This is a genomic window from Arthrobacter sp. NEB 688, from assembly GCF_013201035.1.
In the GTDB taxonomy this organism is placed as follows: domain Bacteria; phylum Actinomycetota; class Actinomycetes; order Actinomycetales; family Dermatophilaceae; genus Phycicoccus.
This window is the reverse complement of sequence record NZ_CP053707.1, coordinates 2,149,104-2,206,774: the sequence shown is the minus strand read 5'-3', so window position 1 is coordinate 2,206,774 and position 57,671 is coordinate 2,149,104. Positions and strand designations below refer to the sequence as shown.

General features: G+C 73.8%; 48 protein-coding genes (2 of these 48 cut by a window edge). 15 read left to right on the top strand and 33 right to left on the bottom strand.

Features of this window, described 5'->3' with window-relative positions; genetic code table 11:
* From infB to rimP, 4 genes are all read right to left on the bottom strand, one after another.
* Nucleotides 1-1,763, bottom strand: the 5' portion of a protein-coding gene (gene infB, locus HL663_RS10430; protein WP_173028321.1) for a translation initiation factor IF-2. It extends 1,096 nt beyond the left edge of the window; 1,763 of the gene's 2,859 nt are visible here — the first part of the coding sequence; its start codon is at nt 1,761-1,763; its stop codon lies off the left edge, out of view.
* 130 nt (nt 1,764-1,893) lie between these two features.
* Nucleotides 1,894-2,100 (bottom strand): YlxR family protein, encoded by a 207-nt coding sequence (locus HL663_RS10425; RefSeq protein ID WP_286175545.1) that lies wholly within the window; start codon nt 2,098-2,100, stop codon nt 1,894-1,896.
* A 104-nt stretch (nt 2,101-2,204) separates the two neighbouring features.
* The gene (nusA, locus tag HL663_RS10420) at nt 2,205-3,269 is read right to left on the bottom strand and encodes a transcription termination factor NusA (RefSeq protein WP_173028319.1); all 1,065 of its coding nucleotides are present in this window, start codon (nt 3,267-3,269) and stop codon (nt 2,205-2,207) included.
* 3 nt (nt 3,270-3,272) lie between these two features.
* Entirely contained in the window at nt 3,273-3,794 is a 522-nt protein-coding gene (gene rimP, locus HL663_RS10415; RefSeq protein WP_173028318.1) for a ribosome maturation factor RimP, read from the bottom strand.
* A 102-nt stretch (nt 3,795-3,896) separates the two neighbouring features.
* Between rimP and HL663_RS10410 the strand changes: the two genes are divergently transcribed.
* Together HL663_RS10410 and HL663_RS10405 are read left to right on the top strand one after the other, a co-directional pair.
* Nucleotides 3,897-4,832, top strand: a complete 936-nt coding sequence (locus tag HL663_RS10410; RefSeq protein WP_173028317.1) for a DUF4439 domain-containing protein — start codon at nt 3,897-3,899, stop codon at nt 4,830-4,832.
* Nucleotides 4,829-5,725 (top strand): aminoglycoside phosphotransferase family protein, encoded by an 897-nt coding sequence (locus HL663_RS10405; protein ID WP_173028316.1) that lies wholly within the window; start codon nt 4,829-4,831, stop codon nt 5,723-5,725. The genes HL663_RS10410 and HL663_RS10405 overlap by 4 nt, the downstream gene beginning before the upstream one ends.
* A gap of 48 nt (nt 5,726-5,773) precedes the next feature.
* On the opposite strand, the gene HL663_RS10400 is transcribed toward HL663_RS10405, so the two are convergent.
* From HL663_RS10400 to HL663_RS10380, 5 genes are all read right to left on the bottom strand, one after another.
* Entirely contained in the window at nt 5,774-6,250 is a 477-nt protein-coding gene (locus HL663_RS10400; RefSeq protein ID WP_173028315.1) for a (2Fe-2S)-binding protein, read from the bottom strand.
* A gap of 10 nt (nt 6,251-6,260) precedes the next feature.
* Entirely contained in the window at nt 6,261-8,606 is a 2,346-nt protein-coding gene (locus HL663_RS10395; protein WP_173028314.1) for a molybdopterin cofactor-binding domain-containing protein, read from the bottom strand.
* 127 nt (nt 8,607-8,733) lie between these two features.
* Nucleotides 8,734-9,789, bottom strand: coding sequence for an ABC transporter ATP-binding protein (locus HL663_RS10390; protein WP_173028313.1), 1,056 nt, complete (start codon nt 9,787-9,789; stop codon nt 8,734-8,736).
* The gene (locus HL663_RS10385) at nt 9,786-11,381 is read right to left on the bottom strand and encodes an ABC transporter permease (RefSeq protein WP_173028312.1); all 1,596 of its coding nucleotides are present in this window, start codon (nt 11,379-11,381) and stop codon (nt 9,786-9,788) included. The genes HL663_RS10390 and HL663_RS10385 overlap by 4 nt, the downstream gene beginning before the upstream one ends.
* Nucleotides 11,382-12,413: an extracellular solute-binding protein gene (locus HL663_RS10380; protein WP_173028311.1), complete on the bottom strand. Its 1,032-nt coding sequence runs from the start codon at nt 12,411-12,413 to the stop codon at nt 11,382-11,384.
* 150 nt (nt 12,414-12,563) lie between these two features.
* Here HL663_RS10380 and HL663_RS10375 point away from each other — a divergent pair, with 150 nt between their 5' ends.
* Nucleotides 12,564-15,230, top strand: a complete 2,667-nt coding sequence (locus tag HL663_RS10375) for an AMP-binding protein (protein ID WP_216842543.1) — start codon at nt 12,564-12,566, stop codon at nt 15,228-15,230.
* Here the strand turns inward: HL663_RS10375 and HL663_RS10370 are convergent.
* The gene (locus HL663_RS10370; RefSeq protein ID WP_216842542.1) at nt 15,143-15,562 is read right to left on the bottom strand and encodes a pyridoxamine 5'-phosphate oxidase family protein; all 420 of its coding nucleotides are present in this window, start codon (nt 15,560-15,562) and stop codon (nt 15,143-15,145) included. The genes HL663_RS10375 and HL663_RS10370 overlap by 88 nt on opposite strands.
* A gap of 59 nt (nt 15,563-15,621) precedes the next feature.
* Nucleotides 15,622-15,984, bottom strand: a complete 363-nt coding sequence (locus HL663_RS10365) for a hypothetical protein (RefSeq protein WP_173028310.1) — start codon at nt 15,982-15,984, stop codon at nt 15,622-15,624.
* Between the two features lie 102 nt (nt 15,985-16,086).
* Here HL663_RS10365 and HL663_RS10360 point away from each other — a divergent pair, with 102 nt between their 5' ends.
* Nucleotides 16,087-18,078: a thioredoxin domain-containing protein gene (locus HL663_RS10360; protein WP_173028309.1), complete on the top strand. Its 1,992-nt coding sequence runs from the start codon at nt 16,087-16,089 to the stop codon at nt 18,076-18,078.
* Between the two features lie 437 nt (nt 18,079-18,515).
* Here the strand turns inward: HL663_RS10360 and HL663_RS10355 are convergent, their stop codons facing one another.
* Genes HL663_RS10355 through HL663_RS10345 form a run of 3 tightly spaced genes read right to left on the bottom strand, consistent with a single transcriptional unit; the run spans nt 18,516 to nt 21,336 of the window.
* A complete protein-coding gene (locus HL663_RS10355) occupies nt 18,516-19,295 on the bottom strand; it encodes an FAD:protein FMN transferase (protein ID WP_286175542.1) in 780 nt (259 codons plus the stop codon).
* On the bottom strand, nt 19,292-19,870 hold the full coding sequence (locus HL663_RS10350) for an FMN-binding protein (protein WP_173028308.1): 579 nt from the start codon (nt 19,868-19,870) through the stop codon (nt 19,292-19,294). The genes HL663_RS10355 and HL663_RS10350 overlap by 4 nt, the downstream gene beginning before the upstream one ends.
* A gap of 35 nt (nt 19,871-19,905) precedes the next feature.
* Nucleotides 19,906-21,336, bottom strand: coding sequence for a ferredoxin reductase family protein (locus HL663_RS10345; protein ID WP_173028307.1), 1,431 nt, complete (start codon nt 21,334-21,336; stop codon nt 19,906-19,908).
* A gap of 125 nt (nt 21,337-21,461) precedes the next feature.
* Here HL663_RS10345 and HL663_RS10340 point away from each other — a divergent pair, with 125 nt between their 5' ends.
* Nucleotides 21,462-23,375, top strand: a complete 1,914-nt coding sequence (locus HL663_RS10340; RefSeq protein ID WP_353654098.1) for an alpha-amylase family protein — start codon at nt 21,462-21,464, stop codon at nt 23,373-23,375.
* A 51-nt stretch (nt 23,376-23,426) separates the two neighbouring features.
* Here HL663_RS10340 and HL663_RS10335 read toward each other — a convergent pair whose 3' ends face one another.
* The 4 genes from HL663_RS10335 to HL663_RS10320 form a co-directional block, all read right to left on the bottom strand.
* Nucleotides 23,427-24,335: a putative endonuclease domain-containing protein gene (locus HL663_RS10335; protein WP_173028305.1), complete on the bottom strand. Its 909-nt coding sequence runs from the start codon at nt 24,333-24,335 to the stop codon at nt 23,427-23,429.
* A gap of 132 nt (nt 24,336-24,467) precedes the next feature.
* Nucleotides 24,468-25,247 (bottom strand): TSUP family transporter, encoded by a 780-nt coding sequence (locus HL663_RS10330; RefSeq protein WP_173028304.1) that lies wholly within the window; start codon nt 25,245-25,247, stop codon nt 24,468-24,470.
* 3 nt (nt 25,248-25,250) lie between these two features.
* Nucleotides 25,251-26,006 carry an HAD family hydrolase gene (locus tag HL663_RS10325; RefSeq protein ID WP_173028303.1) on the bottom strand — a complete coding sequence of 252 codons (756 nt, stop codon included), beginning with the start codon at nt 26,004-26,006 and terminating at the stop codon, nt 25,251-25,253.
* Nucleotides 26,003-27,772, bottom strand: coding sequence for a proline--tRNA ligase (locus HL663_RS10320; protein WP_173028302.1), 1,770 nt, complete (start codon nt 27,770-27,772; stop codon nt 26,003-26,005). Before HL663_RS10320 ends, HL663_RS10325 begins: the two co-directional genes overlap by 4 nt.
* 211 nt (nt 27,773-27,983) lie before the next feature.
* On the opposite strand from HL663_RS10320, the gene HL663_RS10315 reads away from it, so the two are divergent.
* The 4 genes from HL663_RS10315 to HL663_RS10300 all read left to right on the top strand — a co-directional run bounded on the left by HL663_RS10315 (nt 27,984) and on the right by HL663_RS10300 (nt 33,523).
* The gene (locus tag HL663_RS10315; protein WP_173028301.1) at nt 27,984-29,255 is read left to right on the top strand and encodes an ROK family protein; all 1,272 of its coding nucleotides are present in this window, start codon (nt 27,984-27,986) and stop codon (nt 29,253-29,255) included.
* Nucleotides 29,256-29,404: 149 nt separating this feature from the next.
* Nucleotides 29,405-31,003, top strand: a complete 1,599-nt coding sequence (gene mmsA / locus HL663_RS10310) for a multiple monosaccharide ABC transporter ATP-binding protein (RefSeq protein ID WP_173028300.1) — start codon at nt 29,405-29,407, stop codon at nt 31,001-31,003.
* A gap of 19 nt (nt 31,004-31,022) precedes the next feature.
* The gene (gene mmsB, locus HL663_RS10305) at nt 31,023-32,324 is read left to right on the top strand and encodes a multiple monosaccharide ABC transporter permease (RefSeq protein ID WP_173028299.1); all 1,302 of its coding nucleotides are present in this window, start codon (nt 31,023-31,025) and stop codon (nt 32,322-32,324) included.
* 89 nt (nt 32,325-32,413) lie between these two features.
* Nucleotides 32,414-33,523, top strand: coding sequence for a substrate-binding domain-containing protein (locus HL663_RS10300; RefSeq protein ID WP_173030114.1), 1,110 nt, complete (start codon nt 32,414-32,416; stop codon nt 33,521-33,523).
* Between the two features lie 104 nt (nt 33,524-33,627).
* Here HL663_RS10300 and HL663_RS10295 read toward each other — a convergent pair whose 3' ends face one another.
* From HL663_RS10295 to ispG, 3 genes are all read right to left on the bottom strand, one after another.
* Nucleotides 33,628-34,491, bottom strand: coding sequence for a GNAT family N-acetyltransferase (locus HL663_RS10295; protein WP_173028298.1), 864 nt, complete (start codon nt 34,489-34,491; stop codon nt 33,628-33,630).
* A gap of 16 nt (nt 34,492-34,507) precedes the next feature.
* Nucleotides 34,508-35,353, bottom strand: coding sequence for a GNAT family N-acetyltransferase (locus tag HL663_RS10290; protein ID WP_173028297.1), 846 nt, complete (start codon nt 35,351-35,353; stop codon nt 34,508-34,510).
* Between the two features lie 89 nt (nt 35,354-35,442).
* Entirely contained in the window at nt 35,443-36,603 is a 1,161-nt protein-coding gene (gene ispG / locus HL663_RS10285) for a flavodoxin-dependent (E)-4-hydroxy-3-methylbut-2-enyl-diphosphate synthase (protein WP_173028296.1), read from the bottom strand.
* A gap of 34 nt (nt 36,604-36,637) precedes the next feature.
* Here ispG and HL663_RS10280 point away from each other — a divergent pair, with 34 nt between their 5' ends.
* Complete coding sequence (locus tag HL663_RS10280) at nt 36,638-37,591, top strand: hypothetical protein (RefSeq protein ID WP_173028295.1); 954 nt, start codon at nt 36,638-36,640, stop codon at nt 37,589-37,591.
* Nucleotides 37,592-38,011: 420 nt separating this feature from the next.
* On the opposite strand, the gene HL663_RS10275 is transcribed toward HL663_RS10280, so the two are convergent.
* The 10 genes from HL663_RS10275 to HL663_RS10230 all read right to left on the bottom strand — a co-directional run bounded on the left by HL663_RS10275 (nt 38,012) and on the right by HL663_RS10230 (nt 50,157).
* Nucleotides 38,012-39,373, bottom strand: coding sequence for a M50 family metallopeptidase (locus tag HL663_RS10275; RefSeq protein WP_173028294.1), 1,362 nt, complete (start codon nt 39,371-39,373; stop codon nt 38,012-38,014).
* A complete protein-coding gene (dxr, locus tag HL663_RS10270; RefSeq protein WP_173028293.1) occupies nt 39,370-40,587 on the bottom strand; it encodes a 1-deoxy-D-xylulose-5-phosphate reductoisomerase in 1,218 nt (405 codons plus the stop codon). Before dxr ends, HL663_RS10275 begins: the two co-directional genes overlap by 4 nt.
* A 23-nt stretch (nt 40,588-40,610) precedes the next feature.
* A complete protein-coding gene (locus tag HL663_RS10265) occupies nt 40,611-41,657 on the bottom strand; it encodes a DnaB-like helicase C-terminal domain-containing protein (RefSeq protein WP_173028292.1) in 1,047 nt (348 codons plus the stop codon).
* Between the two features lie 91 nt (nt 41,658-41,748).
* Nucleotides 41,749-43,209: an NAD-dependent succinate-semialdehyde dehydrogenase gene (locus tag HL663_RS10260; protein WP_173028291.1), complete on the bottom strand. Its 1,461-nt coding sequence runs from the start codon at nt 43,207-43,209 to the stop codon at nt 41,749-41,751.
* A gap of 85 nt (nt 43,210-43,294) precedes the next feature.
* Nucleotides 43,295-44,560 (bottom strand): saccharopine dehydrogenase family protein, encoded by a 1,266-nt coding sequence (locus HL663_RS10255; RefSeq protein ID WP_173028290.1) that lies wholly within the window; start codon nt 44,558-44,560, stop codon nt 43,295-43,297.
* Nucleotides 44,561-44,601: 41 nt separating this feature from the next.
* Complete coding sequence (locus tag HL663_RS10250) at nt 44,602-45,411, bottom strand: ABC transporter permease (RefSeq protein ID WP_173028289.1); 810 nt, start codon at nt 45,409-45,411, stop codon at nt 44,602-44,604.
* Nucleotides 45,408-46,322, bottom strand: a complete 915-nt coding sequence (locus HL663_RS10245; protein WP_173028288.1) for an ABC transporter permease — start codon at nt 46,320-46,322, stop codon at nt 45,408-45,410. The genes HL663_RS10250 and HL663_RS10245 overlap by 4 nt, the downstream gene beginning before the upstream one ends.
* Nucleotides 46,319-47,458: an ABC transporter ATP-binding protein gene (locus tag HL663_RS10240; RefSeq protein ID WP_173028287.1), complete on the bottom strand. Its 1,140-nt coding sequence runs from the start codon at nt 47,456-47,458 to the stop codon at nt 46,319-46,321. Before HL663_RS10240 ends, HL663_RS10245 begins: the two co-directional genes overlap by 4 nt.
* Nucleotides 47,458-48,699: an ABC transporter substrate-binding protein gene (locus HL663_RS10235; protein WP_173028286.1), complete on the bottom strand. Its 1,242-nt coding sequence runs from the start codon at nt 48,697-48,699 to the stop codon at nt 47,458-47,460. The genes HL663_RS10240 and HL663_RS10235 overlap by 1 nt, the downstream gene beginning before the upstream one ends.
* Before the next feature lie 12 nt (nt 48,700-48,711).
* On the bottom strand, nt 48,712-50,157 hold the full coding sequence (locus HL663_RS10230) for a gamma-aminobutyraldehyde dehydrogenase (RefSeq protein WP_173028285.1): 1,446 nt from the start codon (nt 50,155-50,157) through the stop codon (nt 48,712-48,714).
* A gap of 200 nt (nt 50,158-50,357) precedes the next feature.
* On the opposite strand from HL663_RS10230, the gene HL663_RS10225 reads away from it, so the two are divergent.
* The 4 genes from HL663_RS10225 to HL663_RS10210 are packed head-to-tail and all read left to right on the top strand — an operon-like array spanning nt 50,358 to nt 54,804.
* Nucleotides 50,358-50,849 (top strand): Lrp/AsnC family transcriptional regulator, encoded by a 492-nt coding sequence (locus HL663_RS10225; RefSeq protein WP_173028284.1) that lies wholly within the window; start codon nt 50,358-50,360, stop codon nt 50,847-50,849.
* Nucleotides 50,846-52,285, top strand: coding sequence for an aspartate aminotransferase family protein (locus HL663_RS10220; protein ID WP_173028283.1), 1,440 nt, complete (start codon nt 50,846-50,848; stop codon nt 52,283-52,285). The genes HL663_RS10225 and HL663_RS10220 overlap by 4 nt, the downstream gene beginning before the upstream one ends.
* Nucleotides 52,286-52,287: 2 nt before the next feature.
* Nucleotides 52,288-53,664: an NAD(P)/FAD-dependent oxidoreductase gene (locus HL663_RS10215; RefSeq protein ID WP_173028282.1), complete on the top strand. Its 1,377-nt coding sequence runs from the start codon at nt 52,288-52,290 to the stop codon at nt 53,662-53,664.
* A 30-nt stretch (nt 53,665-53,694) separates the two neighbouring features.
* Nucleotides 53,695-54,804, top strand: coding sequence for an LOG family protein (locus tag HL663_RS10210; RefSeq protein ID WP_286175541.1), 1,110 nt, complete (start codon nt 53,695-53,697; stop codon nt 54,802-54,804).
* Here the strand turns inward: HL663_RS10210 and HL663_RS10205 are convergent.
* Nucleotides 54,791-55,969: a monooxygenase gene (locus tag HL663_RS10205; RefSeq protein WP_286175540.1), complete on the bottom strand. Its 1,179-nt coding sequence runs from the start codon at nt 55,967-55,969 to the stop codon at nt 54,791-54,793. The genes HL663_RS10210 and HL663_RS10205 overlap by 14 nt on opposite strands.
* 32 nt (nt 55,970-56,001) lie before the next feature.
* Nucleotides 56,002-57,204: a 23S rRNA (adenine(2503)-C(2))-methyltransferase RlmN gene (rlmN, locus tag HL663_RS10200; protein ID WP_173028281.1), complete on the bottom strand. Its 1,203-nt coding sequence runs from the start codon at nt 57,202-57,204 to the stop codon at nt 56,002-56,004.
* A gap of 174 nt (nt 57,205-57,378) precedes the next feature.
* Here rlmN and HL663_RS10195 point away from each other — a divergent pair, with 174 nt between their 5' ends.
* Nucleotides 57,379-57,671: the 5' end (the start) of a hypothetical protein gene (locus tag HL663_RS10195; RefSeq protein WP_173028280.1), read on the top strand. 544 nt of this gene lie beyond the right edge of the window; the window shows 293 of its 837 coding nt (coding positions 1-293); its start codon is at nt 57,379-57,381; its stop codon lies off the right edge, out of view.

The following is a 57,671-nucleotide window of genomic DNA, read 5'->3' as shown; positions in this document are numbered from 1 at the left end:
GTCTCGCCGCCGTACTCCTCGGCGACGAGGTTGTACTCGGTCAGCTGCTGGCGGATCTTGCTCGGGTTCGCACCGTCGACGTCGATCTTGTTGACCGCGACGACGATCGGCACGTCGGCCGCCTGCATGTGGTTGAGCGCCTCGATGGTCTGCGGCATGACGCCGTCGTCCGCCGCCACCACGAGGATCGCGATGTCGGTGACCTTCGCACCACGGGCACGCATGGCGGTGAACGCCTCGTGACCCGGGGTGTCGATGAAGGTGATCGGACGGTCGACGCCCTCGTGCTCGCGGTGGATCTGGTAGGCACCGATGTGCTGGGTGATGCCACCGGCCTCGCCACCCGCGACGTCCTCGTTGCGGATCGCGTCGAGCAGGCGGGTCTTGCCGTGGTCGACGTGGCCGACGACGGTGACGACCGGCGGGCGGGCCTCGAGGTCGTCCTCCTCCTCGGAGTCGATCCCGAACTCCAGGTCGATGCTGAAGGAGTCGTAGAGCTCGCGCTCCTCCTCCTCCGGCGAGACCATCCGGATGTCGTAGCCGAGCTCGGTGCCGAGGACCTTGAAGGTGTCCTCGTCGAGGCTCTGCGTCGCCGTGGCCATCTCACCGAGGTGGAACAGCACGGTGACGAGCGCACCGGGGTTGGCGTTGATCTTGTCGGCGAAGTCGCTGATGCTCGCGCCCTGGCGGATCTGGATGACGGTCGTGCCGTCACCGCGGGGGACGCTGACGCCGCCGATCGACGGCGCCTGCATCTGCTCGAACTCGGCGCGCTTGGCGCGCTTGCTCTTGCGGGCCCGGCCCGGACGACCGCCACCGCGGCCGAACGCACCCTGGGTGCTGCCACGGCCACCGCGGCCACCGGGACCACCCGGACGGCCGGCGAAGCCGCCACCGCCACCGGGACGACCGGCGCCGCCGGGACCACCCGGACGGGCGCCGCCGCGGGCGGGACGCTCACCGGGACGGGCGACCGCGCTGCGGTCGGGCATCATGCCCGGGCTCGGGCGCGCACCACCGGCGGGGCGGGGACCGCCCGTGCCGGCCGGTGCCCCCGGGCGCGGGCCGCCGGGGCGGCTCTGCGGGCGGGGCATGCCCTGGCTCGGGGCGAACGGGTTGTTGCCCGGGCGCGGGGAGGGCTCGCGGCTGCGACCCATCCCCTGGCTCGGGGCGTAGGGGTTGTTGCCCGGGCGGGGACCCGACGGGCGGGGACCGGCCGGTCGCGGACCGGGGCTGCCACCCTCCCGCGCGGCCGGGGCCGCGGGGGTGGACGCCGCCGGAGCGGCCGGGGCCGGGGCCTTGGGCGCGGGGGCCTTCGGACCCGGGGTGGCCGGGGCGGCCGGCGCGGACGCCGCGGGGGCGGCCGGAGCCGGGGCGGCGGGAGCGGCCGGAGCCTTCGGACCCGGGGTCGCCGCGGCCGGGGCCGACGGCGCCTGCGGGGCGGAGGCGGCCGGCGCCGGGGACGCCGGAGCCGGGGCGGCGGGAGCCGCGGGGGCGGCCGGGGCCGGGGCAGCCGGGGCTGCGGGAGCGGCCGGAGCCGCCGGGGTCTTCGCGGCGGGGGCCTGGGGGGCCGGCGCCTTGGGGGCGGCCTTCGGGGCCGAGGCCTCGACGGGGAACCGCTCGTTGTAGCGCCGGACGACCGGTGCTTCGATCGTCGAGCTGGCGCTCTTGACGTACTCGCCCATCTCGTTGAGGCGCTCGAGGACGACCTTGCTGGTCTCCCCGCGCTCCTTCGCAAGTGCGCTCACACGGACTTTAGACACATCTCTCCTGTCCAGGTCCGTGCCGGGGCGGCGCGGACCGTCGTTACAGCTGGGGGGTGCTCATCGCTGAGGACTCATCGGGTGCTCATTGCGTTCAAACCCGCTTCCGGTTCTGTCGTGCTTCTGACGGTCACTCCTGCTCGAGGCCCTCGACCCAGGCCCGCACCTCGGTGGTGTCCGGGGCGGCACCGGCTCGCAGTGCCCGCCCGAACGCCCGCCGACGGACGGCGAGGTCGAGACACGAGACGCTCGGGTGCAGCCAGGCGCCGCGCCCCGGGCGACGGCGCCCGGGGTCGGGGAGGACCGCGAGGCCCTGCTCCGCCTGCCCGAGTACCACTCGCAGGAGTGCCGACCGGCTATCCGTCCCCCGGCACCCGATGCACGTCCGCACGGGTCCCGACGTCCGGAGTCCAGTCCGGTCGGTTCGCACCAGTCTACCGCCTACGCGGGCCCGGGCGTGTCGCCGGCACCCCGGGACCCCTCGCGGCCGGCGTCGGTGTCGGGCCGGATGTCGATGCGCCAGCCGGTCAGCTTCGCGGCGAGACGGGCGTTCTGGCCCTCGCGGCCGATGGCCAGCGAGAGCTGGTAGTCCGGCACGACGACGCGGGCGGCGCGCAGCGTCGGGTCGACGACCTCGACGGACTGGACGCGGGCCGGCGAGAGCGCGGAGGCGATGAACGCGCGGGAGTCCTTGCTCCAGTCGACGATGTCGATCTTCTCGCCCTGCAGCTCGGCCATGACGGCGCGCACGCGGGCGCCCATCGGGCCGATGCAGGCGCCCTTGGCGTTGAGGCCCGGGACGGTCGTGTGCACGGCGATCTTCGTCCGGTGGCCGGCCTCGCGGGCCAGGGCCGCGATCTCGACGCTGCCGTCGGCGATCTCGGGGACCTCGAGCGCGAAGAGCTTGCGGACGAGGTTGGGGTGGGTGCGCGAGAGGCCGATCTGCGGGCCGCGCGGGCCGCGCTTGACCGACACGACGAAGGTGCGCAGCCGCTGGCCGTGCTGGTAGGTCTCGCCGGGCACCTGCTCGGCGGCCGGGAGGATGCCCTCGACGGTGCCGAAGTCGACGAGGACGTGCTGCGGGTTGGCGCTCTGCTGGACGACGCCGGCGACGATGTCGCCCTCGCGGCCCTTGAAGTCGCCGAGGATCGCGTCGTCCTCGATGTCGCGCATCCGCTGGACGATGACCTGGCGGGCCGTCGAGGCCGCGACCCGGCCGAAGCCGGTCGGGGTGTCGTCGAACTCGGGGCCGAGCTCGCGGCGCGGGCGCGCGGGGTTGCCCTCCTCGTCGACCTCGCCCTCGGGCGCGGGGACCTCGAGGTCCTCGCGGGCCCAGATGACGACGTGGCCGGTCTTGCGGTCGAGCTCGGCGCGGGCGGTGCGGTAGTGGCCCTCGGTGCGCTGGTAGGCCAGCAGCAGGGCCTGCTCGATGGCGGGCACGATGATCTCGAGCGAGATCCCCCGCTCGCGCTCCAGGGCGCGCAGGGCGGCGAGGTCGATGTCCACGGGTCAGCTCTCCTTCGGGTCGTCGTCGCGGCGCGAGAACTCGACCTGCACGGCGGCGTGGTCGAGGTCGGGGTAGGCCTGCGTGACGGTGCGGGCGGGGGTCTTGGCGGTGGCGGGGACCTCGAGCGTGAGACCCGTGGCGTCGGCCGCGAGCAGCCGGCCGGTGGTCTCGCCGTCGGCGGTCCGGGTGGTGACGAGGCGGCCGACGTTGCGCAGGAAGTGGCGCGGGAGGGTGAGCGGGCGACCGACCCCGGGCGAGGAGACCTCGAGGGTGTAGGGCTGCTCGCCCATGGCGTCGCTGGCGTCGAGGGCGTCGCCGACGGCGCGGGTCGCGTCGGCGACCTCGTCGAGGGAGAGGGGCGGCGTGGGCTCGGTGACCCGGTCGACGCCACCGAGGTCGCGGTCGAGCAGGACGCGCACGACGCGGCGCTTGCCGGCCGGCGTGACGGTGACGTCCTCGAGGACGAGGCCGTGCCCGGCCAGGCCCTGCTCGAGGACGGGTCGGACGCTGTCCGCGGTGGCCATGACGCCGGTCTCCTCTCCCTGTGCAGTTCTCGTCCCGGCTCGCGCCGGGGTCACCACTCTAGGGCCCCGTGAGGCGTGCTCGCACCGTGGCATGATGGCGCGGTGCCGGACGACGACCCCCGGCGTCCGGGGCGGCGCCTGCTGCTCGCCGGCACCGGGACCGTCCTCCTGGGGGCGCTCACGGGATGCGGCATCCGCCTCGAGGACGACGCCCCGCGCCTCCCCCTCGTCCCGACCCGTCGGCCGCTGCCGGCCCAGGACCTCCTCGTGGCCCTGACCCGCGACACCGCGCTGCTGGCGGCCCGGGCGGACGCCCTCGGTGACGACCTGGGCACCGAGCTCGCGACCCTCCACCGGCGCCAGGTGACGGTGCTGCGCACGACGCTGCTGCGGGCCGGCGTCCCGGCCTCCGCGCTCGACCCCGCGGCCTCCCCGTCCCCCTCCCCCACGCCCTCGTCGGCCGCGGACCCGCGCCGTCTCCGGGACGACCTCGCGGCCGAGGAGTCGGCCGCCGCGCAGGCGGGCCCGTCGTTCGCGGCCGCCCCCGCGGCCCTGCTGCCGACGCTCGCGGCGCTGCACGCCCAGCGTGTCGCCGCCGCCGCGCTGCTCGGCGACCCCGCGACCGTCCCCGGCGTGCCGCCCGGCGGTGACGGGGCCGCCGCCGTCGCCGACGCGCTCGGGCGCGCCTGCTACCTCCTCGAGGTCGCGGCGGCCCGCGCCGAGGGCGCCCGGCGTGACCGGGCGGTCGTCACCCTGGGCGTCCTGCGCGGCCTGCGGGACGACGCCACCCGCCCCGACCAGCCGCCGCCCGCGCTCGGGTACCCGCTCCCCTTCGCCGTGCGCACCGGCGCCGACGTCGACCGCCTCGCCGCCCGGGCCACGGCCGACGCCCGCACCGCGCTCGGCGCGGCCCTGGCCGACGTCGTCGCGTCCGACCCGGCCACCGGCCTCGCGGCGGGTGCGCGCTGGCTGGGCGCCGTCGAGGTCGAGGTCCACCGGTGGGGTGGCGCGCTCGTGCCGTTCCCGGGGCTCGCGTGAGCGACGTCGACCTCCCGCCGGAGTGGGCGGCCCGCGTGGCGACCTACCCCGCCGACGGCGGCCCGACCGGCGCCGACTGGCTCGCGCAGGTCCCCCACCTCGTCGCGCGGGCGCTGGAGCGCTGGGACCTCGTCCTCGACGACGGGCCCGCCGGCACCGGGTGGACGGCCCTCTTGCTGCCGGTGCGCCGGGGCGGCGAGCGCCTCGCGCTCAAGGTCGGCTGGCCCCACCCCGAGGGGGCGCACGAGCACCTGGCCCTGCGGACCTGGGCCGGTGCGGGCGCGGTCCGCCTCGTCGCGGCGCTGCCGTCGGACGGCCTGCTGCTGCTGGAGCGGCTCGAGCGCACCGACCTCACGGACACGTGGGACGAGGAGGCGTGCGCGGTCGTCGGCGGCCTGCTGCGCCGGCTGCACGTCGCGGCCCCGCCGCAGGTGCCCCGCATCGGCCCCTACCTCGAGCCGCACCTCGAGCGGATGGCCGCGCGCCCGGCGGTCCCCCGTCGGCTCGCGACCCGCACGCTCGGGCTGGCCCGCGAGCTGCTGCCCGACGCCCCGGAGCTTCTGCTGCACACCGACCTGCACTACGAGAACGTCCTGCACCACCCGTCGGGCGGCTGGACCGCCATCGACCCGAAGCCGGTCGCGGGGCACCCCGGCTTCGACCTGTGGCCGGTGCTGCGCAACCGGTTCGAGGAGATGGGGACCGGCTCGGCCTTCCGCTGGTCGGTGCGCCGGCGGCTGGAGGTGACCGCCGAGGCGGCGGGCGTCGACCCCGACGAGGCCCGCGCGTGGACGCTGCTGCGCGCCGGCGTCGAGGTCAGCTGGGCCAGCGCGCTCGAGGGCGAGGAGGCCGTCACCGCGTGCATCGCCCTCCACAAGGCCCTCGACGAGTGACCGTGGGTCGCGCCGCCCCCTCGCGACGGCACGACCCACGGACGGGGGTCACATCCGCTCGGCGCCGTCCCGGATCGCCTCGCGGATGCGGTTGTAGGTGCCGCAGCGGCAGATGTTGCGGATGCCGTCGAGGTCGGCGTCGGTGATGGCGCGTCCCTCGGCCCGCACGCGGCGCACGAGCGCGACCGCGGCCATGATCTGGCCGGGCTGGCAGTAGCCGCACTGGGCGACGTCGTGCTCGACCCAGGCCTGCTGCATGGGGTGCAGGTCGGCGTCGACGGTGTCGGCGAGGCCCTCGATGGTCGTCACCTCGTCGTCCGGGCCGAGGTCGGCGACCCGGACGGAGCACGGGTTGAACGCCTTGCCGTTGACGTGCGAGGTGCACGCCTTGCAGACGTTGATGCCGCACCCGTACTTGGGCCCGGTGAGGCGCAGGACGTCCCGGAGGACCCAGAGGAGGCGGACGTCGTCGGCCACGTCGACCGTGACCCGCTCGCCGTTGACGAGGAAGGTGTGCTGGGGCATGGCTGGCTCCTCAGGAGGTGTACGACAGGCCGTCGGTGGGGGACGCGGGCACGGGCGGGACGAAGCTCTTCGGGGTGAAGGAGACCGTCCCGTGGTTGACCGGGAAGCGGGTCGGGACCTTGCCCGTCGCGCGGGCGTAGGCGCACGCGACGGCGGCGACCGAGGCTGCGACCCCGGCCTCGCCGGCGCCACCGGGCAGCTCCTCGTCGGAGGGCATGACGAGGCACCGGAACTCCGGCGGCACGTTCCACTGCCGCGTGTAGAAGTAGTTGTCCCAGCTCGCCTCGAGGAAGTGCCCGTCCTTGAGGTGGTTGCTGCTCGTGAGGGCGAGCGCGATGCCGTCGGCGACGCCGCCCATCATCTGGGCCTCCAGTCCGCGCGGGTTGACGACGAGGCCGGCGTCGACGGCGATGACCGCCTTGGTGACCCGCGGACCGGTGACGGCCTCGCGGATGGTCCGGTTCACGGTCTCGGGGCGGGTGTCGAGCTCGACGAGCACGGCGGTCGCGCCCTTGTACTCGGTGTGGACGGCGATGCCCTGGGTCACGCCCTTCGGCAGGGACCGGCCCCAGCCGCCCGCCTTCGCCACCGCCTCGAGGCACCGCTTGGCCTTGGCGTTCTTGAGGAAGGACATCCGGAACGCGTACGGGTCCTTGCCGAGCCGCTTGGCGATCTGGTCCACCGCGAGCTCGTTGGCGCACGCGACGTCCGGGCTGTAGATGTTGCGCATGCTGCCGGTGTTGAACCGGGTGTCGACCTCGTTGAGCAGCTGCGTGACGACGCCGAAGTTGTACGGCAGCTCCTGCGTCAGCGTGAAGATCGACTGCGACAGGCTGAGCCCGCCGAGGTTGGCGGGCAGCTCGGCGGCGAGGGCGGTCAGCCGCTCCCCCAGCCCGTGACCGAAGTCGGTGACGACGCTGGTGTGCCGCTGCTCGAAGGTCAGCACCTGGCCCGCGAGCATCGTCGCGCGCACGCGGGAGGTCGCCATCGGGTGCGTGCGCCCCTGGCGCGGCTCGTCGGCGCGGTGCCACATGAGCTTGACCGGCTTGCCCATCGCCTTCGAGATCTTGGCCGCCTCGATGGCCGCGTCGCCGAACAGCTTGTGCCCGAACGAGCCTCCACCCGTGACGACGTTGACGGTGACCTTCGAGATCGGCAGGCCGACCGCACGGGCCACGTTGCGCTGCGCGACGAGCGGTGCCTTGAGCCCGGCCCAGACCGTCGCGCCGTCGGAGCGCACGTCCGCGATGGCGCAGTTCGGCTCCAGCGCAGCGCTGCTGCGGAACATGAACTCGAACCGCAGGTCGAGCGTGCTCGCGAGGATCGGCACCTTGGGCACGACCATCGGCAGCTCGGCACGGCGCAGCTCGGCGAGGACCGACTCGTCGTCCTCACCGTCGACCGGCCCGCCGTTCCACTGCACGTCGAGCGCGCGGACGGCGTCGATGCACTGCCCGAAGGTCGCGGCGCGCACGGCGACGCCGGTGTCGACGGTGACGACGTCGGTGACGCCCGGCATCGCGCGCACGGTGGCCAGGTTGAGCACCGCGCGCGGCGAGCCGTTGAGGGTCGGCGGGCGGCAGACCATCGTCGGCAGCGCGCCCTCGACGAAGAGGTCCATCGTGAACTGCTTGCGGCCGGTGACGGCGGCGACCGCGTCGTCGCGGCCGTACGAGGTGCCGATGACCGAGAACTCCCGGCGCGGCGTCAGCGAGACCTCGACCGCGACGTCCTCGGTGCTCGCGGCGAGGGTGGCCAGCTGCCCGTACGTGAGGCTCGCCCCGGTCGGCGCGGTGACGACGCCGGCCTTCGCGGTGAGCGCCGAGAGCTGGGCGCCGAGCTCGGTGGCGGCGGCCCGCAGGAGGGCGCCGCGGGCCGTGGCGGCGGCGACGCGGATCGGCGTGAACATCGACTGCATCGTGTTCGAGCCGCCGGTCAGCTGGTTGAAGACCAGCTCCGGTCGGGCCGGTGCGAGCGTGACCCGGACGCGGTCGACGGGCAGGTCGAGCTCCTCGGCGATGATCATCGCCGCGGCCGTCGTGATGCCCTGGCCGACCTCCATCCGCGGGATCGCGAAGTGGGCGATGCCGTCCTCGTCGAGGTCGATCCGGATGAGCTGCGAGGTGGGCAGCGCCGAGTTCGTCTGCAGGTCACCGAGGTCGAAGAGCTCGGGCACCTGCGGCGGGCTGGGGACCGCGGCGGACGCGCTCGGGGCGCCGGTCGACAGGTCGGCCGCGACGGCCAGGGTGCCGCTCGCGAGGACCCAGCCGATGAGGCGGCGCCGGCTGACGCCGGGGCGGTCCGGTGGCCCCTCGGCGGCGGACGAGGAGGTGCGGGAGGTCGGGGCGGTCGTCATCGACGGTCCTTCCTGCACCCACCGACCGGACACGTCGTCGTGCCCGCAGGGGGATCGGGTGGCGCGGGTACCGAACGTTCGGAGCCGACCGCCCGACCGGATGGGTCGGTGTCCGGATCGTGTCCGGTCAGCCGGTGGCGCTACCGGCCGCGAGGAGGTGCGGCGGGCCGTCGACGGTCACCTCGACCCGTGCGCCCACGGGGGGCGGCGGCGTGTGCGAGGTCCGCGCGCGCACGAGCACGTCGGCGGTGTCCAGGTGCACCTCGACGAGCGCGTCGTGGCCGAAGTACGCGACGTGGCGCACCTCGCCGGTGGGGGCCGAGGTGGCGGTCCCGGGGTCGGCCAGGCGCAGCTGCTCGGGGCGGATCATCACCTCGACCGGGCCGGCCGCCGCCCGGCGGTCGGCCGGCAGGTCGCCGAGCGCGCAGCGCACGACCCCGGCCTCCAGCGTCCCGGGCAGGAAGCAGGCCTCACCGAGCGAGAGCGCGGAGCGGCGGTCGGCCGGCGAGCGGTACACGGTCGACGGCGCGCCGACCTGGCTGAGCCGGCCCTCGTGCATGACCGCGACCTCGTCGGCGAACGAGAGCGCCTCGGCCTGGTCGTGCGTGACGAGGACGACGGTCGCGCCCTCGTGGGCCAGCGCGGCGGCGACGGCCTCACGGGTGGCGGCGCGCAGCTCGGGGTCCAGGGCCGAGAAGGGCTCGTCGAGGAGCACGACGCGGGGGCGGCGGGCCAGCGCCCGGGCGAGCGCCACGCGCTGCTGCTGGCCGCCGGAGAGCTGGTCGGGGCGGCGGGAGGCGGTCCCGGCGGGCAGGCCCACGAGCTCGAGGAGCTCGGCGACCCGCTCGCGCGCCCGGCGCTCACGGCGCGGCAGCCCGTAGGAGAGGTTGGCCGCGACGTCGAGGTGCGGGAAGAGGTTGCCCTCCTGGGCGACGTACCCGAACCCGCGCTTCTCCGGGGGCACCCAGGTGCCGGGGCCGGCCACGAGCTCGTCGCCGATGCGCACCTCCCCCGCCTCGGGCCGCATGAACCCCGCGACGACCCGCAGCAGGGTCGTCTTGCCGCAGCCCGAGGGCCCGAGGACCGCCGTCGTCGTCCCGGACGCGACGGTGAGGTCGATGCCGTGCAGCACCGGGGTGCGCGGGTGCGACGCGGTGATGCCGGTGAGGCGCAGAGCGGTCACGGGGTGTGCTCCTCGGGGCCGCTGCGCAGCAGCAGCCAGGTCAGGGGTGCGGACAGGAGGACCAGCGCGGCAGCGTACGGCGCCGCGGCCGCGTAGTCGAGGGAGGCGCTCGCCTCCCAGAACGCGGTGGAGAGGGTCTGGGTGCCGGTCGGGGCGAGCAGGAGGGTCGCGGTGAGCTCGGTCGACACGGCGATGGCGACCAGGGCCGTCCCGGCCAGGGTGCCGCGCAGCATGAGCGGCAGCTGGACCCGGACGAAGGTGCGCAGCGGCCCGTCGCCGAGCGAGCGCGCGGCGTCGGCGAGCTCGGGCGGCACGGCGGCGACGGCGGCGCGCGTCGAGACCATCGCCCGCGGGATGAAGAGCACGACGTAGGCGAGGACGAGCACCGCGGAGGTCTGGTAGAGCGAGCGCGCCCAGGTGATCGAGAGGGTGATGAGCGCGAGCGCGACGACGACGCCCGGCACCGACGACGCGAGGTAGCTGACCCGCTCGACGAGGACGCCGAACCACGTCCGGCGCCGGGCCAGCAGCCACGCGGCGGGCAGCGTGGCGAGGGTCGTCACGATCGCCGCGACGAGGGCCAGCCGGACCGTCGACCAGAGGGCGGGCCAGAGCACCGTCGGCTCGAGCGCCTCCTCGGGGCGGGTGAGCCAGGAGCCCGTGACCCACGCGGGGACCCCGACCGCGAGGACGGCGAGCGCGATGACGGCGAGCAGCGCGAGCGGCGTCGCCCGGCCGAGCCGCGCGCGCGCCGGGCGGCGGGCCGCGCCCGAGCCGACCCGGACGTACCGGGTGCGACCGCGGGCGAGGAGCTCGACGGTGAGCAGCGCGACGGCGAGGCCGACGAGGACGAGGGCGAGGACGCTGCCCGAGCGGCTGTCGAAGGCGACGTCGAACTGGTCGAGGATCGCCGTCGTGAAGGTCGGGAAGCGGAGCATCTCGAGGGCGCCGAACTCCGAGAGGAGGTGCAGGGCGACGAGCAGCACGCCGCCGAGCAGCGCCGGGCGCACCTGTGCCAGACCGACCTTGGCCGCGGTGCGCCACGGGCCGAGGCCGAGGGCGCGCGCGGCCTCCTCGAGCCCGGGGTCGGCGGAGCGCAGCATCGCCGCCACCGGCAGGAAGACGAACGGGAAGTACGACAGCGTCGTCACGAGGACGGCGCCCCAGAGGCCCTCGAGACCCGGGAGGACGGTCGACCAGGCGAAGCTGTTGACGAACGCGGGGATGGCCAGCGGCGCGACGAACAGGACCCGCCAGAGGCCGGCGAGCGGCAGGCTCGTGCGCTCGACGAGCCACGCCGCACCGACGCCGAGGACCGTGGCCAGGGTGCCGGTCAGGGCGACGAGCGCGAGGGTGTTGCGCATCAGCTCGCCGACGCGCGGGCGGAAGAGGAGCGCGGCGACCTCGGAGGGCCCGGCCTCGAACGCCTTGAGGGCCACGACGGCCAGCGGCAGGAGGCAGACGAGGGCGACGAGCGCGGCGCCGAGCCGCAGGCCCGGGCTCCCCGCGCCCGGCCGGCGGCGACGCGGGGACGCCGTCGACGCCGACCCCGGCGTGGGGGTCGGCGTCGTGACGGGCGCGGTGGTCGACACCTAGAGCAGACCGGCCTTCGTCATGAGCGAGATGACCTCGGGGCCGTTGAGCGTGAACGGGTCGATGGCCGGCGCCTCGAGGGTGTCGAGGGGCGGCAGCGCGGCGTCGGAGGCGGCGTCCCGACCGACCGCGTACTCCTTGGAGGCGGTCGTGCCGAGGGCCTGCTGGCCCTGCTGGGAGGTGACGAACGCGAGGAACTTCTGGGCGTCGGCCTGCCGCTTGCTGCTCTTGAGCACGGCGCCGCCGGAGAGGCTGACGAAGGCGCCCGGGTCCTCGTTCTTGAAGTAGTGCAGCTTGGTGTTGCCGCTGCCCGACTTGTTGAGCGCCTGGTCGCGGTACCAGTAGTAGTGGTAGATCACGCCCATCGAGGACTGCCCGGCGTTGACGGCCTTCATCGTCGCGATGTTGTTCTGGTAGACCTTCGCGTTCTTCTTCAGCGCGTCGAGCCAGGCGGCGGTCTTGGACTCGCCCTCGGTCGCGAGGACCGCGGAGACGATGGCCTGGAAGTCGGCGCCCCCGGCCGCGGCGCCCCACTGGCCCGCGTACTTCGGGTCGGCGAGGTCCATGAGCGAGGTCGGGAGGTCCTTCTCGGCGATCTTCGAGGGGTTGTAGACGAGCACGGTCGAGCGGGCGGCGATGCCGACCCAGTCCTTCGACGAGGGCGCGTAGCCCGGCTCGACCTGCGCGAGGGTGGAGGCCTCGACCGGGGCGAGCAGCCCGGCCCGCTCGACGGTCGTCATCGCCGGGGAGTTCTCGGTGAGGAAGACGTCGGCCGGCGAGCTCGCGCCCTCCTGGACGATCTGCGAGCCCATCGAGGAGTCGTTGCCGTAGCGGACCTGCACCTCGATGCCGGTCTTCTCCTGGAACTCCTGGCCCCACTCCTCGGTGAGGTTCTTGTGCTGCGCGCTGTAGATCGTCAGCTTCGAGGAGTCGAGGTCGTCACCGGCCTCGAGCGTGCTCTCGCCGCAGGCGGCGAGGCCCAGCAGCGCGACGAGCGCGGCGGCGGTGGCGGACAGGGCCCGGCGTCTCACCGAAGGTTCCTCCGTGTGCGTAGGGAAGGCTTGCCTAACTCGGACCAGCGTAACGGAGCGATGGCCGTGCCCACGACCACCCCCGGCCGCGAGGCCCGTCACACGATCTCGTGTTGCGTTAGGTGTGCCTAACCTTATTGACTGTCCGCCGTGCCCACCCTGCTCGCCACCGCCCCGCTGCCCGGGACGTCGTCGCCGACGCTCTCGCCGGACGGCGTCGACCTCGGACGGATGGCCGCCCTCGGGGGGCGCACGGCGCTGCACACGGCCGAGGGCGCGCTCTCGTACGCCGACCTCGCGGCGCGCGCCGCCGAGGTCGTCGCCCTGCTGCCGCGCGGCCGCTCGCTCGTGCACGTCCGGGCCTCGAGCACCGTGGCGAGCGTCGCCCAGCTCGTCGCCGCGCGGGCCGCCGGGCACGTGGTCCTGCTGTCGGCCCCCGGGCGCCCCGCCCGCGCGCTGGCCGACGCCTACGACCCCGACGTCGTCCTCGGGGCCGGCGGGGTCGAGGTCGTCCGCGAGCGCAGCGCCCACGACCTGCACCCCGAGCTCGCGCTGCTCATGAGCACGAGCGGCTCGACCGGCTCGCCCAAGCTCGTCCGGCTCTCGCAGCGCAACCTCGTCGCCAACACCGCCCAGGTGCGTGCGGCGCTCGGGGTGCGCCCCGACGACGTCGCGGCCCTCACCCTGCCGCTCAGCTACTGCTACGGCCTCTCGGTGCTGCTCTCGCACCTCGACGCGGGCGCGTCCGTCCTCCTGACCGACCGCTCGGTCGTCGACGACTGCTTCTGGGAGCAGGCCCGCGCGGCCGGTGTCACGACCGTCCCGGGCGTCCCCCACACCTTCGAGCTGCTCGAGCGCAGCGGGTTCGCCGAGCGGTCGCTGCCGACGCTGCGGCAGCTGACCCAGGCCGGCGGCCGGATGGACCCCGAGCGTGTGCGACGCGTGGCCCGGCTCGGTCGCGAGCGCGGGTTCGACCTCGTGGTCATGTACGGCCAGTGCGAGGCGACGGCGCGGATGGCGTGTCTCGCAGCCGATCTCGTCGAGTCACACCCGGACTGCGTCGGCACGCCGGTGGCCGGTGGGTCGGTGCGCATCGACGACGGCGAGATCGTCTACGGCGGCCCCAACGTCATGCTCGGCTACGCCGAGACCCCGGCCGACCTCGCGCTCGGCCGCACGGTCGACGAGCTGCGCACGGGGGACCTCGGCGAGGTCACGCCCGACGGGCTGCTGCGCGTCACGGGTCGGCGGGCGCGCTTCGTCAAGGTGCTCGGCCACCGGGTCGACCTCGACACCGTCGAGCGACGCCTGCGCGCCGACGGGCACGACGTGCGGGTCGCCGGGCGCGACGGGCTCCTCGCGCTCTCGTCCCGCGGGGCGTCGTCGGCGCCCGCGCGCGAACGGGTCCGGCGGTCGGCGGTCCTCGCCTCGGGCGTCCCGGCCGACGCGGTGCGCGTCGTCGCGGTCGAGGACCACCCGCTGCTGCCCTCCGGCAAGCCCGACCACCGAGCCGTCCTGGGGCTGGCCGCTCCCCCGGACGCCGCGGAGCCGGCCGCCGCCCCGGACGCGGGCGTGGCCGGGCTGTACGCGGCCCTGCTCCACCGCGAGGTCGGGCCGGGCAGCACCTTCACCTCGCTCGGCGGCGACTCGCTCTCCTTCGTCGAGGTCTCCGTCCGGCTCGAGGAGCTGCTCGGCCACCTGCCGCGCGGCTGGCACCTGATGACCGTCGCCGAGCTGGACGCGGTGCGCCGCAGCCCGGTCCGCTCCGGGGGGCTGCGCCTCCCCCGCTGGCGCACCGTCGAGACGAGCGTGGCGCTGCGGGCGCTGGCCATCGTCCTGGTCGTCGGGACGCACACCCACCTGTTCACCCTGCAGGGCAGCGCCAACGCGCTCCTCGTCGTCGCCGGGTACCAGCTGGCGCGCTTCCAGCTCGCGTCCGACGACCCCCGCGAGCGCAGCCGCGGGCTGCTCGGTGCGGCCCTGCGGATGGCCGTCCCGACGCTCGTCGTCGTCTGGGCCGCGCACTTCCTCCTCGGCCTCTATGCCCCGCGCAACCTCGTCCTCCTCAACTGGGCGCTCGGCGCCGAGCACCTGGGGCCACCGTGGCGCTTCTGGTTCGTCGAGGCGCTGCTCGTCGCGCTCGTCGGCATCGGCCTGCTCGTGCGCCTGCCCCGGGTCACGGCCCTGGACCGGCGTCACCCCCTGCTGCTGCCGGTCGGGCTCTCCGTCACCGCGTTCGTCGCATTCCGCCTGCCGGTGCTCGACCTGCCGACCCCGCGGATGCAGGGCGCCGCGCTCGTCGTCCTGCACCTCGTCCTGCTCGGCTGGGCGCTGGCCCGCGCGACCTCCGTCGGGCAGCGGCTCGCCCTGTCGGCCCTGTCCGCCGCGATGGTGATGACGTTCTCCGGCAACCCGTCCCGCGACGGGCTGACCCTCGCGTGCGTCCTCGCCCTGCTCTGGGTCCCCACCGTCCGGCTGCCCGGGCCCGTCGTGCCCGTGGCGCGCGTGCTCGCGTCGGCCTCGCTGTTCGTCTACGTCGCCCACTGGCAGGTGCTCCAGTGGACGTGGGGCCTGCCCGAGCACGGACCCGTCCTCGGGCTCGTCCTCGGCACCGCCGCGGGGCTGGCCTACTGGTGGCTGTGGACCGGTCCGGTGACGTCCGCGTGGTCGCGCCTCGTCACCGCGGCCCGGCAGGGCCCGAGCGCGGTGTCCCCGTCAGGGCGCGTGGCCTATCGGTCGGCCTTGGCCCCGCCCCAGCCGTGCCAGTGGCTGACCTCGACCCAGCAGCTGATCCGCCGGCGGTCGCGCACCCGGTAGTCCTGCCCGCCGTAGAGGTTCGAGAGCCGGTCGATGTCCGCCATCGCCCGCTCCGGGTCCTCCTCCCATCGCACGATGCGGCCCCGGATGCTCACGTGCGTGTACCAGTTGCCCTCCTCGAGGGCGGTGAGCGCGACCTCGGGCCGCTCGCGCATCCACGCCACGCGCGCCCGCTCCGCGTCCATGTTGAGCAGGACGGTGCCGTCGTCCTCGAGGAGGTACCAGGTCGCGACGGACATCGGGGAGCCGTCCGGCCGCAGGACCGCGACGACCGCCGGGTTGGGCCGGCGGAAGAGCTCGGCGACGTCTTGGGGCATCGGGGCCTTGGGCACGGGGGTCTCCTCGATCGGCAGTCGGCGGTGTTCGCCTCCAGCATGCCTGCACGACCTCGTCACCGCCGCCCAGCGCCGGCCCGACGACGTGCCCAGGTGATGACGTCGACGGTGCCGCTGCCGGGCTGCGACGCGTCCACGGCTGCCGGGGTCAGCACGTAGTCGACGAGGTCGCCGGCCCGCAGCCCCGGGACGGCGGAGGGATGGCAGTCGACGACGTCACCGTCGTCGCGCCGCAGGCACACGACCCCGGTGCCGTCCTCGACCGAGTCCACCGTGGCCCGCTCGACGGTCGACCGGTCGCCGCGCCCGAGGGTGGCCCCGGCCTCGACCGTCAGCACGACGCCCACGACACCGCCGGCGAGCGCGGCCGCCAGCACCATCCGTGCCGGCCGGACCGCGGTCCGCGTCTCCCCCGTCATCGCTGCTCCGTCCCCGACACCCGTGCGGGCGGCTGGTGGGGATGCTCCTCCCACGGCGGTGGTCCGGTCAACGGCAGGGCGCCCCGGCCGTACGGTGGGGTGATGGCGAACCGGCTCGCGGCCTCCCTCTCCCCCTACCTCCTGCAGCACGCCGACAACCCCGTCGACTGGCGGGAGTGGGGCGAGGAGGCCTTCGCCGAGGCGCGCCGCCGCGACGTCCCGATCCTGCTGTCGGTCGGCTACGCCGCCTGCCACTGGTGCCACGTCATGGCCCACGAGTCCTTCGAGGACGAGGAGGTCGCCCGCGTCCTCGCCGAGGGCTTCGTCGCCGTCAAGGTCGACCGCGAGGAGCGCCCCGACGTCGACTCCGCGTACATGGCGGCGACGACGGCGCTGACCGGGCAGGGCGGCTGGCCGATGACGTGCCTCCTCACGCCCGACGGCGACCCGTTCTTCGCCGGCACGTACCTGCCGCGCGAGCACTTCCTCGCCCTGCTGGACAAGGCCGCCCGGGTCTGGAGCGAGCAGCGCGAGCAGGTGATGACCTCCGGGGCGCACGTCGCGCAGCGGCTGCGCGACGTCACGGGCCCGCCGGCTCCGGCGCCGGTGCCCGTCGAGGTCCTCGACGCCGCCGTCGTGCGCCTGCGCAGCCAGTACGACGAGGCGCGCGGCGGGTTCGGCGGCGCCCCCAAGTTCCCGCCGTCGATGGTCCTCGGCTTCCTCCTGCGCCACCACGCGCGCACCGGCTCGTCCGACGCCCTCGCGATGGCGCTGCACACCGGGGAGCGGATGGCCCGCGGCGGGATGTACGACCAGCTCGCCGGCGGGTTTGCGCGGTACTCCGTGGACGCCGCCTGGGTCGTCCCGCACTTCGAGAAGATGCTCTACGACAACGCGCTCCTCGTCCGCGTCTACGCCCACCTGTGGCGGACGACCGGCGACCCCCTCGCCCGTCGGGTCGCCGAGGAGACCGCCGACTTCCTCGTCCGCGACCTCGGCACCCCCGAGGGCGCGTTCGCGTCCGCGCTCGACGCCGACACCGTCGTCGACGGCGCCTCCCACGAGGGCCTCACGTACGCGTGGACGCCGGCGCAGCTCGTCGACGTCCTCGGCCCGGACGACGGGGCCCGCGCCGCCGAGCTGCTCGCGGTGACGGACGCCGGAACCTTCGAGCACGGCAGCTCCACGCTGCAGCTGCCGCGCGACCCCGACGACCCGGCGTGGTGGGACGACGCCCGGGCCCGGCTGCTCGAGGCCCGCACCTCCCGCCCGCAGCCGGCGCGCGACGACAAGGTCGTCACGGCCTGGAACGGGCTGGCGATCGCGGGCCTCGCCGACGCGGGCAGCGTCCTCGGCCGCCCCGACCTCGTCGACGCCGCCGTGCGGGCCGCCGAGCACGTCCTCGCCACGCACCTCGTCGACGGCGCCTTCCACCGCACCTCCCGCGCCGGCCGGGTCTCGGCCGCCCCCGCGGTCCTCGACGACCACGGCGACCTCGCCGAGGGGCTGCTCGCCCTGCACCAGGCGACGGGCGAGGCCCGCTGGCTGGCGCGGGCCGGCGAGGTGCTCGACCGCGCGCTCGCCGGTTTCGTCGACGCGGACGGCACCCCCCACGACACCGCGCACGACGCGCCGGCCCTCTTCGCGCGGCCGGCCGGCCGCAGCGACAACGCCGAGCCGTCGGGCGCCGCGGCCCTCGCCGGGGCCCTCATGACGTACTCCGCGCTCACCGGGTCGACGACCCACCGGGAGGCTGCGAACCGCGCGCTCGCCGCGTGCGGGTCGGTCGCCGCGTCCGAGCCGCGGTTCGCCGGCTGGGCCCTGGCCGTGGCCGAGGCCGCGCTCGCCGGACCGCTGCAGGTGGCCGTCGTCGGCGACGGTCCCGAGGCGGAGCGGATGCTCGCCGTCGTCCGGGCCTCGACCTCCCCGGGCCTGGTCCACGTCGCCGGCCCGCCGGACGCCCCCGGCATCCCGCTGCTGGCCGACCGGCCGCTCGTGGACGGGGCGCCCGCGGCCTACGTGTGCCGAGGGTTCGTGTGCGACCGGCCGCTCACCGACGCCGACGCGCTGGCCGAGGCCCTCGCGCGCGGCTGAGCGAGGGCGTGGGGTGCCCGGGGCCGGGGCCACGGACGCCGGGAGGCACAGAGGGAAGGCGACCGGCGCTCGGCGCGGCCACCGCCGTCCCGGCGCCCGCCGACCCGCGCTGCAGCCACCCGTGGGCGACCGGCGCCGGATCGGACGGACCCCGCGGCGACGCCGCGGGACCCGCCGGGTTCCGAGGGACCACACGACCGGCGGACCGCCGCAGCGGCCGGCACGACGAACGCCCTACCGAGGCGTGCACCCGGAGCCGACGGCTGCGGACGGGTGGCACGCGGAGCTGCGATGGGACCATGACCCAGCCTGTGGCTCGAGCCGGGACCCCCTGCTGAAGCCCGGCGTGGTCCGTCGAACATAGCAGCGGCGGGACGCCGGCGGCAGGGGCATCCTGCGCCGGTGGACAACCGTGCGGGACAGGCACCTACGGTTCGTCAGAGGACGATGAGGGAGTACTCGGGGTCGCGCTCGGGCAGCAGGCGGGCGACCCGCTCGGGGTCCACCCACGCGGCCGTCGCCCAGACGTCGGCCCACGTGAGGTCGGGCCCGACCACGGTGCACGAGCCGGGGCGCGAGACGCCCCACCCGGTGCGCGGGTCGACGACGTGGGCCCCGCGCGCCGCCGCCCCGGAGGTGGCGACCCCGCCGCGGCGCACGGCGACGACGTCGGCGACGCGCCCCGCGTGCCGGGGGTCCTCGAGGCCGATCCGCCAGGTCGGGGCGGCCGCGGAAGGCCCGGGGCCCACCCCGACGGCGACGTCGCCGCCGGCCCCGAGGCTGTAGGCGATCTCGGGCACGACGGCGAGGTGCTCGGCGGCGCCGGCCGCGGCCCAGCCCTTGACCAGGCCGGTGGGGTCGAAGACGGTGCGCCCGTCCGCCCGGCCGCGCCAGGCGGAGAAGAGCCCGTCGGTGCGCTCCTCGGCCTCGAGGCACAGCTCGACGACGTCGGCCACCCATGCGTGGACCTCGTCGGTCTCGTGATGCTGCAGGCGCAGCAGGTCGCTGTCCGCCCGCCACGTCGAGAACACCGCGTCGACCCGCCGCAGGTGCGCGAACGCCCGCCGCACCGCCGCCTCGATGTCGGGGCGGGTCGGCTCGACGGCCCGTACGTGGATGCTCACGGCCGTCCCCATCACGTGCTCCACCCAGGCCCGTCGGGCGAGGACCGGCGGCGCCGGGGCGGCCGGGGTCACGGGGATCTCGGCGGTGATCACAGGTTGGCCTGGTCGATCGCGGACTGCAGCGACTGGATGTACCCGTCGGAGGTGAACGTCGCGCCGGAGACCATGTCGATGCCGGCGTCCTGCGCCTGGACCGTCTCGTCGTTGAGGATCGGCACCGCGTAGCCGTTGATCTCCTGGTCGCGGTGGTCGCTCCACGGGACCTGCGTGACGGCCGACTTCGTGATCTTGCCGTCCTTGACGGTGATCTCGACCTGCACCGGGCCGTAGCGGGTCTGGACGGCGTCGCCCGTGTAGGTCTTCGCGGCCGACGAGGAGGTGGACTTCTTCGTCGTCGAGGACGAGCCGGACGACGACGAGCCCGAGGAGGAGTCGGACGAGGACGAGTCGGACGAGCCGGACGAGGACGAGGAGCCCGACGAGGACGAATCGTCGCTCGAGCCGCTCGTCGTCCCGTCGCCGCTCGCGGTGTCGGGCGCCGCGGCGCCGGCGCCGTTGGCGTCGCCGAGCGCCACGGTGCTCGCGGCCTGCCCGGTCGAGGTGTGGTAGCTGAACAGCAGGACGAGCGCCGAGACCGTGCTCAGCAGCCAGGTGGTGATCCGTCGCATCGCGGGGGTCCTCAGGGGGTTCGTGGGGTCGGGGGTCAGTAGCTGAAGCGCTCGAGGTGCACGGCGCCGTGCGGTACGCCGGCCTCGAGGGCGGCCTCGCGCACCGCGCTCATCCAGCCGTCGCTGCCGCAGACGTACACCTCGTGGTGGGCGATGTCCGGGGCGATCTCGCGCAGGGCCTGGGCGTCGCCGAGGTGCGCGGCCTGCTGGGGCAGCCAGCTGGCGCGGCCCCGGACGCGAGGCCCCTCGACGATGAGGTAGCGCGCACCACGGGCCGCGGCGAGGGAGCGCAGCTCGTCGGCGAGCACGGCCTCCTCGCGGGAGCGGACGCGGTGGACGAGCGTCACGTCGCCGGGGCCCTGGGGCAGCTCCTCGAGGAGCGCGCGCATCGGGGTGATGCCGATGCCCGAGCCCATGAGCAGGACCTTGCGGCGGGTGCGGACGCCGCCGTGCATCCGGCCGTAGGGGCCCTCGACGAGGACGCGGGTGCCGGGGCGCAGGCTCGCGAGCCGCGACGAGCCGTCGCCGAGGTGCGCGGCGGTGATCCGCAGCGTGCGGCCGTCCGGCGCGGCGGAGATCGAGTAGGGGTTGGCGCGGGTCCAGCCGGGCCCGTCGAGGAAGCGCCACTGGAGGAACTGGCCGGCCCGCACCGGCAGGTGCCGCACGCCGTCGCCACCGACCGTCACGCTCGTGACCCCGGGCCCCTCGGCGCGGACGTCGAGGACGCGGATCGGCGAGCGCAGCGAGCGCCACAGCGGCAGGCCCACCCGGAAGACGAGGACGGCGGCGGCCGTGGTGAGCCACAGGCCCCACCAGAAGAGGGTCGCGGCCCGGGAGTCGAGGAAGTCCGCGCCGGTCCACAGCTGGTGCGGCAGCACGAGGCCGGCGCCCAGGTAGCCGTAGAGGTGGATGAGGTGCCAGGACTCGTACCGCAGCCGGCGACGAGCCCGCTTGACCGAGGTGACGACGACCATGACGAGCGCGGCGGTGCCGGCCCACGCGAGGAGCATCCCGGGGTAGCTGACGACGAAGTCCCAGGTGGTCCCCCACAGGCCGAGCGGGCCGCTGGCCGCGTAGCCGAGCGTGATGAGGCCGATGTGGACGAGCAGGAGCGTGAACGAGGTGAAGCCGACGAGGCGGTGGACGCGGGCGAGCTCGTCCTGGCCCCAGGCCTGCTCGACCCACGGGACGCGGGCCATGAGGACGACCTGGAGCAGGAGCAGCGCCGAGGCGACGAGCCCGGTCAGCCGGCCGGTCGAGGTGAGGGCGCCGGCGAGCGTCCCGAGGTCCTGGACGCCACCGTCCTGCACCCACAGCGCGACGACGCCGAGGAGCACCGCCCACCCGGCGGCGGCCGTCGCGTCGCGCCACCAGCGCGGCACCGGCACGACCGCCCGGCGAGGGCGGCGGTGGGCGGCCCGGGGGCGGCGGACGGCCTCGTCGGGCGTCGTCGTGCTCGTCGTCATGCCCCCACCATCGGGCGGCTCCCTATGCGTCACCTGTGCGTGGCGTCGGGGTGGGCCGTGAGTCCGCGCGAGACGGTCGGCGGATGTGGTGGAAACGCTTGCACCGATTCGGCAGGATGGCGCCCGTGACCGCACCGGTGCCGCCGCCGCCCACCCTGTCGACCTCCGGGTGGGACCCGGCCCGCGCCGAGATGCTCGAGGCCCGCCTGCGGCGCTGGTGGCCCGACCTGTGGAGCGGGCTCGTCGCGGTCTACGGCGAGGACCGGGCTGCCGCGACCGCGGCCGAGCTCGTGACCCGCGCGACCCGGGCCTACGCCCGCCGCCCCGACCGCCTCCACCGCCGCGACCTCGAGCGGATGCTGCGCCCCGACTGGCTCCAGGAGCCGTCGATGGTCGGCTACGCCGCCTACACCGAGCGCTTCGCCGGCGACCTGCGCGGCGTCGGCGAGCGCCTGGGCTACCTCGAGGAGCTCGGCGTCACCTACCTGCACCTCATGCCGCTGCTGCGCCCGCGCGAGGGCGACAACGACGGCGGCTACGCCGTGGCCGACTACCGGGAGGTCCGGGCGGACCTCGGGACGATGGAGGACCTGACGGCCCTCGCCGACTCGCTGCACGAGCGCGGGATGAGCCTCGTCCTCGACCTCGTCCTCAACCACGTGGCGCGCGAGCACGAGTGGGCGCGCAAGGCGCGCGAGGGCGTGCTGCGCTACCGCTCGTACTTCCACGTCTTCCCCGACCGCCGGCTGCCCGACGCCTACGAGCGCACGCTGCCCGAGGTCTTCCCCGACTTCGCGCCCGGCAACTTCACGTGGGACGACGAGCTGGACGGCTGGGTCTGGACGACCTTCAACTCCTGGCAGTGGGACGTCAACTGGGGCAACCCGGACGTCCTCGTCGAGTACGCGCAGGTCGTGCTCGACCTCGCGAACCGCGGTGTCGACGTCCTGCGCCTCGACGCCATCGCCTTCATGTGGAAGCGCCTCGGCACCGACTGCCAGGGGCAGCCCGAGGTGCACGCACTGACGCAGGTGCTGCGCGCCGTCACCCGGATCGCCTGTCCCGCAGTCGTGTTCAAGGCCGAGGCCATCGTGGCGCCGACCAAGCTGCTGGCGTACCTCGGCGAGCGCGAGCACACCGGCAAGGTCAGCGACCTCGCGTACCACAACAGCCTCATGGTGCAGGTGTGGTCGATGCTCGCCGCCCGCGACGTGCGGCTGGCCGCGCACGCGCTGGGGTCGCTGCCGCCCAAGCCCGCGAGCGCGACCTGGCTGACCTACCTGCGCTGCCACGACGACATCGGCTGGGCGATCATGGACGAGGACGCCGCGGCGGTCGGCGTCACCGGCCCGGGGCACCGCCAGTTCCTCGCCGACTGGTACTCCGGCGACTTCTGGGGCTCGCCCGCCCGCGGCCTCGTCTTCCAGTTCAACCCCGAGACCGGCGACCGGCGCACGTCCGGGACGGCCGCCTCGCTCGTCGGCCTCGAGGCCGCACGCACCCCCGAGGAGCTCGACCTCGCCGTCGCGGCCCTGCGGCTGGCGCACGCGGTCGTCGTCGGCTGGGGCGGCATCCCGGTCATCTGGAGCGGCGACGAGCTCGGGCAGGTCGACGACCCCGACTGGGCGCTGGAGCCCGGCCACGAGGACGACAACCGGTGGGCGCACCGGCCGCGGCTGGACCTCGCGGCGATGGCGACCCGGCACGACCCCTCGACCGTGTCCGGGCGGGTGTTCGGCGACCTCGCCGGGCTCGTCCGGGCGCGGGCCGGCCTTCCGCACCTGCACGGCTCGGTCGAGACCCGCATCGGCCCGGTCGACGACCCCGGCGTGCTCGTGACGCTGCGCGAGCACCCGCTCGGGCGGTTCGCGGGCGTGTACAACGTGACGCCGCAGGAGCGCGTGTGGCCCGGCTGGCGCGTGCACGAGCTCGGGCTCGAGGCGGCCGTCGACGCCCTGACCGGCCGACCCCTCCCCTGGCACCCCGACGGTGACGTCCACCTCCCCCCGTACGCGGCCCTCTGGCTCACCGCCCCCTGACCCCCGCCTTTCCGCGAACGTGTGTGAACTCGCCGGGAAACCCCGGCGAGTTCACACACATCCGCGAAGGCCGGCCCTGACCTGCGCCATGACCGTCTGCTCCTCGAGCCGCAGCGCCAGCAGGTCGAAGCGCAGGACCCGGTCGCGGCCGAGGGTCACGGCGTTCTGCCGGAGGTTGTCATCCGTCAGGGCGAGCCCGGCGCGGTGTCCCGAGCCGTCGATCTCGACGACGAGCCGCGCCGACTCCCAGCGCACGTCGAGGTAGACGCGCCCCGACGGACCTCGGCGCACGACCTGGCGGTCCGGTTCGGGGATCCCGTGCCGGCGGCACATCGCCGCGAAGTCCAGCTCCCCGAGGGAGTGCGCGCCGTCCGCGATGTCGCGCACGACCTGCCGGATGAACGGGTGCCGGCCGCGGGTGCGGACGGTCTTCGCCGCGGCGACCAGGTCGGGACCGGCGACGAGGCGCTGCTGGACCGTCATCGCGAGCACGAGCGCGGCCTGACGGTCGCTCCTGGCCCAGCCCGCCGCCCGGACCGCCGCGACGGCCGGACGGGTGCGGGGAAGGTCCGACGGCTCGCACAGCTCGTCGACCCGTCGACGGACCCGGTGGATGCTGACGTCCTCGACCCGGACGCAGCGCGAGTTGCGGGTGACGGAGACGTGCACCGCAGCCTCGGTGAAACCCGTCAGGCCCGCCACCAGGAGGCTGCTCACCCCGTCGACCACCGCCACGCCGTGCCCGACCTCCCACACCGCCAGCCACGGCCTGGCCGCATCGGCGAGCGGACCACGGTGCATCGACACCGTCAGTCGGCCCGGCAGGGCCCATCGACCGGCTGCCACCTGCCGGGCCACGGAATCGCGGTCGACGCCGAGTCCACCCAGCAGCGACCTCGAGAGGATGCCGCCGTAGGGCGTGGCCAGCCTCTCGACGTGTCGGCGGTGGTCGGGGTCCATCCGCGCAGCCTGCCCCGGAGGACCCGCAGCGCGCTGGCGTCATCCACAGGCCCGCGAACGTGTGTGAACTCGCCGGGAAACACCGGCGTGTTCACACACGTTCGCGGTGGGGGTCGGGCGGGTGGCGGTGGGTCACCAGAGGCCGGCGAGGTCTCCTCCGATGCGGACGACGAAGGCGCCGACGACGACGACGAACACGGTGCGGACGAAGCGGCTGCCGCGCGCGACGGCGGTGCGGGCCCCGACCCACCCGCCGACGAGGTTGGTCACGGCCATCACCCCGCCGACGACCCACACGACGTGGCCCCCGGGCGCGAAGACGGTCAGGGCGCCGAGGTTCGTCGCGAGGTTGGTGATCTTCGCCTTGGCGCTCGCCTCGAGGAAGGCGTACCCGAGCAGCCCGACGAGCGCGAAGACGAGGAAGGACCCCGTCCCCGGCCCGAGCGCGCCGTCGTAGACGCCGATGACGAACCCGGTGAGCACGGCCGCCGTCGTGTGCCGGGCCCCGCTGAACCGCAACCGGGTCAGCTCCCCCACCGACGGCTTGAGCAGCGTGTACGCGCCGACGAGCACGAGCATGACGAGGATGACCGGGTTGAAGAGCGACTTCGGGATGTGCAGCCCGATGAACGCCCCGCCGATCGCCCCGACGTACGCGACGGCCGCCATCGGCAGCGCCGTGCGCAGGTCCGGCCTCACCCGCCGGTAGTACGTGACGGACGCGGTCGCGGTGCCCCAGACCGACGAGAACTTGTTCGTCGCGAGCACCTGCGCCGGGGAGGCTCCGGGCATCCCGAGCAGCAGCGCGGGCAGCTGGACGAGCCCGCCACCCCCGACGACGGCGTCGACCCACCCCGCGAGGAACCCGGCGAGCGCGAGCAGCGCGAGGACGTGGGGTTCGATGTCACCCACGGGTCACGCGGCGTTCCACCCGTCGACGATCCCGAGCAGGTCGAGCAGCTCGTGGGCCCGCGCGTCGGGGACGGCGGTCACCTCGACCTTCTGGTTGTCCGGCAGGACGGAGTGCGGCACCCAGACGGCGCGCATCCCGACCTGCTGCGGCCCGTGGACGTCCTCGAACATCCGGTCGCCGACGTACACCGCCGCCGCGGGCTCGACCCCGACCGCGCGGCACGCGGCGAGGAAGACCTCGGGATGGGGCTTCACGTGGTCGAGCTCGCTCGAGTAGAGGTCGGCGTCGATGAGGTCGAGCACACCGTCGCGGGCGAAGATCTCGCGGTGGTACTCGCGCGTCCAGATGGTGTTCGAGAGCACCCCGACCTTGATCCCCCGCTCGCGCAGGCCTTCCCAGAGCGGCTTGACCTGCGGGTCGGTGAGGGTGTGCGGCTCCCAGAAGCGCCGGTAGGCCGCGAGCGCGAGGTGGTGCCGGTCGTGCTCGGGGTCGACCCCGGCGGCGTCGAGGATGTCGGCGAGCGCCGCGGACGAGTGCTCGTCACGGCCCCGGGCCCACGCGCCGGCCTCCGCCTCGAGGATGCGGTCGGCGAGCCGGTGCGCCTCGTCGAGGTCGGCCTGCGGCACGTCCGGCGACCCGACGGGGATGCCGTGCACCTCGCGCGCGAAGACCCGCCACTGCTCGGGCAGGTCGACGTCGTGCCAGGGCGTCAGCGTGCCACCCCAGTCGAAGACGACCGCCTCGACGCGGCGGCTCACGCGCGACCGACCTCCGCCAGCACCTCGCGCACCGCGTCGTCCGTCGAGACCTCGCGGCGCTCGCCCGAGCGACGGTCCTTGACCTCGATCTTCCCGTCCGCCAGACCGCGGCCGACGACGACGATCGTCGGCACGCCGATGAGCTCGGCGTCCTTGAACTTGACTCCGGGAGAAGCCTGCCGGCGGTCGTCGAAGAGCACCTCGAGCCCCTGCGCCTCGAGCGAGCGGGTCAGCTCGTCGGCGTAGCGGTGGACCTCCTCGTCCTTGCCGGTGGCGACGACGTGGACGTCGGCGGGCGAGAGCTCGCGCGGCCAGACGAGGCCGAGCTCGTCGTGGTTGCCCTCGGCGACGCAGGCGACGGCGCGCGAGACACCGACCCCGTAGGAGCCCATGACGACGGTGCGCAGCTTGCCGTTCTCGTCGAGGACCTTGAGGTCGAGCGCCTCGGCGTACTTCGTGCCGAGCTGGAAGATGTGGCCCATCTCGATGCCGCGGGCCGACTCCAGCCCGTGGCCGCACGAGGGGCACGCGTCGCCGTCCCGGACCTCGGCGGCCTCGATCGTGCCGTCCGCGGTGAAGTCGCGACCGGCGACGAGGTCGAGGACGTGGCGCCCGTGCTCGTCGGCGCCGGTGACCCACGCGGTGCCGTCGACGACCCGGGGGTCCAGGAGGTAGCGGATGCCGGAGGACTGCTCGGAGCCGAGCGCGCCCGGCCCGATGTAGCCCTTGGTGAGGGTCGGGTAGCGGGCGAAGTCCTTCTCGTCGAACGCCTCCACGCTCGCGGGCTCGACCTGGGCCCCGAGGCGCTTCTCGTCGACCTCGCGGTCGCCGGGCAGGCCGATGGCCAGCGGCTCGCGCGTGCCGTCGGGGTGCACGAGCATGACGACGACGTTCTTCAGCGTGTCGGCGGCGGTCCACGACCGGCCGTCGGTGCGCGGGAACGCGTGCTCGAGGTGCGCGACGAGCGTGTCGATCGTCGGGGTGTCGGGGGTGTCCTCGACGTGGGCAGCCGGCGCACCGGAGGCGTCGACGGCGTCGGGCGCCGGCACCCGCACGGCCTCGACGTTGGCGGCATAGCCACAGTTGGCGCAGCGGACGTAGGTGTCCTCGCCGTTCTCGGCCGTCGCGAGGAACTCCTCGGACTTCGAGCCGCCCATCGCGCCGGCCATCGCCTGGACGATGACGTAGTGGAAGCCGAGCCGCTCGAAGATGCGGACGTAGGCGTCGCGGTGCAGCTGGTAGCTCTTGTCGAGCCCGGCCTCGTCCAGGTCGAAGGAGTAGCTGTCCTTCATGACGAACTCGCGCCCGCGCAGGATGCCGGCGCGAGGCCGCGCCTCGTCGCGGTACTTCGTCTGGATCTGGTAGATCGACAGCGGCAGGTCCTTGTAGGAGGAGTACAGGTCCTTGACGGCGAGGGTGAACATCTCCTCGTGCGTCGGGCCGAGCAGGTAGTCGTCGCCCTTGCGGTCCTGGAGCCGGAAGACGCCGTCGCCGTACTCGGTCCAGCGGCCGGAGGTCTCGTAGGGCTCGCGGGGCAGCAGCGCCGGGAAGAGCAGCTCCTGGGCGCCGATGGCGTCCATCTCCTCGCGCACGACGCGCTCGACGCGGCGCAGCACCCTGAGCCCCAGCGGCAGCCAGGTGTAGATGCCGGGGCTGACCCGTCGGATGTACCCGGCCCGGACGAGCAGCTGGTGGCTCGGGACCTCCGCGTCCGCCGGGTTCTCGCGAAGGGTTCGCAGGAACAGGGACGACATGCGCATGGCCACGGGGAGGCTCCTGGGGTCGTGGGAGGAGAACCCGGCAAGGATAACGACGCCCGCGCCCGGGACGCCGCACGGTTTGTGCGGCGGCCGGACAGCCGGGGCACCGCCGCGTCCCCCGTACGGGGCGGCGCGACCGGCCCGCCGGGGGTCGCGCTGCGGCCGTCATTTGTCCGGTGGTCGAACGAAAGGCCCTCCGGGGTCTATGGTGACCGCCATGTCGACGTCGACGAGCCGTCGGGCCCCCGGGTCCGCGCTGCCCCGCGGAGGGGGCCGGGAGGCCGCGCGCCAGTCGACCCTGCGGGAGCACAACCTCGCCGTCGTCCTCCAGCGCATCGTCGACGCCCAGGCGGTCGGCGCGCCGCTGTCCCGCGCGGCGATCGCCGGCGAGGTCGGCCTCGCCCGCGCCACCGTCTCCGACCTCGTCGACCGCCTCATCCAGGCCCGCCTCGTGACCGAGCTCGAGCCGCTGACGGTCTCGAAGGCCGGTCGCCCCGCCGTCCCGCTCGCCCCGTGCGGGCGCTCGGTCGTCGGGCTCGGCCTGTCCGTCGGCATCGACCACCTGTCCGCGCTGGTCCTCGACCTCGCCGGGATCACCGTCTCCGAGAGGGTCGTCGAGGTCGACCTGCGCGGCTGCGACCCCGAGCGCACCTTCGCCCGCCTCGCCGAGCTGGCCGCCGAGACCGTCCGGGCCGTCACCGCCGAGGGGATGCGCGTCGCGGGGGCGTGCGTCGCGCTGCCCGGGCTCGTGAGCCGCGAGACGACGACCCTGCGCTACGCCCCGAACCTCGACTGGCACGACATCGCGGTCGACGACGCGCTGACCGTCCACCCGACCCTCGAGCGGCTGCGGGTCACCGCGGCCAACGACGCCGACCTCTCGGCCCGCACCGAGGTCGAGGAGCGCCGCCGCCGCGACGGCCTCCCCGCCGAGGCGCAGAACTTCCTCTTCACGTACGGCGCGGTGGGCATCGGCTCGGCCGTCGTCCTCGGGGGCCGCGTCTTCGAGGGGATGCACGGCTGGGGGGGCGAGATCGGCCACGTCGTGGTCGACCCCGAGGGCCGCCCGTGCCACTGCGGTGCCGTCGGCTGCCTCGAGCCCTACGCCGGCAAGGACGCGATGGTCGACGCCGCCGGGATGCCCCCGGGGACGACCACCACCACGCTCGCCGCGGCCGCCCGCAGCGCCGGGCCGGCCGCCGACGCGGTCGGCGCCGCCGCGCGCGCGCTCGGGCAGGCCGCCGCCACGGTCGTCAACGTCGTCGACGTCGACGAGGTCGTGCTCGGCGGCGTCTACGCCACCCTCCACGGCCTGCTCTCGCCCGGCGTGCTCACCGAGCTCGAGCGCCGCGCCGTCATCGCGCGGTGGGCGACCGTGCGCGTCTCCCCCGCGCTCGGCGGCTCCAGCTCGCCGGCGCGGGGCGCGGCGCTCACCGTCCTCGACGACGTCATCGCCGACCCGTCGGCCTGGCTGGTCACGGCCGGGTGAACGGCGAGTTACCCGATCGTTACCAGGAGGGTCCCGGCGGACCCTTGCCGGAGACGGTCGTCTCCAATATGTTCGGCCGTACAACAATTCAGGTCAGCCACGGCCCCACGGCCGACGGACGGCCTGGGCCCTCAACGGCGAGGATGGGAATGAGCAACGTCGCACCGACCGTCACGGGCAGCGCCCGCACCGGCCGCCCCGAGGTCATCCTCGAGATGCGCGGCATCACCAAGGAGTTCCCGGGCGTCAAGGCCCTCTCCGACGTCGACATGACCGTCCGCCGCGGCGAGATCCACGCGATCTGCGGCGAGAACGGCGCCGGCAAGTCGACCCTCATGAAGGTCCTGTCGGGCGTCCACCCGCACGGCAGCTACCGCGGCGAGATCCTCTGGGACGGCGCCCCGGCCTCGTTCTCCTCGATCCGGGACAGCGAGCAGGCCGGCATCGTCATCATCCACCAGGAGCTCGCGCTCATCCCCGAGCTGTCGATCGCCGAGAACATCTTCCTCGGCAACGAGCAGACCCGGCGCGGCGCGATCGACTGGGTGACGACGCAGGCCAAGGCGGCCCAGCTCCTCGAGCGCGTCGGCCTCTCCGAGGACCCGATGACCAAGGTCAAGGACATCGGCGTCGGCAAGCAGCAGCTCGTCGAGATCGCCAAGGCCCTGTCCAAGGACGTCCAGCTGCTCATCCTCGACGAGCCGACCGCGGCCCTCAACGAGTCCGACTCCCAGCACCTGCTGCAGATCATGGACGGCCTGCGCTCGCACGGCGTCACCTGCATCATGATCAGCCACAAGCTCAACGAGATCGAGCAGATCTCGGACGCCATCACGATCATCCGCGACGGCCGCTCCATCGAGACCCTCCGGGTCAAGGAGGACGGCGTCGACGAGAACCGGATCATCCGCGGGATGGTCGGCCGCGACCTCGAGTCGCGCTTCCCCGACCACACCCCGCAGATCGGCGAGGTCTTCTTCGAGGTCAAGCACTGGAACGTGCAGCACCCGGTGCGCGCGGACCGGCTCGTCGCCAACGACGCGAGCTTCGTCGTCCGCCGCGGCGAGATCGTCGGCTTCGCCGGCCTCATGGGGGCCGGCCGCACGGAGCTGATGCGCAGCATCTTCGGCCGGTCCTACGGCACCCTCCTGGGCGGCACGATCGTCAAGGACGGCCGCGAGCTGCACCTCAAGCACGTCCGCGACGCGATCGACGCCGGCCTGGCCTACGTCACCGAGGACCGCAAGACCCTCGGCCTCAACCTCCTCGACGACATCAAGCGCACGACGGTCTCCGCGAAGCTCTCGCGGATCACCGAGGGGCTCGTCGTCAACGAGAGCGAGGAGTACCGGATCGCCGAGCAGTACCGCAAGGACCTGCGCACCAAGACGCCGAACGTCGAGGAGGGCGTCGCCAAGCTCTCCGGCGGCAACCAGCAGAAGGTCGTCCTCGCGAAGTGGCTCTTCACCGAGCCCGACCTGCTCATCCTCGACGAGCCCACCCGCGGCATCGACGTCGGCGCGAAGTTCGAGATCTACGGGATCATCCAGCGCCTCGCCGCGCAGGGGAAGGGCGTCATCGTCGTCTCCTCCGAGCTGCCCGAGCTCCTCGGGCTCGCCGACCGGATCTACACGATCGCCGAGGGCCGGATCACCGGCTGCCTCGACAAGGCCCAGGCCGACCAGGAGTCGCTCATGCGCCTCATGACGAAGAACACCACCCGCACCCAGGCCAACGCGGTCTCCTGACCCCGACCCGAGGACCCTCATGAACATCGTCCGCAAGATCTTCGGTGGCGACGTCCGCCAGCTCGGCATGGTCGCCGCGCTCGTCATCCTCATCGCGTACTTCCAGGTCAAGACCGACGGCCTGACCCTGGACCCGAACAACGTCAACAACATCATCCAGGGCAACGCCTACATCCTCGTCCTGGCCATCGGGATGGTGCTCGTCATCATCGCCGGCCACATCGACCTCTCGGTCGGCTCGATCTCGGCCTTCGTCGGCATCGTCGTCGCCATCGCGATCCGCGACTGGAGCCTGCCCTGGCCGGTCGGCATCCTCCTCGGCCTCGGCCTCGGCGCGCTCGTCGGCGTCTGGCAGGGCTTCTGGGTCGCGCGCGTCGGCATCCCGGCCTTCATCGTCACCCTCGCGGGCATGCTGTTCTTCCGCGGGGCCAACCAGTTCGTCGGCGACTCCACGACGGTCCCGGTGCCCGCCGGCTTCCAGGTCATCGGTTCCGGCTCGCTCCCCGAGGTCGGCCCGGAGACCGGCTACAACAACCTCACGGTCCTGCTCGGCATCCTCGGCTGCGCGGCCATCGTCTTCGGCGCCCTGCGCTCCCGCGCCCGCCTGACGAAGATCGGCGCGCAGGTCGAGGAGGCCTGGGCCATGTGGACTCGGCTCGCGCTCGTCTGCGCCGTCATCCTCGGCGCGATGTTCCTCATCGCCTCGGGTCGCAAGGGCTTCCCGGTCTCCGGCCTCATCCTCGTGGCCCTCGTGCTCATCTACGGCTTCATCGCGAGCCGGACGGTCCTCGGCCGGCACATCTACGCCGTCGGTGGCAACCGCCACGCGGCCGAGCTCTCCGGCGTCAAGAGCCGCCAGATCAACTTCTTCGTCATGGCCAACATGGCCGTCCTCGCGGCCCTCGCCGGCATGATGTTCGTCGCCCGCTCCACCGCGTCCGGCCCGTTCGACGGTGTCGGCTGGGAGCTCGACGCCATCGCCGCGGTCTTCATCGGTGGCGCGGCGGTCACCGGCGGCGTCGGCACGGTCGTCGGCTCGATCGTCGGCGGCCTGGTCATGGCCGTCCTCAACAACGGCCTCCAGCTCGAGGGCGTCGGGGCCGACGCGACCCAGATGATCAAGGGCCTGGTCCTGCTCATCGCCGTCGCGTTCGACGTCTACAACAAGAGCCAGGGCAAGCCCTCGATCCTCGGGCTGTTCACGCGCAACCGTGACCGCAACCGCCGGCTCGCCGAGTCCGAGGCCGCCGCGCAGGACAGCCAGAACCCCGCCGAGGCGAGCGTCACCTCGACGAACAGCACCCTCGGCTCGGGCAGCTGAGCCACCACCAGACCACTCCGGCCGGCGCCCGCCGACCCGTGAGCAGGACCCCGCGTCCGCAGGACGCGCGAGTAGAAGGAAGAGCACATATGCGTCACCTCACCAAGGCGCTCGCGGTCACCGCGGTCGCCGGCCTCGCCCTCACCGGCTGCGGTCGGTCCGACTCCGACACCACGGCCGCCACGGCCAGCGCGGGCAGCTCGGCCGCGGCCGGCGGCTTCGCGGCCGACTCGGTCATCGGCATCTCGCTGCCGCAGAAGACCTCCGAGAACTGGGTGCTCGCCGAGCAGCTGTTCAAGGACGGCCTCGCCTCCGCCGGCTTCAAGGGCGACGTGCAGTTCGCCAACGGCGGTGTCTCGGAGCAGCAGAACCAGATCCAGGCCATGGTCACCAAGGGCGCCAAGGTCATCGTCGTCGGCGCCATCGACGGCTCGCAGCTGGGCACCCAGCTCAAGGCCGCCAAGGAGTCCGGCGCGACGATCATCGCGTACGACCGCCTCCTGACGAACACCGCCGACGTCGACTACTACGTCGCCTTCGACAACTTCAAGGTCGGTGAGCTCCAGGGCCAGGCGCTCCTCGAGGGCATGGCCAAGAAGAAGCCGAACGGGCCGTACAACATCGAGCTCTTCGCCGGCTCCCCCGACGACAACAACGCCAAGGTCTTCTTCGACGGCGCGATGAGCGTCCTCCAGCCGAAGATCGACGACGGCACCCTCAAGGTCGTCTCGGGCCAGACCTCGTTCGAGCAGGCCGTCACCCAGGGCTGGAAGGCCGAGAACGCCCAGAAGCGCATGGACACCCTCCTCGCCGCCTCCTACAGCGGCAGCACCGAGCTCGACGGCGTCCTCTCCCCCAACGACACCCTGGCCCGCGCCATCCTCACCTCGGTGAACCAGGCCGGCAAGCCGGTCCCGGTCGTCACCGGCCAGGACTCCGAGGTCGAGTCGGTCAAGTCGATCATGGAGGGCATCCAGTACTCCACGATCAACAAGGACACCCGCGAGCTCGTCAAGGAGACCATCGCGATGGTCACCGCGCTCCAGAAGGGCGAGAAGCCGACCGTCAACGACGACAAGACCTACAACAACGGCGTCAAGGTCGTCCCGGCGAACCTCCTCGCCCCGGTCATCGTCACCAAGGACAACGCCGCCGAGGCGTACGCCAACGACCCGACGCTCGGCCCGCTGACCAAGTGACCTCAGCCGGCTGACCGCACGGTCACCCACGACGAGGGCCCGTCCGCACCCGCGGACGGGCCCTTCGCCGTCTCCCGCACGGAGGCATGCCGAGCGGCGGGACGTCAGGCGGAGCGCTCCCACCGGCTGCGCAGCCCGGCGTCGACGAACCCCAGCCGCGCGTAGAGCGCGTGCGCCGGGTTGTCGACGTTGACCGCGAGCCAGGCCTCCCCGCACCCGCCCCGTGACAGGGTGCGGAGAGAGCGGGCGACGAGGTGGGCGCCGAGGCCGCGCCCGCGCCACGCCGGCACGACCCCGACCTGGTCGACCCAGCAGTCCGAGAGCGTCACGAAGCCGGCGACGCGGGAGTCACGGTCGAGGACGACCCGCGAGCGGTCGGGGCGGAACCCCGGGTCCGAGGTCAGCTCCTCGACCCACTCCTCGAGCGGGGTGTCGGGGAAGCCGGGACGCTCCGCGAAGGAGGCCCGGTACGCGCGGTGGAAGAGGGAGGCGGTGTCCTCGCTCCAGGCGAGGGCCTTCGTGCCGTGCGGACGGCGCACGAGCGGGACGGTGTCGAGGTCGTGGCGCATCACGTGCTCGGCGAAGGTCCGGCGAAGCCCGAGCGCGCCGAGGAAGGCGTCGGTACCGGGCGAGGTGGTCTCGACGACCACGCGCGTCAGCACGCCCCCGGAGCGCTGCGCGCACCACGCGGCGAGCTGGTCGCCGAGCCCGGAGTGGCGGGCCGAGGGCCGCACGAGCCCGGTGGCGCTCCACTCCCCCGTCCCCGTGGGGCGCACCGCGGCCGCCGCGACCAGGTCACCGGTCTCGTCGCGCCCCCCGACGCCGGGGCCGTCGAGGAAGAGCCGTCGCAGCATCGGCTCGTCCGCGAGCAGCGGCAGCCCGCCGTCGGCGCGCAGGCACGCGAGCGCGAGCGCGCGCAGGTCCGGCAGGTCCTCCGGGCGCAGGGGCGTCCACTCGGTCAGGGCCATCAGCCGGGCAGGGCGCTCACAGCAGGACCGTGGAGAACTCGCCGACCTCGTTAAAGCCCAGGCGTTCGTAGGTGGCCCGGGCTGCGCGGTTGAAGTCGTTGACGTAGAGCGACACCAAGGGCGCCTGCCCGGCCATCACCTGCTCGAGCACCGCGGCGAGCATCGGCACGGCGTGCCCCTGCCCGCGCAGCCGCGGCGCGACCCAGACGCCCTGGAGCTGCGCGCAGCCGAGGGCGATGCTGCCGATGTCGGTCTTGAAGACCACCTCGCCGTCCTCGACGACGACGTAGGTGTGGCCGCGGGCGACGAGCGCGGCGATGGAGGCCCGGTAGCCGCGGCTGGAGCCGGTGTACGGGCGGTAGCCGATCTCGGCGGTGAACATGTGCTCGGCGGCGGGCAGGACCAGGTCGACCTCGGAGGCCCGGGCCGGCCGGACCCGCTCGTCGAGGGCGACCCCGAGCGCCGACGGCGGCTGGTGCGCCGCGAGCAGCGGCTGGTGGGCACGCACGGCCCGGGGGGTGCCCCAGTGCGGCTCGAGGTGGCCCCACAGCCCCTCGACCTCCTCGCGCGGGCCGAACACCGACGCCGCGCGACCCCGCCAGCGGCGCAGGCGCTCGGCGAAGGCCGGCTGGTCGGCGGGGGTCGTGCCGACGGGGACGACGTTGGCGCTGGCCCAGCACAGGGAGCGCAGCTCGCCCTCCTCGCGCAGGCCGAGCACGGACCCGATGGAGCCGGTCCGCGCCCCCTCGAGCAGGCGCGCGGCGACGAACACGCCGCGCGGGAGGTCGCGGGCGCACACCTCGAGGGCGGCATCGCGGTCGGCGAGCGACAGCGGCCGGACCGGGGAACGTGTGCGCAGCACGTGCACAGCCTAGGGCCGCGGAGCCCCGAGCACAGGACGCTCCGGATCGGCGTGGTCAGCGGGGGTCGCGGCCGCCCGGGCGGGAGGGGTCAGGAGACGGTGACGCTGGGCGCGCCGACGGACTGCTCGTCCTCGGGCTCGCCCATCTCCTCGGCGATGCGCATGGCCTCCTCGATGAGCGTCTCGACGATCTGGCTCTCGGGGACGGTCTTGATGACCTCGCCCTTGACGAAGATCTGGCCCTTGCCGTTGCCGGACGCGACCCCGAGGTCGGCCTCGCGGGCCTCGCCGGGGCCGTTGACGACACAGCCCATGACGGCGACGCGCAGCGGCACGGTCATCCCCTCGAGCCCGGCCGTCACCTCGTCGGCCAGCTTGTAGACGTCGACCTGGGCGCGCCCGCAGGACGGGCAGGAGACGATCTCGAGCTTGCGCGGGCGCAGGTTGAGCGACTGGAGGATCTGGATGCCGACCTTGACCTCCTCGACCGGCGGGGCCGAGAGGGAGACGCGGATGGTGTCGCCGATGCCCTGGGACAGCAGCGCGCCGAAGGCGGTCGCCGACTTGATCGTGCCCTGGAAGGCCGGCCCGGCCTCGGTGACCCCGAGGTGCAGCGGCCAGTCGCCGCGCTCGGCGAGCAGCTGGTAGGCCTTGACCATGACGACGGGGTCGTTGTGCTTGACCGAGATCTTGAAGTCGTGGAAGTCGTGCTCCTCGAAGAGGCTCGCCTCCCAGACGGCCGACTCGACGAGGGCCTCGGCCGTCGGCTTGCCGTACTTCTCGAGGATGCGCTTGTCGAGCGAGCCGGCGTTGACGCCGATCCGGATCGAGACGCCGGCCTCCTTGGCGCGGCGGGCGATCTCGCCGACCTGGTCGTCGAACTGACGGATGTTGCCCGGGTTGACCCGCACGGCGGCGCAGCCGGCGTCGATGGCCGCGTACACGTACTTCGGCTGGAAGTGGATGTCGGCGATGACCGGGATCTGGCTCTTCTGCGCGATGGCCGGCAGCGCCTCGGCGTCGTCCTGGCTCGGGCAGGCCACCCGGACGATGTCGCAGCCGGCGGCGGTCAGCTCGGCGATCTGCTGGAGCGTGGCGTTGATGTCGGTCGTCGGCGTCGTCGTCATCGACTGCACCGACACGGGCGCGTCGCCGCCGACCTCGACCTTGCCGACCCGGATCTTGCGGGACGCGCGGCGGGGGGCGATGACGGGCGGCGGTGCGGCGGGCATACCGAGGGAGACGGACATGGAACCAAGCCTACGGTCCGAACCTCCGAGGACCATGAGTGACCTCCCCGCGACCTCCTCCACCCGCGCAACCCTCGACGCCGCCGTCGCCGACGCGCAGGAGGCCGGGCACCTGCGCCAGGTGCTGACCGTCCTCGACCGCGAGCTCGAGGAGGCCCGCCGCGAGCTGGGGCTCGTCGAGCGCCGCCACCGGCTCGAGGCCGACGACGTCCGGCGGCTCGAGGGCGTCGGGTGGTCCGCCCTCGTCGCCGCGGTGCGCGGCACCCGCACCGGCGAGCTCGACCGCGAGCGCGCGGAGGAGGCCGCCGCCCGCTACGCCCTGCAGGCGGCGAGCGCCCGGGTCGCCGACCTCGAGTCGCGGCGCGCGAGCACCGCGGAGCGGCTGGGGCGCCTCGGCGACACCCCCGGCCGCGTCGAGCGGGCCCGCCGGGCGCACGCCGAGGCCGTGCGGGCCGCCGGCTCCTCCCCCGAGCTCGAGACCGTGCTCGACGAGCTCGCCCGGGTCGAGGCGCAGGCCACCGAGCTCGACGAGGCCACGACCGCGGGCCGGCGCGCCGCCCACGAGTTGGCCGCCGCCCGCGAGCGCCTCGGCTCGGCCCAGAGCTGGTCGACCTACGACACGTGGCTCGGCGGCGGGCTCGTCGCCTCGATGGTCAAGCACGACCGCCTCGACGACGCCGGTCGGCACGTGGGCGCGGCCCAGACCGCCCTGGCCGACTTCGCCCGCGAGCTCGGCGACGTGGGCGCCGTGGGGGCCCTGCGCGCCGACCTCGGCGTCGGGCCGACGATGCGGACCGTCGACGTCTGGTTCGACAACCTGTTCACCGACCTCTCGGTGCGCGCCCGCATCAAGGACTCCCTCGTGGACGTCGACGCAGCGGCCCTCGCGGTGCGTGACGTCCTCGCCGAGCTCGGCCGGCGCTCGGCCGCGCTGGCGCAGGAGCGGGCGACGCTGCTGCAGCGACGCGACGAGCTCGCCGCCGGCTGAGCCGGGGGGACGAGGTCGGGGTGACCCTGCGGCGCCGCAGTCACCTCGCCGCGCCGGGGTGCCATGACAGGGCGGCCAAGCGACGTCAGGGCGGCAAGACGACGTCCGGGCGGTAGGACGAGGTCGGAGTGGCTGGGCGAGGTCGGGACGGCGCAGCGACGTCGGGGCGACGGGGCGGGGTCGGGGTGACCCTGCGTCGCCGCGGTCACCTCGCCGCGCCGGGGTGCCATGACAGGGCGGCTAGGCGACGTCAGGGCGGCAAGACGACGTCCGGGCGGTAGGACGAGGTCGGGGTGGCTGGGCGAGGTCGGGACGGCGCAGCGAGGTCGGGGTGACCTTGCGGTGCCGGGGTCACCTCGCCGTGCCGGGGTGCCATGACGGGGTGGCCGGGCGAGGTCGGGGCGGCCGGCTGAGCCGGGGTCAGCCGAGCTTGACCGGGTTGACGAGGTCGGCGTAGATGAGCAGCGCCGACATCCCGATGAGGACGATCGCGACGGAGTACGCCACGGGCAGCGCCTTGGCGACGTCGACGTACCCGGGGTCGGGGCGGCCGCGCAGCCGGGCCCAGCGGCGCTTGGTGCCCTCCCAGAGCGCGCCGGCGACGTGGCCGCCGTCGAGCGGGAGCAGCGGCACGAGGTTGAAGACGAAGAGCATGAGGTTGAGGCCCGCGAGCAGGCTGACGAGGAACCACAGCCGGTCGCCCACCGACCCGCCGGTCAGCGAGTCGAGGCGGCCGGCGGAGGCCTCGCCCGCGACCCGACCGACGCCGACGACCGACATCGGCCCGTCGACCTCGCGCTGGGCCCCGGAGAACGCGGCGTTCCAGACCCCGACCATCCGCGAGGGGATGTCGACGAGCGCGGTCGCGGTCCGCACGACGGCGTCGGTGAGGATGCCCGGGACCGCGGTGGCGGACTGCGGGACCCACGCGGTCGGGGCGCTGCTCGTGACGCCGAGGAACCCGGCCTCGGTCGTCTGCACCGTGCCGTCGGCGTTCGTCACGGGACGGCCCTGGTCGTCGAGGACGGCGACCTGCGTGCGGATCGGGGTGACGGTCAGCGACAGCTGCCGGCCGTCGCGCTGGACGACGACGTCGACGGGGCGCCCGGCGGCGGGGCGCACGAGGCGGCCGACGTCGGTCAGCTCGCGGACCGCCTGGCCCCCGATCGACACGAACCGGTCGCCGGGCAGGATGCCCGCCGCGAGGGCGGGGGTCTGCGGCTTGCCGGCGCACGAGGTGGCCTGGGACGCCTGCGCGGCAGGCACGACGCACTGCGCCACGGAGGCGACCTGGGCGCCGGGCTGCGCGGTCGGGAGGCCGTGGACGGTGACGAAGAGGGTGAGCAGCACGACACCGATGAGGAGGTTCATCAGCGGGCCGCCCATCATGACGACGACCTTCTTGGGGACCGACAGGCGGTAGAACACGCGGTCCTCGTCGCCGGGGCGGACCTCCTCGAGGCTCGCGGCCCGGGCCTCGTCGACGAGCTGGCTGAACCGGCCGGTGCTCGAGGCGCGCAGCATCCCGGGGGCGTCCCCGGGCCGGGGCGGGAACATCCCGATCATCCGGATGTAGCCGCCGAGCGGGACCGCCTTGACGCCGTACTCGGTCTCGCCGCGGCGGCGCGACCAGACGGTGGGGCCGAACCCGACCATGTACTGGGTGACCTTGACGCCGAAGCGCTTGGCCGGGACGAGGTGCCCGACCTCGTGCAGGGCGATGGACGCGGCGACGCCGAACGCCATCGCGAGCACGCCGACCACGTAGGCCAGGATCGTCACCGGTCTCCTCCGGGGGTGTCGTCGGGTGCCGCCCCCACGAGGTCGTGGGCCCGCTCGCGGGCCCACCGGTCGGCGGCGAGCACGGAGTCAACGCTCGAGGCGTCGACTTCGATCCCATTGTGCCCCGCGGCCGCCTCGTGGGCGTCGACGACCCGGGCCACGGTGTCGACGATGTCGGTGAACCCGATGGTGCCGTCGTGGAAGGCGTCGACCGCGACCTCGTTGGCTGCGTTGTAGACGGCCGGGTAGGTGCCGCCGGCCTCCCCCACCCGCCGGGCGAGGCGCACCGCGGGGAACGCGTCGTCGTCGAGGGGGTGGAACTCCCAGCTCTGCGCGGCGGTCCAGTCGCACGGCACGTCGACGTCGGTGAGGCGCTCGGGCCACGACAGGCCCAGGCCGATCGGGACGAGCATCCGGGGCGGGCCGAGCTGGGCGATGGTCGAGCCGTCGTGGAACTCGACCATCGAGTGGATCTGCTGCTGCGGGTGGACGACGACGTCGATCCGGTCGTAGGGGACGTCGAAGAGCAGGTGCGCCTCGATGACCTCGAGGCCCTTGTTGACGAGGGTCGCCGAGTTCGTCGTGATGACCCGGCCCATCGAGAAGTTGGGGTGCGCGAGCGCCTGCTCCGGCGTGACGTCGGCGAGCTCGGCGCGGCTGCGGCCGCGGAACGGGCCCCCGCTCGCGGTGACGACGAGCCGGCGCACCTCCGAAGCCCGGCCGCCCCGCAGCGACTGCGCGATGGCGCTGTGCTCGGAGTCGACGGGGACGATCTGGCCCGGGCGGGCGGCGTCCTTGACGAGCGGGCCGCCGACGATGAGCGACTCCTTGTTCGCCAGGGCCAGCGTGGAGCCGGCGGCGAGCGCGGCGAGGGTGGGGCGCAGGCCGATCGAGCCGGTGATGCCGTTGAGCACGACGTCGGCGCCGCACCCGGCGGCGAGGGTCGCGGCGTCCTCGCCGACGACGACCTCGGGGCGGTAGGACGGGTCGCCCGCGGCGGCGGCCACCGCCGCGCGCACCTCCTCGACGTCGCCGCGCGCGGCCGCCACGAGGGGCGCGCGGGTGGCGGCGGCCTGCTCGGCGAGCAGGCGCAGGTTGCCGCCCGCCGAGAGGGCGACGACGGTGAAGCGGTCGGGGTGGGCGGCGACGACCTCGAGGGCCTGGGTGCCGATGGACCCGGTGGAGCCGAGGACGGCGACGGTGCGGGAGCTCACGGCTCGCCATCCTGCCTCATGGCTCACGAGGTGAAGACGCGCTCCTCGATGAGGCGCTCCGCGACGACGCGCACGTGCGGGCGGTAGCGGCCGTGCTCGAAGTCCTTCTCGACCTCGAGCTCGACCTGCCCGCCGCCGAAGCGGTTCTTCTCGACGGTGACGACGACCCAGCGGCGGTAGGTCTTGATCGCGCCGAGGTCGTAGGTCAGGTGCTCGCGGGCGACGATGTTCTCCTTGGTCTGGAGGATGAGCACGATGTCGGCCTCGTAGGCGAGGGCGCTGCTGCCGCGCAGGTCGCGGGTGCGCATCCGGTGCCCGGCGCCGAGGCTCTCGCGGTCGGCGGCCGTGATGGCGACGACGGGGCACTCGAGCTCCATCGCCATCTCCTTGAGCGTCTCGGCGACGAAGGTGACCCGGGTGGTCTCGTCGGCGGTGCCGGCGATGCCGTCGACCGGGATCTTCTGGAGGTAGTCGACGAGGACGACCGGCGGCTCGCCGGTCTCGTCGGCGACGGCCGCGACGGTGGCCGCGACCTGGGCGATCGTCGTCGTCCGGTTGCCCTCGACGATGTGCAGCCGGTCGGAGTACTGCTCGATCGACATGAGCGCCTCCTGGCCGAAGGACAGGCCCCGCATCGCGGAGCCGAGGCCGCGGCGGTCGGGGTCCTCGGCCTCGAGGACGGCCCGGAAGGCGCGGACGTCGGCGGCCGGGTAGACGGGGTCGTCGAGCCGGTCGGCCGCGCTGGCCGCCTCGAGCCCGAGGAGGCGCTGGATGAGCGACGCGGCGGTCAGCTCGAACGAGAAGACGACGGCGTGGCGCCCGGTGACGACCGCGTTGCGCATCATCTGCATCGCGAAGGTCGTCTTGCCGGCGCCCTCGGTGCCGGCGAGCAGGACGAGCTCGCCGGAGCGCAGCCCGCCGGTGAACGTCGTGTCGAGGAGGTCGAACCCGGTCGGCCAGACCGTCGCCCCCGGGCGGGCGCCGAGGCGCAGCGCCTCGTCGGTGTCGTCGAGGAAGGAGCGCACGGACCGCTGGCGGTCCGGTCGCTCGGAGTGACGGGCGCGGCTCATGGGGCCAGTGGAGCACCGGGGGCGGCCCCGGCGCAGCCGGACGCGGGCGATCCTGTCCCTTCGGCCGAGGCCGCCCGCGTCGTGGCCGGCGTCAGGTCGCGAGACCCACGTACTTGACCTCGAGGTACTCCTCGATGCCCTCGAAGCCGCCCTCGCGGCCGAACCCGGACTGCTTGACGCCGCCGAAGGGCGCGGCCGGGTTGGAGACGATGCCGGTGTTGACGCCGACCATCCCGAACTCGAGGGCCTCGGCGACCCGCAGGACGCGGGCGTTGTCGCGGGTGAAGACGTAGCCGACGAGGCCGTACTCGGTCTCGTTCGCGCGCCGGACCGCCTCGGCCTCGGTCGCGAAGGTGCAGATGGGGGCGACCGGCCCGAAGATCTCCTCGGTGAGGCAGCGGGCGCCGTCGGGCACGTCGGTGAGCACGGTCGGCTGGTAGAACCACCCGCGCCCCTCGACCGGGGCACCGCCGGTGAGCACGGTCGCGCCCTTGCCGACGGCGTCCTCGACGAGCTCGTGGACGCCGCGGCGGGCCTTCTCGGTGATGAGCGGGCCGACGTCGACGCCCTTCTTCGTGCCCTTGCCGACGGTGAGGCCGGTCATCCTCTCGGCGAGCCGGCGGGAGAACTCGTCGGCGACGTCCTCGTGGACGAAGAAGCGGTTGGCGGCGGTGCAGGCCTCGCCGATGTTGCGCATCTTCGCGAGCATCGCGCCCTCGACGGCGGCGTCGAGGTCGGCGTCCTCGAAGACGACGAACGGGGCGTTGCCGCCGAGCTCCATCGAGACGCGCAGCAGCTGCTCGGCCGACTGCTCGACGAGCTTCTTGCCGACGGCCGTCGACCCGGTGAAGGTCAGCTTGCGCAGGCGCGGGTCGCGGATGACCGGCTCGCAGACCTCGCCCGAGCGGGTGGTCGTCACGACGTTGAGGACGCCGTCGGGCAGGCCGGCCTCGCCCATGATCTCGGCGAGCAGGAGCATCGTCAGCGGCGTCTCGGCGGCGGGCTTGACGACCATCGTGCAGCCGGCGGCGACGGCGGGGCCGATCTTGCGGGTGCCCATCGCGAGCGGGAAGTTCCAGGGCGTGATCATGAGGGTCGGGCCGACGGGCTGCGCCATCGTCAGCAGGCGGGTGGCGCCGTTGGGGGCCACGGAGTAGCGGCCGTGGATGCGCACCGCCTCTTCCGAGAACCAGCGGAAGAACTCGGCGCCGTATGTGACCTCGCCCTTGGCCTCGGCGACGGTCTTGCCCATCTCGAGGGTCATGAGCAGGGCGAGGTCGTCGGCGCGGGCGGTGACCATCTCGAACGCGCGCCGCAGGATCTCGGCCCGGTCGCGGGGCGCCGTGGCCGCCCACGCGGGCTGGGCGTCGGCGGCGGCGGCGAGCGCGGCCATCCCGTCCTCGGGGGTCGCGTCGGCGCACGTCGTCAGCGTCGCCCCGCTGGAGGGGTCGTGGACCTCGAACCGGGCCCCGCCACCGGCCTCGCGCCACCGGCCGCCGATGAGCAGGCCGGTCGGGACCGACTCGATGAGGGCCTTCTGCGTGGTCGCCATGATCTCCTCCGGTGGGGCTGGACGGCGCGGGTGCGCCGGACGGGTCGAGCCTAGGACGCTCGGGACGGCCGGGGGCCGCCCGGGGTCAGCGGTCCTCGAGGCCCCAGGGCGAGCCGTAGCCGGCGGGCTTCGGGGCGGCGAGCAGGTCGAGGAACGGCACGGCGTCGAAGGCCTCCGGGCCGAGCACGCCGGCGCCGGACCAGGCACCGGTCGAGAGCAGCTCGAGGGCGACGACGGGGTTGACCGCGGTCTGCCAGACGACGCACTGGGCGTCGTACTCGCGCATCGTGTCGGCGTTGTCGGAGACGTGGTAGAGGTACGTGCGGCGCGGCTGCCCGTCCTTGCCGGTCCCGGTGACCCACAGGCCGGCACACGTCTTGCCCTCCATCCGCGGACCGATGCTCTGCGGGTCCGGGAGGACCGCGGCGACGACGTCGCGCGGGCTCACCTGCACGCCCTTGACGGTGACCGGGTCGGTGCGGTCCAGGCCGAGGGTGTGCAGCGTGCGCAGGATGGTGATCATCTCCTCGCCGAGCCCGTACTTGAAGGTGACCTTCTGCGCGTCGACCCACCGCGGCATGAGGAGCACCTCCTCGTGCTCGACGTGGACGCACTCGACCGGGCCGATGCCCTCGGGGAACTCGAAGACCTCGGGCTCGCTGAACGGCGGCAGGGTCGACCAGCCGCCGTCGGGCTCACCGGCGCGGTCCTTCTCCCAGACGACCGGCGGGTTGAGGCACTCCTCGATGATCGTCCACATCGAGAAGCCCGGCGCGAAGACCTCGTTGCCCTCCTCGTCGCGGATGACGAGGTTGGCGCCGTCGCGGGTGCCGAGCTCGTCGATCTCCGAGAACAGGTGGTCGGCGGCGTAGCGGGCGAAGACGTCGGACAGGCCCGGCTCGACCCCCATGCCGACGAGGGCCAGGCGCCCCTCGGACTCCCACTCCCCCGCCTGCGCGAACTGCTCGTCGCCGAGCTTGACGCCGACCTTGGCGTACGGCTCGTCGGGGTGGCGCCGCGAGAGGCTCATCGCCATGTCGAGGTAGTCGGCGCCGGCGGCGCGGGTGCCCTCGAAGATCGTCACGACGAAGCGCGGGTCGACGGCGTTGAGCACGTGCGTGGCGCCCACCTCGCGGACGAGCGCCTCGACGGCCGCGGCGTCCGAGGCGTCGACCTGCGCGGCGCGGAAGCGGGCCTCGCCCTCGCGCCGGCCGGTGGCCGCGGCCACCGTCCGCTCCGCCCGGGAGACGTCGTGGTCGGCGACGACCCACGCCTCGAAGAAGTCACGCTCTGCGGCGATGCGTGCGGCGGCGTCGCCGACGCCGCCCGCACCGATCATGAGGACGCGCACGGGTACCTTCCGGTCGGCCGGGGATGGTCCCCGGCGGGGGGTCACTTGCTGCTGCGGCGGGCGTTGCCGACGAGCTGGCCGATGATGACCAGCGCGAGGGCGAGCACGAACATCGAGAAGCCGATGACGTTGGCCTGGGCGGGGATCCCGCGCAGGTAGGAGACGTAGACGAACTTGGGGAACGTCGTCTCGTTGCCGGAGACGAAGTTCGTGATGATGAAGTCGTCGAAGGAGAGCGAGAACGACAGCAGCGCCGCCCCGACGATGCCCGGGAGGACGAGCGGGAAGGTGACCCGCCAGAACGTGGCGCCGGGCCCCGCGTAGAGGTCCTGCGCCGCCTCCTCGATGCGCGGGTCGAGGCTCTGCAGGCGGGCTTTCACCGTGACGACGACGAAGCTGATGCAGAACATGATGTGGGCGATCGTGATCGTCCAGAAGCCGAGGCCGAGCCCGACCCGCGAGAAGCCCTGGACGAAGATCGTCAGCAGGCTCGCGCCGAGCACGATCTCGGGGGTGGCCATCGGGACGAAGACGAGGACGTTGCTCGTCGCCTTGCCGCGGAACTGGTGGCGCACGAGCGCGAAGGCCAGCAGCGTGCCCAGCACGGTGGCGATGACCGTGGCGATGACGCCGATCTGCAGCGAGGTGACGAGCGCGTCGCACACGCCCGGCGCGCCGCAGGGGTCCTTCCAGTGCTTGAGCGTCGGGCTCCCGACCGGGTTCCAGACGATGTTCGACTTCCGGTAGTTGTTGAACGAGAAGACGAACGTGTAGGCGACGGGCAGGAAGAGATAGAGCAGCACGAGGACCGCGACGATGATCGCGAAGCGGTTGGTCAACCAGCGGATCACACCAGCTCCTCCGTCCCGAAGCGGCGGACGTAGACGAACACCATGGCGAGGATGAGCGCCATGAGCGTGAAGGACAGCGCCGCGGCGACGGGGAAGCCGCCGAGCACCTTGAAGAACTGGCTCTCGATGACGTTGCCGACCATCTTCGTGTCGTCGGCGCCGAGCAGGTCGGCGTTGACGTAGTCACCGGCGGCCGGGATGAAGGTGAGCAGCGTGCCGGCGAGGACGCCGGGCATCGACATCGGCAGGGTCACCGTGCGGAAGGTGGTGAACCCGTTGGCGTACAGGTCTCCCCCGGCCTCGATGACCCGGTGGTCCGCACGCTCGAGGCTCGCGTAGATCGGCAGCACCATGAAGGGCAGGAAGTTGTACGTCAGGCCCGCCACGACCGCCGCCCACGTCTCGGTGATGTGGCCGCCGGGCAGCAGGTGCAGGGCGTTGAGCGTGCTCGCGACCGGGCCCTCGTCGGCGAGGATCTGGCGCCAGGCGACGGTGCGGAGGATGAACGAGGTGAAGAACGGCGCGATGACCGCGATGAGCATGATGTTGCGCCAGCGCCCGGCCTTGAACGCCATCGCGTACGCCAGCGGGTAGGCCAGGCAGAACGCGAAGAACGTCGCGAGCCCCGCGAAGAGCAGGGAACGGCCGAACTGCGGCGCGAAGTCGGTGAGCGCCGTGAGGTAGTTCGAGAAGTTCACGTCCCGGTAGTAGTAGCCCGGGTAGCCGGGGAACTGCGACTGGAGGCTGACGGTGAACAGCTGGACGAGCGGCACGACGAAGAAGACGAGCAGCCACAGGGCCCCGGGGACCAGCAGGAGGTAGGGCAGCCAGCTGCGGCCCTCGCGCTCCTGCGGTGGCGTGTCGCCCGCGGGCGCACCCCCCGCCGAGCCGGCGTGGGCGAGGGCGCTCACGCCGTCGCCTCCGCGGCGGCCTTGGCCTCGGCCTCGTCGGCCGGCACGGTGAACGCGTGCGCGTGGTTCCAGGCGATCCACACGTCGTCACCGGGCCGCAGGTCGATCGGGTCGACGTCGAGGTTCTGCTCGTAGCAGCTCCAGACGGTGCCGCTCGGGAGGCGGACGAGGTACTCGGTCGCGACGCCGGTGAACGAGACGTCGAGGACGGTGCCCCGCACGTCGTCGCCGGTGCCCTCCGGCGGGCGGCGCAGCACGCGCACCTTCTCGGGGCGCACGCCGAACATCACCTGGCCGTCGGTGGCGTTCGCCCGGGCCAGCGGCACCTTGACCTTCGTGCCCTGGACCTCCGCGACGAGGCTGTCGCCGTCGCGGTCGACGACCTGGCCGGTGCCGAGGTTGGAGCGGCCGACGAAGTTCGCGACGAACGACGTGCGCGGCAGGTCGTACAGGTCGGCCGGGCGGCCCATCTGCTCGATCCGCCCGTGGTTCATCACCGCGACGGTGTCGGCCATCGTCATGGCCTCCTCCTGGTCGTGGGTGACGTGGATGAAGGTGAGCCCGACCTCGGTCTGGATCCGCTTGAGCTCGACCTGGAGCTGGCGTCGCAGCTTGAGGTCGAGGGCGCCGAGCGGCTCGTCGAGGAGGAGCACCTCGGGCCGGTTGACCAGGGCCCGGGCGAGCGCGACGCGCTGCTGCTGGCCGCCCGAGAGCTGCGAGGGCTTGCGGGCCGAGAGGTGGTCGACCTGGACGAGCGCGAGGGTCTCGTCGGCGAGGGCCTGGGCGTTCTTGTCGCCGCGGCGCTTGGGGCCGAACGCGACGTTGTCGCGGATGGTCAGGTGCGGGAAGAGCGCGTAGCTCTGGAAGACCGTGTTGACCGGCCGCTCGTAGGGGCGGCTGCCGGTGATCTCGGTGTCACCGATGAGCACCTTGCCGGCCGTGGGCTGCTCGAGCCCGGCGACCATCCGCAGGGTCGTCGTCTTGCCGCAGCCCGAGGGGCCGAGGAGGGCGAAGAACGAGCCGCGCGGGACGACGAGGTCGAGGTCGTCGACGGCCGTGAAGTCGCCGAAGGACTTGGTGACGGACTCGAGGCGCAGGTCGCCCTTGGCCTCGCGGAAGCCGTTGCTGCGTGCCATCAGTTGCCCTGCACCTTCTGCCAGATGGCGCTGTAGGCCTGGTCGTCCTGGGGCGAGAGCGCCGGGAAGCCCTGGATGTTGTTGTCCTTGATGTACTGCGCCGAGGGGAAGATGAACGGGCTCTCGGCGAGGTCGGGGTCGGACTTCGCGAGCTCCTCCTGCGCGCCCTGGACCGGGCAGACGTAGTTGACCCAGGCGGCGACCTGGGCGGCGACCGCGGGCTCGTAGTAGTAGTCCATGAGCGTCATCGCGTTGCGTCGGTGCGTCGAGGTGATCGGCACCATCATGTTGTCGCTCCAGAGCGTGCCGCCGGACTCCGGGATGACGAACTCCCAGTTGTCGTTCTCGGTCTCGGCGCGCAGGACGAAGAGGTCGCCGCTCCACACGATGCCGGCGATCGCGTTGCCGGACTTGAGGTCCTCGAGGTAGCTGTTGCCCTTGATCCGGCGGATGTAGCCCTCGGACATCTTCTGCTCGATGACCGCGACGGCGTTCTCGAACTGGGTGCGACCCCAGCCGCCGGTGATGTCGACGCCCTGGCTCTGCATGACGAGCGCGACGGTGTCGCGGAACTCGGACAGGACGACGATGCGGCCCTTGAGCTCGTCGGTCCACAGGTCGTCGAGGGTCTTGATCTCCTTCGAGACCTTCGTCTTGTCGTAGCCGATGCCCGCGAAGCCCGACTGCCAGGTGAGCGAGTAGTTGCGCCCCGGGTCGAAGCTGACGTCCTTGAGGCTGTCGAGGAGGTTGGAGGCGTTGGGCATCCGGATGATCTCGAGCGGCTGCGCGAGCTGCTCGCGGATGACGCGGTTGGCCATCCAGTCGGTGAAGACGAAGATGTCCTTGCCCACGTCCTGCTTCGCGCGCAGCTGGGGCGCGATCTTGTTGAAGTAGGAGTCGTTGTCCTCGATGTCCTCGGAGTACGTGGCCTTGATGCCCGTCTCCTTGATGAACGCCTCGAGGGTCGGGTACTGCTTGGTGTCCTCGTCGTAGTCGAGGTACGCGGTCCAGTTCGCCCAGCGCACGACCTTCTCGCGGGAGGACAGGTCCTCCGGCAGCGTGAGGGCGGCCGCTCCCCCGGCCGGCGGGGCCGGCGGGGCGCACCCGGCGAGGGTGGCGGCCGCGCCGCCCAGCGCGGCGGTCCCGAGGAGGGAGCGGCGCGAGAGCTGCGTGGAACGGGCGGCGCGGACCAGGCCGCGGACGGCGGGGTCGGCGGGGGGCCGTCGGCGGAGGGGTGCCATCGGTGTCCTGTCTCAGCTCTCGATGTTGGCCATGACGTGCTTGACCCGGGTGTAGTCCTCGAACCCGTACATCGACAGGTCCTTGCCGTACCCGGACTTCTTGTAGCCGCCGTGCGGCATCTCGGCGACGAGCGGGATGTGGGTGTTGATCCACACGCACCCGAAGTCGAGGGCCTTGCTCATGCGCATCGCCCGGCCGAAGTCCTTGGTCCACACCGAGGACGCCAGGCCGTAGTCGACGCCGTTGGCCCAGGCGACCGCCTCGGCCTCGTCGGTGAAGCGCTGGACCGTGATGACCGGCCCGAAGATCTCCTGCTGGATGGCCTCGTCGTCCTGGCGCAGGCCGGAGAGGACGGTCGGCTCGAGGTAGTAGCCGTCGCCGAGCGAGGTGACCCGGTTGCCGCCGGCTGCGACCTGCGCGTGGCCGGGGAGCCGCTCGATGAAGCCCGAGACGTGCGCGAGCTGGCGCGCGTTGTTGACCGGGCCGAAGAGCGCGTCCTCGTCGTCGGGCAGGCCGACCGGCGCGGAGCTCCTCGCGTACTCGGCGAGGGCCGCGACGAAGTCGTCGTGGATGTGCGGGGCGGCGAGGACGCGGGTGGCCGCGGTGCAGTCCTGGCCGGCGTTGAAGTAGCCGGCGACCGCGATGCCCTCGACGGCGGCCTCGATGTCGGCGTCGTCGAAGACGACGACCGGGGCCTTGCCGCCGAGCTCGAGGTGCACCCGCTTGACCTGGGGCGCGGCGCTGGCCGCGACCTCGGCGCCGGCGCGGACCGAGCCGGTGATGGCGACGAGCGAGGGGGTGCGGTGCTCGACGACGAGGCGGCCGGTCTCACGGTCACCGGTGACGACGTTGAGCGTGCCCGCGGGCAGGAACTCGGAGGCGATCTCGGCGAGGAGGAGCGTGGACTCGGGGGTGGTGTCGCTCGGCTTGAGGACGACGGTGTTGCCCGCCGCGAGCGCCGGCGCGATCTTCCACACGGCCATGAGGAGCGGGTAGTTCCACGGCGTCACCTGGCCGACGACCCCGATCGGCTCGCGACGGATCCATGAGGTGTGCCCGGCCATGTACTCGCCGGCCGCCTTGCCCTCGAGGACGCGCGCCGCGCCGGCGAAGAAGCGCAGCTGGTCGACCATCGGCGGGATCTCCTCGCTCGCCGTGAGCGCCTTGATCTTGCCGGTGTTCTCCGACTCCAGCGCGATGATCTCCTCGGCCCGCGACTCGAGCGCGTCGGCGATCTTGAGCAGCGCCTGCTGGCGCTCGCTCGGCGTCGTGCTCCCCCACTCCCCGAACGCCTTCGAGGCCGCCGCGTAGGCGCGGTCGACGTCCTCGGCGCCGCTCACCGGTGCCTGCGCGACGACCTGACCGGTGGACGGGTTGACGACGTCCGTCGTGGCGCCGGTGGTGGCCTCCACGGAGGCCCCGTCGACGAAGTTCTTCAGCGCGCGAGGGCTGGTCATGTCTGGTGCTCCCGGGGGTCGGTGGCGGGTGGACGGCGGTGGCCGGGGTGACCGGGCACGCGGCTGCGGGCACAGTAGTACGGCAGACCGCGAAATCACTAGGGTCCGTCCATGATTCATGGGGAATGTTGCACGAATGTGGCACGGAAGTTGCGGAATCCGTTCCGTGGTACTTGCGTCACCCCCTCCCAGCAGCCACGATGGGGCCCGTGACCGCACGGCAGCCCCGCGACCGCTCCCACGACATCCGCCTCGACGACGTCGCGAAGCGCATCATCGAGCTCCTCCAGGAGGACGGGCGGCAGTCCTACGCCGCCATCGCCAAGGCGGTGGGGCTCTCCGAGGCCGCGGTCCGCCAGCGCGTCCAGCGCCTCCTCGACGCCGAGGTGATGCAGATCGTCGCCGTGACCGACCCCCTCCAGGTGGGGTTCCGGCGCCAGGCGATGATCGGCATCCGCGCCGGGGGCGACCTCGTCGACCTCGGCCAGGCCCTCTCCGACATGCCCGAGGTCGACTACGTCGTGACGACGGCCGGCTCGTTCGACGTGCTGGCCGAGGTGGTCTGCGAGGACGACGACCACCTCCTCGAGCTGCTGACCCAGCGCATCCGACAGCTGCCCGGCGTCGCCAGCACCGAGACCTTCGTCTACCTCAAGCTCAACAAGCAGCACTACAACTGGGGCACCCGATGAGCATCCACCCGAACGACGTCGGCGAGCCCAGCTCGGACCGCCGCACCGCCACCGGCGCCCTCTACTCCGAGGCCGCCCGCGACCACCTGTGGATGCACTTCACGCGCCACTCGACCTTCGAGGACCCCGGCCACGGCGGCCTCGGGCAGTCGGTGCCGATCATCACGCGCGGCGAGGGCTGGCGGGTCTGGGACGACCGCGGCAACGAGTACATCGACGGCCTCGCCGGCCTCTTCGTCGTCAACGCCGGGCACGGCCGCACCGCCATCGCCGAGGCGATGGCCACGCAGGCCGCCGAGCTGGCGTTCTTCCCGCTGTGGTCCTACGCGCACCCGCGGGCCATCGAGCTCGCCGAGCGTCTCGCCCACCACGCGCCGGGCGACCTCAACCGGGTCTTCTTCACGACGGGCGGCGGCGAGGCCGTCGAGACCGCGTGGAAGCTGGCCAAGCAGTACTTCAAGCTGACCGGGAAGCCGACCAAGCACAAGGTCATCTCGCGCTCGGTGGCCTACCACGGCACGCCGCAGGGAGCCCTGTCGATCACGGGCATCCCCGACGCGAAGATGCCGTTCGAGCCGCTCGTGCCCGGTGGGCACAAGGTGCCGAACACGAACATGTACCGCGCGCCGGAGCACCTGCGCGAGGACGAGAAGGCCTTCGGCCGCTGGGCCGCCGACCGGATCGCCGAGGCCATCGAGTTCGAGGGGCCCGACTCCGTCGCCGCCGTCTTCCTCGAGCCGGTGCAGAACTCGGGCGGCTGCTTCCCGCCGCCGGCCGGCTACTTCGAGCGGGTCCGCGAGATCTGCGACGAGTACGACGTCCTCCTCGTCTCGGACGAGACGATCTGCGCCTTCGGCCGCATCGGCTCGATGTTCGCCTGCCAGGACTTCGGCTACGTCCCGGACATCATCACGACCGCGAAGGGCATCACCTCCGGCTACGCCCCGCTCGGCCTGATGATCGCGAGCGAGCGCCTCTTCGAGCCGTTCAGGAAGGGCACGACGTACTTCCCGCACGGCTACACGTGGGGCGGGCACCCCGTCTCGTGCGCCGCGGCGATGGCCAACCTCGACATCTTCGACGCCGAGGGCCTCAACGACCGGGTCAAGGAGAACGCCCCGGTCTTCAAGCGCACCCTCGAGAAGCTGCTCGACCTGCCGCTCGTCGGTGACGTGCGCGGGGCCGGCTACTTCTACGGGATCGAGCTCGTCAAGGACAAGACGACCCGCGAGACCTTCGACGACGCCGAGAGCGAGCGGCTGCTGCGCGGCTTCCTCTCCAAGGCGCTCTTCGACGCCGGGCTGTACTGCCGCGCCGACGACCGCGGCGACCCCGTCGTCCAGCTCGCACCCCCGCTGACGATGGGCCCCTCGGAGTTCGACGAGATCGAGCGCCGCCTGCGCTCGGTGCTCACCGAGGCCGAGAACCACCTCTGAGCGTGGGCGCCTCGACGGGCACCGCCCCGCTCTGGTGGGACACGCGCTCCGCGACCACGCCGCCGACGACCGACGTCGACCTGCCGCTGCGGGCCGACGTCGTCGTCGTGGGCGGCGGCTTCACCGGGCTGTGGACCGCGTACTACCTGCTGCGCGCCGACCCCTCGCTCGAGGTCCTCGTCCTGGAGTCCGAGCACGTCGGCTTCGGGGCGAGCGGCCGCAACGGCGGCTGGGTCTCGGCCCTGTGGCCGGTCGGGGCCGACACCGTCGCCGCCCGGCACGGCCGCGAGGCGACGCTCTCCCTGCTGGCCGCCCTGCGCGACACCGTCGACGAGGTCGGCCGGGTCGACGCCACCGAGGGGCTGGGCGCGGGCTTCGTCAAGGGTGGGACGCTCGCCCTCGCGCGGAGCGAGGCGCAGGTGGCCCGTGCCCGGGCGGCCGCCACGCACGGCGCCGCGTGGGGCGACGGCACGACGTGGCTCGGGCCGCAGGAGGCCCGAGAGCGCCTCGACTCCCCCGGCGCCCTCGGCGCCACCTTCAACCCGCACTGCGCCCGGGTGCAGCCGCGCGACCTCGCCGACGGCCTCGGCGCGGCGGTGCGCCGGATGGGCGCGAAGGTCGCCGAGGGCGTGCGCGTCGCCCGGGCCGGTGACGGCGTCGTCGTCCTCGACGACGGGCGCCGGCTGAGCGCCCGGGCGGTCGTGCTGGCGACGGAGGGATGGACCCCGCAGCTGCCCGGCCACGAGCGCGCGCTCGTGCCGGTCTACTCGCTCATGGTCGCGACCGAGCCGCTGTCGGCCGCGACGTGGGAGCGCATCGGCCTCGCGGAGCGCGAGGTCTTCACCGACCACGGGCACCTCGTCATCTACGGCCAGCGCACGGTCGACGACCGGATCGCGTTCGGGGGGCGCGGTGCGCCCTACCACCTCGGCTCCGGCATCCGGCCCGAGTTCGACCACGAGGAGGCCGTCTTCACCTCGCTGCGCCGGACGCTGAGCGAGCTGCTGCCCGCGCTGCGCGGCGTCCGGTTCACCCACGCGTGGGGCGGGCCGCTCGGCATCCCCCGCGACTGGAACCCCACCGTGCTCTGGGACCCGGTGACGCGCACCGGCCGGGCCGGCGGCTACGTCGGGGACGGGGTCGCCGCCACCAACCTCGCCGGGCGCACGCTCGCCGACCTGGTCCTCGGGCGCACGAGCGCGCTGACGGCCCTGCCGTGGGTCGGGCACCGCTCGCCGTCGTGGGAGCCCGAGCCGCTGCGCTGGCTGGGCGTCAACGCCGGCCTCCAGGCCGCCCGCCTCGCCGACACCGAGGAGACGCGCACCGGCCGGGCCAGCCGCATCGCCCCGCTGCTGTCCCGCCTGACCGGCGGCCACTGACCCCGGCCCACCGGGCGGTAGGTTCGCCGGGTGCACGAGATCGAGACCCTCGCCGCCCTCGACGCAGCGCTCGACGCGGGCACGCCCCTGCGGCGGATGCGGCTGCAGGACCTCGACCTCACCGACCGCGTCGACCGGCTGCTGGCCCGCACCGACCTCGAGGGCCTCGTCGTCCTCGGCGGCCGGCTGCCCGACGGCCTCGGCGAGCACCTGCGCCGGCACGGGGCGCTCGTCTTCCCGACCGACCCCCACGCCCCCGTCGACCCCTACCGGGCGACCCTGTACTCCCCCGACGAGCTCTACGCCGGCCTCACGGGCTCCGGCTACGCCGCGACCCCGGACGCGCTCGCCCACGCCTGGTCGCGTGACGCGAGCGTGGGCCACGACGTGTTCGTCACGCTCCTGCGGGCCGTCCACGACGACTCGATGAGCGACGCCCTCTCCGACGTCCTCGACGACCTCCCCGTCGTCGGGGTGATGGGCGGCCACGCCCTGCGCCGCGACGAGGAGCCGTACGCCCGCGCCGCCGCGCTCGGTCACGCCCTCGCCCGTTCCGGGCTCGTCGTCGCGACCGGCGGCGGTCCCGGTGCGATGGAGGCCGCCAACCTCGGCGCCCTCGCCGGGGACCCCGACGACCTCGCGGCGGCCGTCGAGCGGCTGCGGGCGGTCCCGTCCTTCCGGCCCGACGTCGACGCCTGGGCGCGCCTGGCCCTCGAGGTGCGCGAGCCGCTCGTCGCGGGGCGGGCCGGTCGACCGGTGCGCAGCGTCGGCATCCCCACGTGGTTCTACGGGCACGAGCCACCCAACGTCTTCTGCGACGGCATCGCGAAGTACTTCAGCAACGCGATCCGCGAGGACGGCCTGCTCGCCCGCTCGCGCGCCGGCGTCGTCGTCCTCGAGGGCGCGGCCGGCACGGTGCAGGAGGTCTTCCAGGCCGCGACGCGCCTGTACTACGAGAGCGAGCCGTCCGACGGGCGCCCGCTCCCCCGGCTCGTGCTCGTCGGGGCGCGGCACTGGAGCGAGACCGTGCCCGTGTGGCCGGCGCTCACGGCGCTGGCCGCGGGGCGGCCGATGGCCCGGCACGTGCACCTCGTCGACGACCTCGCCGACGCGGTCGCGGTGCTCGCTACGGGCGGGTGAGCAGGACGATGCCGAGGCACATCTCGTCGGTCGTGCCCTCGCCCCAGACGACGTAGCGCTCCTTCTGCCCCGCGAAGGCCGGCAGCAGGTCGCGCAACCCCTGGTCGTGCCGGCAGGTCACGGTGACGGTGTCGCCGGGCCCCACGCGGACCGGCTTCTCGAGCGGGATGCTGCCCTGGTCGTCGAAGTCCCAGCTCGCGATGTCGAGCACGCGCCGGGCCCGGTCGGTGCCCTTGTTCACGTCCACGCTGATGGCCCGCCCGAGCAGGTGCATGTGCCCCGCGACGGCCCGGATGGTGCCCTTCTCGCGCACCGGGCGGGTGCAGCTCTGGACCGGCCCGGGCACGACCGGCCCGCAGAGCAGGTGCAGGAGGTCGGCCGTCGCCGGCCGCTCCTCGAAGCGCCGCGAGACGTCGGCGACCGAGACGGGGCGGGCGCACAGCCCGGCGGTGCGGTTCTCGCGGCACGGCAGCTCGACGGGGGCGGGCAGGAGCATCGTGTCGAGCGCCTTCTTGCGGCTGCCCTCCGCCTCCGAGAGCCGCAGCCGGACGGTGCTGCGGTCGGTGCCGGAGCCGGCGAGGAGGTTGTAGTGCATCTGGACGACGAGCCGGCTGCCCGCCGCCAGCGGGATGCCGATGTCGTCGGCCATCACCCGCTCGCCGCCGCCCGGCGCCCACGCGCCGACCCAGTCGGCGTCGTCGAGGTTCACCCCGATGCCCTGGATCCCGCTGCCGCCGAAGCAGGTCCAGCCGTCGCCGGGGTCGGCGGCGTCGAGCCGCTGCGCCTGCGCGAGGCCGGCGGGCTCGACGCGCGAGACGATGACGTGGTGCACGAGGGCCGCGTTGTCGGGCCGGATGTCGACGCCGCCCACGAGCTGGTCGGTGGCCAGGTGCGGGTCGAGGAGGAAGCAGCGGTAGTCGTCGGTGGCCGTCGGGGTCGGCGGCGTCGGGGTGTACGCCGCGGGCAGGCGCACCTCGACGAAGCGCTCGCCCGCGCGCAGCGGGACCTCCGGCGGGCGCGAGACGGTGGGGGCCACCGACGTCGCCGCCGCGTGGGCGGCGCCGTGCGTCGACCTCCCGGCCAGGTTCCCGGGCAGCGGGCCCGAGGAGCAGCCGGCCAGGCCCACGGCCAGGACCGCGGCCAGGCAGAGCAGGCGTCGTCGCACGCTCGCAGCGTAGTGCCGCCGGGGCCCCGCGGTCAGGCGGTGGAGGCCGCCAGCTGCCCGCAGGCGCCGTCGATCTCGGACCCACGGGTGTCGCGCACCGTCGTCGGGATGCCGTGGGCGCGCAGCCGCTCGACGAACTGCTGCTCGACGCCGCGGCGCGACGCCGTCCACTTCGAGCCCGGGGTCGGGTTGAGCGGGATCGGGTTGACGTGCACCCATCCCCGCCCGCGGGCGGCGAGCTTCTCGCCGAGGAGGTCGGCCCGCCACGCCTGGTCGTTGATGTCGCGGATCAGCGCGTACTCGATGCTCACGCGCCGCCCGGTGACCTCGTAGTAGCGGTACGCCGCGTCGATGGCCTCGTCGACCTTGAAGCGCGTGTTGATCGGCACCAGCTCGTCGCGCAGCTCGTCGTCCGGCGCGTGCAGCGACAGCGCGAGCGTCACCGGGATGCCCTCGGCGGCGAGCTTGTCGATGCCCGGCACGAGGCCGACGGTCGACATCGTGATGCCCCGGGCCGAGATGCCGAGCCCGGACGGCGCCGGCTCGGTGAGGCGCCGGATCGCGCCGATCGCGGCCTTGTAGTTGGCCAGCGCCTCGCCCATCCCCATGAAGACGATGTTGCTGACGCGGGCCGGGCCGGCGGCGGGTGCCTCGTCGGAGCCCTCGGCCTCGTCGCCGAGCCCGGCGCCGTCGGACGGGCCACCGACCTCCGGCAGCCCGCCGTGGCGCAGCATCCGGGCCGCCGCGACGACCTGCTCGACGATCTCGCCGGTCGACATGTTGCGGGTCAGCCCCTCCTGCCCGGTCGCGCAGAACGGGCAGTTCATCCCGCAGCCGGCCTGGCTCGAGATGCAGACCGTCACCCGGTTGGGGTAGCGCATGAGGACGGACTCGACGAGCGCGCCGTCGAAGAGCTTCCAGACCTGCTTGACCGTGGCGCCCTGGTCGGCCGTGATGTGGCGGACCGGCTGGAGCAGCGGGGGCAGGAGGTCGCGGACGAGGTCGTCACGGACGGCCTTGGGGAGGTCGGTCATCTCCTCCGGGGCGTCGACGAGCCGCTCGAAGTAGTGCGTCGAGAGCTGGTTGGCGCGGAAGGCCGGGTGGCCGAGCGCCACCGCCGCCGCGCGGCGCTCCTCGACCGTGAGGTCGGCGAGGTGGCGCGGTGGCTTGCCCCGGCGCGGCGCGACGAGGGTCAGCTGGCCGGGGACGGGGCGCGGGGCGGGGGTCTCGGACATGGTCCCCCGATTCTCGCAGGCGCACCGCGGCCGGGGCGAACCGCGGCCCTGCGTGATCGGGCTGCCGGCTCACGTCAACTTTCTTCGTTTCCCGGCGCGAGAACCTGTCATCCCTTTACTCTCTCTTTAACTTCGTTCCGCAGGGGGAACGGGGATGCAGGGAAAGGCAGGGCCATGGGCCTGTTCGATCGCTGGCGCACGCCCGCAGGGGGCACCGTCATGGTCTCGGGAGCGACCGCTCCCCTCCGTCACCCGCTCGCGCCGGTGCCGGACGTCGACTCCGACGTCGAGCTCGACGCCGCGGTCCGCGCCCACCTCGAGCGCCTCACCGCCGCGGCGGAGACCGACGTCGACGCCCTGACGCAGGAGCAGTTCGACGGCGCGCTCACCGCCCGCCTCGTCTCGCGCGAGCGCGTGCACGCCACCGGGCTGGGCTTCCAGTACGCCCTCCCGTTCACCGAGCACGT

Excerpts from the sequence above, each read along its gene's own strand:
- HL663_RS10395 (WP_173028314.1), bottom strand. The coding sequence starts at position 8,606 with ATGACGACCGCCCCGACCTCCCGCACCTCCTCGTCCGCCGCCGAGGGG.
- mmsB (WP_173028299.1), top strand. The coding sequence starts at position 31,023 with ATGAACATCGTCCGCAAGATCTTCGGTGGCGACGTCCGCCAGCTCGGC.
- HL663_RS10230 (WP_173028285.1), bottom strand. The coding sequence starts at position 50,157 with ATGACCAGCCCTCGCGCGCTGAAGAACTTCGTCGACGGGGCCTCCGTG.
- HL663_RS10225 (WP_173028284.1), top strand. The coding sequence starts at position 50,358 with ATGGGGCCCGTGACCGCACGGCAGCCCCGCGACCGCTCCCACGACATC.
- HL663_RS10265 (WP_173028292.1), bottom strand. The coding sequence starts at position 41,657 with ATGAGCCGCGCCCGTCACTCCGAGCGACCGGACCGCCAGCGGTCCGTG.
- HL663_RS10315 (WP_173028301.1), top strand. The coding sequence starts at position 27,984 with ATGTCGACGTCGACGAGCCGTCGGGCCCCCGGGTCCGCGCTGCCCCGC.
- HL663_RS10365 (WP_173028310.1), bottom strand. The coding sequence starts at position 15,984 with ATGACGGGGGAGACGCGGACCGCGGTCCGGCCGGCACGGATGGTGCTG.
- mmsA (WP_173028300.1), top strand. The coding sequence starts at position 29,405 with ATGAGCAACGTCGCACCGACCGTCACGGGCAGCGCCCGCACCGGCCGC.
- HL663_RS10220 (WP_173028283.1), top strand. The coding sequence starts at position 50,846 with ATGAGCATCCACCCGAACGACGTCGGCGAGCCCAGCTCGGACCGCCGC.
- HL663_RS10280 (WP_173028295.1), top strand. The coding sequence starts at position 36,638 with ATGAGTGACCTCCCCGCGACCTCCTCCACCCGCGCAACCCTCGACGCC.
- HL663_RS10400 (WP_173028315.1), bottom strand. The coding sequence starts at position 6,250 with ATGCCCCAGCACACCTTCCTCGTCAACGGCGAGCGGGTCACGGTCGAC.
- HL663_RS10350 (WP_173028308.1), bottom strand. The coding sequence starts at position 19,870 with ATGCGACGGATCACCACCTGGCTGCTGAGCACGGTCTCGGCGCTCGTC.
- HL663_RS10260 (WP_173028291.1), bottom strand. The coding sequence starts at position 43,209 with ATGGCGACCACGCAGAAGGCCCTCATCGAGTCGGTCCCGACCGGCCTG.
- ispG (WP_173028296.1), bottom strand. The coding sequence starts at position 36,603 with ATGTCCGTCTCCCTCGGTATGCCCGCCGCACCGCCGCCCGTCATCGCC.
- HL663_RS10240 (WP_173028287.1), bottom strand. The coding sequence starts at position 47,458 with ATGGCACGCAGCAACGGCTTCCGCGAGGCCAAGGGCGACCTGCGCCTC.
- HL663_RS10335 (WP_173028305.1), bottom strand. The coding sequence starts at position 24,335 with ATGGACCCCGACCACCGCCGACACGTCGAGAGGCTGGCCACGCCCTAC.
- HL663_RS10295 (WP_173028298.1), bottom strand. The coding sequence starts at position 34,491 with ATGGCCCTGACCGAGTGGACGCCCCTGCGCCCGGAGGACCTGCCGGAC.
- rimP (WP_173028318.1), bottom strand. The coding sequence starts at position 3,794 with ATGGCCACCGCGGACAGCGTCCGACCCGTCCTCGAGCAGGGCCTGGCC.
- HL663_RS10300 (WP_173030114.1), top strand. The coding sequence starts at position 32,414 with ATGCGTCACCTCACCAAGGCGCTCGCGGTCACCGCGGTCGCCGGCCTC.
- HL663_RS10345 (WP_173028307.1), bottom strand. The coding sequence starts at position 21,336 with ATGACGACGAGCACGACGACGCCCGACGAGGCCGTCCGCCGCCCCCGG.
- HL663_RS10360 (WP_173028309.1), top strand. The coding sequence starts at position 16,087 with ATGGCGAACCGGCTCGCGGCCTCCCTCTCCCCCTACCTCCTGCAGCAC.
- HL663_RS10235 (WP_173028286.1), bottom strand. The coding sequence starts at position 48,699 with ATGGCACCCCTCCGCCGACGGCCCCCCGCCGACCCCGCCGTCCGCGGC.
- rlmN (WP_173028281.1), bottom strand. The coding sequence starts at position 57,204 with ATGTCCGAGACCCCCGCCCCGCGCCCCGTCCCCGGCCAGCTGACCCTC.